General features: G+C 64.4%; 52 protein-coding genes (1 of these 52 running past the window's edge). 18 read left to right on the plus strand and 34 right to left on the minus strand.

What is annotated here, in order from left to right:
• Positions 1 to 602: 602 nt before the first annotated feature.
• The 6 genes from prpD to CYJ07_RS02165 form a co-directional block, all read right to left on the minus strand.
• Entirely contained in the window at positions 603 to 2,087 is a 1,485-nt protein-coding gene (gene prpD, locus CYJ07_RS02140) for a 2-methylcitrate dehydratase (protein WP_104202038.1), read from the minus strand.
• Positions 2,088 to 2,181: 94 nt separating this feature from the next.
• Positions 2,182 to 3,360: a 2-methylaconitate cis-trans isomerase PrpF gene (gene prpF / locus CYJ07_RS02145; protein ID WP_104202039.1), complete on the minus strand. Its 1,179-nt coding sequence runs from the start codon at positions 3,358 to 3,360 to the stop codon at positions 2,182 to 2,184.
• Positions 3,361 to 3,430: 70 nt separating this feature from the next.
• Positions 3,431 to 6,046: a Fe/S-dependent 2-methylisocitrate dehydratase AcnD gene (gene acnD / locus CYJ07_RS02150; protein WP_104202040.1), complete on the minus strand. Its 2,616-nt coding sequence runs from the start codon at positions 6,044 to 6,046 to the stop codon at positions 3,431 to 3,433.
• An 88-nt stretch (positions 6,047 to 6,134) separates the two neighbouring features.
• Entirely contained in the window at positions 6,135 to 7,262 is a 1,128-nt protein-coding gene (gene prpC, locus CYJ07_RS02155) for a bifunctional 2-methylcitrate synthase/citrate synthase (protein ID WP_104202041.1), read from the minus strand.
• A 49-nt stretch (positions 7,263 to 7,311) separates the two neighbouring features.
• Entirely contained in the window at positions 7,312 to 8,217 is a 906-nt protein-coding gene (prpB, locus tag CYJ07_RS02160; protein WP_104202042.1) for a methylisocitrate lyase, read from the minus strand.
• A 33-nt stretch (positions 8,218 to 8,250) separates the two neighbouring features.
• Positions 8,251 to 8,961, minus strand: coding sequence for a GntR family transcriptional regulator (locus CYJ07_RS02165; RefSeq protein ID WP_104202043.1), 711 nt, complete (start codon positions 8,959 to 8,961; stop codon positions 8,251 to 8,253).
• A 234-nt stretch (positions 8,962 to 9,195) separates the two neighbouring features.
• On the opposite strand from CYJ07_RS02165, the gene pabB reads away from it, so the two are divergent.
• Entirely contained in the window at positions 9,196 to 10,554 is a 1,359-nt protein-coding gene (gene pabB / locus CYJ07_RS02170) for an aminodeoxychorismate synthase component I (protein WP_104202326.1), read from the plus strand.
• A 137-nt stretch (positions 10,555 to 10,691) separates the two neighbouring features.
• Complete coding sequence (locus CYJ07_RS02175; RefSeq protein WP_104202044.1) at positions 10,692 to 11,312, plus strand: phosphoadenosine phosphosulfate reductase domain-containing protein; 621 nt, start codon at positions 10,692 to 10,694, stop codon at positions 11,310 to 11,312.
• 30 nt (positions 11,313 to 11,342) lie between these two features.
• On the opposite strand, the gene cysB is transcribed toward CYJ07_RS02175, so the two are convergent.
• Positions 11,343 to 12,314, minus strand: a complete 972-nt coding sequence (gene cysB / locus CYJ07_RS02180; protein ID WP_104202045.1) for an HTH-type transcriptional regulator CysB — start codon at positions 12,312 to 12,314, stop codon at positions 11,343 to 11,345.
• A 242-nt stretch (positions 12,315 to 12,556) separates the two neighbouring features.
• On the opposite strand from cysB, the gene trxA reads away from it, so the two are divergent.
• Positions 12,557 to 12,880 carry a thioredoxin gene (gene trxA, locus CYJ07_RS02185; RefSeq protein WP_104202046.1) on the plus strand — a complete coding sequence of 108 codons (324 nt, stop codon included), beginning with the start codon at positions 12,557 to 12,559 and terminating at the stop codon, positions 12,878 to 12,880.
• 85 nt (positions 12,881 to 12,965) lie between these two features.
• On the opposite strand, the gene CYJ07_RS02190 is transcribed toward trxA, so the two are convergent.
• A complete protein-coding gene (locus CYJ07_RS02190; protein WP_104202047.1) occupies positions 12,966 to 14,051 on the minus strand; it encodes an AI-2E family transporter in 1,086 nt (361 codons plus the stop codon).
• Positions 14,052 to 14,208: 157 nt separating this feature from the next.
• Here CYJ07_RS02190 and CYJ07_RS02195 point away from each other — a divergent pair, with 157 nt between their 5' ends.
• Positions 14,209 to 14,979: an SIMPL domain-containing protein gene (locus CYJ07_RS02195; RefSeq protein WP_104202048.1), complete on the plus strand. Its 771-nt coding sequence runs from the start codon at positions 14,209 to 14,211 to the stop codon at positions 14,977 to 14,979.
• On the opposite strand, the gene serS is transcribed toward CYJ07_RS02195, so the two are convergent.
• On the minus strand, positions 14,957 to 16,246 hold the full coding sequence (serS, locus tag CYJ07_RS02200; RefSeq protein ID WP_104202049.1) for a serine--tRNA ligase: 1,290 nt from the start codon (positions 16,244 to 16,246) through the stop codon (positions 14,957 to 14,959). The genes CYJ07_RS02195 and serS overlap by 23 nt on opposite strands.
• Positions 16,247 to 16,435: 189 nt before the next feature.
• Here serS and CYJ07_RS02205 point away from each other — a divergent pair, with 189 nt between their 5' ends.
• Positions 16,436 to 19,675: an FAD-binding and (Fe-S)-binding domain-containing protein gene (locus CYJ07_RS02205; protein WP_104202050.1), complete on the plus strand. Its 3,240-nt coding sequence runs from the start codon at positions 16,436 to 16,438 to the stop codon at positions 19,673 to 19,675.
• Between the two features lie 79 nt (positions 19,676 to 19,754).
• Positions 19,755 to 19,955 (plus strand): DUF2905 domain-containing protein, encoded by a 201-nt coding sequence (locus tag CYJ07_RS02210; protein ID WP_104202327.1) that lies wholly within the window; start codon positions 19,755 to 19,757, stop codon positions 19,953 to 19,955.
• Positions 19,956 to 19,993: 38 nt separating this feature from the next.
• Here the strand turns inward: CYJ07_RS02210 and nosP are convergent, their stop codons facing one another.
• Positions 19,994 to 22,342: a nitric oxide-sensing protein NosP gene (gene nosP, locus CYJ07_RS20410; protein ID WP_197038237.1), complete on the minus strand. Its 2,349-nt coding sequence runs from the start codon at positions 22,340 to 22,342 to the stop codon at positions 19,994 to 19,996.
• 206 nt (positions 22,343 to 22,548) lie between these two features.
• Between nosP and CYJ07_RS02225 the strand changes: the two genes are divergently transcribed.
• Together CYJ07_RS02225 and CYJ07_RS02230 are read left to right on the plus strand one after the other, a co-directional pair.
• The gene (locus CYJ07_RS02225) at positions 22,549 to 23,811 is read left to right on the plus strand and encodes a PQQ-dependent sugar dehydrogenase (protein WP_104202051.1); all 1,263 of its coding nucleotides are present in this window, start codon (positions 22,549 to 22,551) and stop codon (positions 23,809 to 23,811) included.
• Positions 23,812 to 23,816: 5 nt separating this feature from the next.
• Positions 23,817 to 24,440, plus strand: a complete 624-nt coding sequence (locus tag CYJ07_RS02230; RefSeq protein ID WP_104202052.1) for a c-type cytochrome — start codon at positions 23,817 to 23,819, stop codon at positions 24,438 to 24,440.
• Positions 24,441 to 24,516: 76 nt separating this feature from the next.
• Here the strand turns inward: CYJ07_RS02230 and trpC are convergent, their stop codons facing one another.
• From trpC to CYJ07_RS02245, 3 genes are read right to left on the minus strand one after another with little or no spacing between them, the layout of a single operon-like run.
• Positions 24,517 to 25,323 (minus strand): indole-3-glycerol phosphate synthase TrpC, encoded by an 807-nt coding sequence (gene trpC, locus CYJ07_RS02235; RefSeq protein WP_104202053.1) that lies wholly within the window; start codon positions 25,321 to 25,323, stop codon positions 24,517 to 24,519.
• A 43-nt stretch (positions 25,324 to 25,366) separates the two neighbouring features.
• A complete protein-coding gene (trpD, locus tag CYJ07_RS02240; protein ID WP_104202054.1) occupies positions 25,367 to 26,386 on the minus strand; it encodes an anthranilate phosphoribosyltransferase in 1,020 nt (339 codons plus the stop codon).
• Positions 26,387 to 26,412: 26 nt separating this feature from the next.
• Positions 26,413 to 26,997 (minus strand): anthranilate synthase component II, encoded by a 585-nt coding sequence (locus CYJ07_RS02245; RefSeq protein WP_104202055.1) that lies wholly within the window; start codon positions 26,995 to 26,997, stop codon positions 26,413 to 26,415.
• 356 nt (positions 26,998 to 27,353) lie between these two features.
• Here CYJ07_RS02245 and CYJ07_RS02250 point away from each other — a divergent pair, with 356 nt between their 5' ends.
• A complete protein-coding gene (locus CYJ07_RS02250) occupies positions 27,354 to 28,280 on the plus strand; it encodes a metal ABC transporter solute-binding protein, Zn/Mn family (RefSeq protein WP_104202056.1) in 927 nt (308 codons plus the stop codon).
• Between the two features lie 86 nt (positions 28,281 to 28,366).
• Here CYJ07_RS02250 and trpE read toward each other — a convergent pair whose 3' ends face one another.
• Both trpE and CYJ07_RS02260 read right to left on the minus strand, forming a co-directional pair.
• Positions 28,367 to 29,860, minus strand: coding sequence for an anthranilate synthase component I (gene trpE / locus CYJ07_RS02255; RefSeq protein ID WP_104202329.1), 1,494 nt, complete (start codon positions 29,858 to 29,860; stop codon positions 28,367 to 28,369).
• Positions 29,861 to 30,111: 251 nt separating this feature from the next.
• Entirely contained in the window at positions 30,112 to 30,777 is a 666-nt protein-coding gene (locus CYJ07_RS02260; RefSeq protein WP_104202057.1) for a phosphoglycolate phosphatase, read from the minus strand.
• A 107-nt stretch (positions 30,778 to 30,884) separates the two neighbouring features.
• On the opposite strand from CYJ07_RS02260, the gene CYJ07_RS02265 reads away from it, so the two are divergent.
• On the plus strand, positions 30,885 to 32,183 hold the full coding sequence (locus CYJ07_RS02265; RefSeq protein WP_104202058.1) for an NAD(P)/FAD-dependent oxidoreductase: 1,299 nt from the start codon (positions 30,885 to 30,887) through the stop codon (positions 32,181 to 32,183).
• Here CYJ07_RS02265 and CYJ07_RS02270 read toward each other — a convergent pair.
• From CYJ07_RS02270 to CYJ07_RS02280, 3 genes are all read right to left on the minus strand, one after another.
• The gene (locus CYJ07_RS02270) at positions 32,155 to 32,466 is read right to left on the minus strand and encodes a GIY-YIG nuclease family protein (protein ID WP_269320531.1); all 312 of its coding nucleotides are present in this window, start codon (positions 32,464 to 32,466) and stop codon (positions 32,155 to 32,157) included. The two genes, CYJ07_RS02265 and CYJ07_RS02270, sit on opposite strands and share 29 nt — an antisense overlap.
• Positions 32,463 to 33,176 carry a ribulose-phosphate 3-epimerase gene (gene rpe, locus CYJ07_RS02275; protein ID WP_104202331.1) on the minus strand — a complete coding sequence of 238 codons (714 nt, stop codon included), beginning with the start codon at positions 33,174 to 33,176 and terminating at the stop codon, positions 32,463 to 32,465. Before rpe ends, CYJ07_RS02270 begins: the two co-directional genes overlap by 4 nt.
• A gap of 87 nt (positions 33,177 to 33,263) precedes the next feature.
• A complete protein-coding gene (locus CYJ07_RS02280; RefSeq protein WP_104202059.1) occupies positions 33,264 to 33,707 on the minus strand; it encodes a GNAT family N-acetyltransferase in 444 nt (147 codons plus the stop codon).
• A gap of 157 nt (positions 33,708 to 33,864) precedes the next feature.
• Here CYJ07_RS02280 and CYJ07_RS02285 point away from each other — a divergent pair, with 157 nt between their 5' ends.
• Entirely contained in the window at positions 33,865 to 34,455 is a 591-nt protein-coding gene (locus CYJ07_RS02285) for a YajG family lipoprotein (protein WP_104202060.1), read from the plus strand.
• Positions 34,456 to 34,527: 72 nt separating this feature from the next.
• Here the strand turns inward: CYJ07_RS02285 and CYJ07_RS02290 are convergent, their stop codons facing one another.
• The 3 genes from CYJ07_RS02290 to CYJ07_RS02300 form a co-directional block, all read right to left on the minus strand.
• Positions 34,528 to 35,169, minus strand: a complete 642-nt coding sequence (locus CYJ07_RS02290; protein ID WP_104202061.1) for a thiopurine S-methyltransferase — start codon at positions 35,167 to 35,169, stop codon at positions 34,528 to 34,530.
• A gap of 10 nt (positions 35,170 to 35,179) precedes the next feature.
• Positions 35,180 to 35,809 (minus strand): TIGR04211 family SH3 domain-containing protein, encoded by a 630-nt coding sequence (locus tag CYJ07_RS02295; protein WP_104202062.1) that lies wholly within the window; start codon positions 35,807 to 35,809, stop codon positions 35,180 to 35,182.
• Between the two features lie 202 nt (positions 35,810 to 36,011).
• Positions 36,012 to 36,341, minus strand: coding sequence for a DUF1820 family protein (locus CYJ07_RS02300; RefSeq protein ID WP_104202063.1), 330 nt, complete (start codon positions 36,339 to 36,341; stop codon positions 36,012 to 36,014).
• A 225-nt stretch (positions 36,342 to 36,566) separates the two neighbouring features.
• On the opposite strand from CYJ07_RS02300, the gene miaB reads away from it, so the two are divergent.
• The 5 genes from miaB to lnt all read left to right on the plus strand — a co-directional run bounded on the left by miaB (position 36,567) and on the right by lnt (position 42,030).
• A complete protein-coding gene (gene miaB / locus CYJ07_RS02305) occupies positions 36,567 to 37,910 on the plus strand; it encodes a tRNA (N6-isopentenyl adenosine(37)-C2)-methylthiotransferase MiaB (protein WP_104202064.1) in 1,344 nt (447 codons plus the stop codon).
• Positions 37,911 to 38,042: 132 nt separating this feature from the next.
• Positions 38,043 to 39,119 (plus strand): PhoH family protein, encoded by a 1,077-nt coding sequence (locus tag CYJ07_RS02310; RefSeq protein WP_104202065.1) that lies wholly within the window; start codon positions 38,043 to 38,045, stop codon positions 39,117 to 39,119.
• Positions 39,116 to 39,634, plus strand: coding sequence for an rRNA maturation RNase YbeY (gene ybeY, locus CYJ07_RS02315; RefSeq protein WP_104202066.1), 519 nt, complete (start codon positions 39,116 to 39,118; stop codon positions 39,632 to 39,634). Before CYJ07_RS02310 ends, ybeY begins: the two co-directional genes overlap by 4 nt.
• The gene (locus CYJ07_RS02320; protein ID WP_104202067.1) at positions 39,631 to 40,506 is read left to right on the plus strand and encodes an HlyC/CorC family transporter; all 876 of its coding nucleotides are present in this window, start codon (positions 39,631 to 39,633) and stop codon (positions 40,504 to 40,506) included. The genes ybeY and CYJ07_RS02320 overlap by 4 nt, the downstream gene beginning before the upstream one ends.
• Before the next feature lie 27 nt (positions 40,507 to 40,533).
• Positions 40,534 to 42,030, plus strand: a complete 1,497-nt coding sequence (gene lnt, locus CYJ07_RS02325) for an apolipoprotein N-acyltransferase (RefSeq protein WP_104202068.1) — start codon at positions 40,534 to 40,536, stop codon at positions 42,028 to 42,030.
• Positions 42,031 to 42,091: 61 nt separating this feature from the next.
• Here the strand turns inward: lnt and phaC are convergent, their stop codons facing one another.
• From phaC to prmB, 5 genes are all read right to left on the minus strand, one after another.
• A complete protein-coding gene (gene phaC, locus CYJ07_RS02330) occupies positions 42,092 to 43,927 on the minus strand; it encodes a class I poly(R)-hydroxyalkanoic acid synthase (protein WP_104202069.1) in 1,836 nt (611 codons plus the stop codon).
• 107 nt (positions 43,928 to 44,034) lie between these two features.
• Entirely contained in the window at positions 44,035 to 44,496 is a 462-nt protein-coding gene (locus CYJ07_RS02335; protein WP_104202070.1) for a phasin family protein, read from the minus strand.
• Between the two features lie 149 nt (positions 44,497 to 44,645).
• Positions 44,646 to 45,041, minus strand: a complete 396-nt coding sequence (locus CYJ07_RS02340) for a DUF6489 family protein (RefSeq protein ID WP_104202071.1) — start codon at positions 45,039 to 45,041, stop codon at positions 44,646 to 44,648.
• Positions 45,042 to 45,091: 50 nt separating this feature from the next.
• Positions 45,092 to 46,177 carry a chorismate synthase gene (gene aroC / locus CYJ07_RS02345; RefSeq protein ID WP_104202072.1) on the minus strand — a complete coding sequence of 362 codons (1,086 nt, stop codon included), beginning with the start codon at positions 46,175 to 46,177 and terminating at the stop codon, positions 45,092 to 45,094.
• A gap of 30 nt (positions 46,178 to 46,207) precedes the next feature.
• Positions 46,208 to 47,161, minus strand: coding sequence for a 50S ribosomal protein L3 N(5)-glutamine methyltransferase (gene prmB / locus CYJ07_RS02350; protein ID WP_104202073.1), 954 nt, complete (start codon positions 47,159 to 47,161; stop codon positions 46,208 to 46,210).
• Positions 47,162 to 47,279: 118 nt separating this feature from the next.
• Between prmB and CYJ07_RS02355 the strand changes: the two genes are divergently transcribed.
• Positions 47,280 to 47,858 (plus strand): Smr/MutS family protein, encoded by a 579-nt coding sequence (locus tag CYJ07_RS02355; RefSeq protein WP_104202074.1) that lies wholly within the window; start codon positions 47,280 to 47,282, stop codon positions 47,856 to 47,858.
• Here the strand turns inward: CYJ07_RS02355 and CYJ07_RS02360 are convergent.
• Genes CYJ07_RS02360 through CYJ07_RS02370 form a run of 3 tightly spaced genes read right to left on the minus strand, consistent with a single transcriptional unit; the run spans position 47,855 to position 50,589 of the window.
• Entirely contained in the window at positions 47,855 to 48,901 is a 1,047-nt protein-coding gene (locus CYJ07_RS02360) for a patatin-like phospholipase family protein (protein WP_104202075.1), read from the minus strand. The genes CYJ07_RS02355 and CYJ07_RS02360 overlap by 4 nt on opposite strands.
• 9 nt (positions 48,902 to 48,910) lie before the next feature.
• Positions 48,911 to 49,777: an alpha/beta hydrolase gene (locus CYJ07_RS02365; protein WP_104202076.1), complete on the minus strand. Its 867-nt coding sequence runs from the start codon at positions 49,775 to 49,777 to the stop codon at positions 48,911 to 48,913.
• Positions 49,774 to 50,589, minus strand: coding sequence for an alpha/beta fold hydrolase (locus CYJ07_RS02370; protein WP_104202077.1), 816 nt, complete (start codon positions 50,587 to 50,589; stop codon positions 49,774 to 49,776). The genes CYJ07_RS02365 and CYJ07_RS02370 overlap by 4 nt, the downstream gene beginning before the upstream one ends.
• Positions 50,590 to 50,806: 217 nt before the next feature.
• Between CYJ07_RS02370 and CYJ07_RS02375 the strand changes: the two genes are divergently transcribed.
• Positions 50,807 to 51,754, plus strand: a complete 948-nt coding sequence (locus CYJ07_RS02375; protein ID WP_104202078.1) for an AEC family transporter — start codon at positions 50,807 to 50,809, stop codon at positions 51,752 to 51,754.
• A 17-nt stretch (positions 51,755 to 51,771) separates the two neighbouring features.
• Here CYJ07_RS02375 and CYJ07_RS02380 read toward each other — a convergent pair whose 3' ends face one another.
• The 5 genes from CYJ07_RS02380 to CYJ07_RS02400 form a co-directional block, all read right to left on the minus strand.
• Entirely contained in the window at positions 51,772 to 52,080 is a 309-nt protein-coding gene (locus CYJ07_RS02380) for an antibiotic biosynthesis monooxygenase family protein (protein WP_104202079.1), read from the minus strand.
• Positions 52,077 to 52,565: a phosphohistidine phosphatase SixA gene (sixA, locus tag CYJ07_RS02385; RefSeq protein WP_104202080.1), complete on the minus strand. Its 489-nt coding sequence runs from the start codon at positions 52,563 to 52,565 to the stop codon at positions 52,077 to 52,079. Before sixA ends, CYJ07_RS02380 begins: the two co-directional genes overlap by 4 nt.
• Positions 52,562 to 53,638, minus strand: coding sequence for an NAD(P)H-dependent glycerol-3-phosphate dehydrogenase (locus CYJ07_RS02390; RefSeq protein ID WP_104202081.1), 1,077 nt, complete (start codon positions 53,636 to 53,638; stop codon positions 52,562 to 52,564). The genes sixA and CYJ07_RS02390 overlap by 4 nt, the downstream gene beginning before the upstream one ends.
• Before the next feature lie 119 nt (positions 53,639 to 53,757).
• Positions 53,758 to 55,200, minus strand: coding sequence for an NAD(P)(+) transhydrogenase (Re/Si-specific) subunit beta (locus CYJ07_RS02395; protein WP_104202082.1), 1,443 nt, complete (start codon positions 55,198 to 55,200; stop codon positions 53,758 to 53,760).
• Positions 55,201 to 55,216: 16 nt separating this feature from the next.
• A protein-coding gene (locus tag CYJ07_RS02400) for a Re/Si-specific NAD(P)(+) transhydrogenase subunit alpha (protein ID WP_104202083.1) crosses the window boundary here: on the minus strand, positions 55,217 to 56,186 show its 3' portion. 602 nt of this gene lie beyond the right edge of the window; only the last 970 of its 1,572 coding nucleotides appear in the window; its start codon lies off the right edge, out of view; it ends in the stop codon at positions 55,217 to 55,219.

Genomic DNA, 56,186 nt, shown 5'->3' on the forward strand with positions numbered 1-56,186 from the left:
CTTCTCAAAAGACCCGAAGGTCTCGACGAGTCGCTTGCCTTGAAATGGTGTGACTTCTCACCACCTCATCGACAAGCGCCCACATGAATTACCTGATCGATTGTTAAAGAGCGGCTCCGAGTTCTCATAGAGAAGGGCGGAGCGTCTCGCTTGCCGTCGTGGCCAGTCACCGAAGTGGCGGCCCCGCCAGCGCCCTGCGAGGAAGGCGTATTCTACCGATCCGACCGAGCTTGTCAACTCCCTGCGAGGCCGTCACCGTGGTGAACGTGGCGTCGAGGACCGGCGTCGCCGGCAGTCACGAGAGCCCTTAGCGGGTCTCTGTCGAGAGCCCTCAGCGGGTCTCTCTCGAGTGAGGCGCATTCTACCGAATCCGCCGTGGGCGTCAAGGACGAATCTTGCGAAACGAGTCGAAAAATTCAAAGCGAGACAACCACTTACCACTCTTCCCACCGCTGGCAACGTGGCCCGTCGCCGGCAGCGGATGCGTACTTTACGGATTAACGGTGGAAGCCGCAACCCTTCGCGTCAAAAAAATATAGGTCATCCTGACCAGGTCGGCCATGACTCATATCAAATTTCTCCGTCCGGTCATCCAGAGCGGATCAGATCACGAACAGGTCCATGAAGCGGTGCACCGGCATCGCCTCTAGCGATGCTTGATCCCGGCACAGGTCTAGGATGCGCTCGCAGCGCCCGGCCGGGAAGCGCGTGGCCAGGTTGCGCTTGAATTTCTCTTCGAGGATCGGGATACCCTCGTCACGTCGGCGGCGATGCCCGATGGGGTACTCCACTTCGATACGCTCCGTCGCGCTGCCATCACTGAAGAAGACCTGGATGGCGTTGGCGATGGAGCGCTTGCCGGCATCGAGATAATCCTGGGTGTAGCGGGGCTCCTCGACCACTTCCATCTTCGCCCTGAGCGTATCGATGAGTGGGTGCTGGCGGTGGAAAGCATCCTCGTAGTGCTCGGCGACCAAGTCGCCGAAGATCAGCGGCACGGCGATCATGTACTGCAGGCAATGGTCGCGATCCGCCGGATTGGCCAGTTCCCCCTCCTTGGAGATGATGCGGATAGCCGATTCGTGCGTGGTGATGACGATACGCTCGATCTCTTCCAGGCGTCCCTCGACCTGGGGGTGCAGGCGCACGGCCGCCTCGCAGGCAGTCTGAGCATGAAACTCAGCCGGAAAGGCAATCTTGAATAGAATGTTTTCCATCACGTAAGTGCCAAACTCGCGCTGGAAGCTAAAGCGCCGCTCACCCTCGGGCTTGAGCTGCTGGTCCTTGTTGGTCTTGGCGAAAAGGACATCATAGAACCCCCACTGCGGCGCGCTGAGCACACCCGGGATGCCCATCTCGTCGCGCAGGGCGATGTCGGCCAGGCGCACGCCTCGCGAGGTGGCATCCCCCGCCGCCCAGCTCTTGCGCGAGCCGGCATTGGGTGCATGGCGGTAGGTGCGCAGGCTCTGGCCGTCGGCCCAGGCGTGGGAGAGGGCCGAGAGAAGCTGTTCGCGATTCGCTCCCATTAGGTGCGCGGCTATTGCGGTTGAGGCGACTTTAACCAGAACCACATGATCGAGCCCCACCCGATTGAAGGAATTGTCGAGCGCCAGAACGCCCTGGATCTCGTGCGCCTTGATCATCGCTTCGAGCACGTCGCGCATGACCAAGGGGGGCTCCCCTTCGGCGATTCGCTTCTGTGAGAGATGGTCGGCCACAGCCAGAATTCCACCAAGGTTATCCGACGGATGGCCCCACTCCGCTGCCAACCAGGTGTCGTTGTAATCGAGCCAACGGATGGTACAGCCGATGTCCCAGGCGGCCTTGACCGGGTCCAGGCGGAAGGACGTCCCTGGCACCCGAGCACCGTTCGGCACCACGGTCCCTTCGACCAGCGGCCCCAGGTGCTTGGTACATTCGGGGAAGCGTAGCGCCAACAGGCCGCAACCCAGGGTATCGATCAAGCAGTTACGAGCGGTATCCAGTGCCTCCTCGCTCTCGATATGGAAATCGAACACATAGTCGGCAATCTTCTGCAGCTCTCGGTCGTACTCGGGGCGGACGTTACGTTCGACGGTGGCGCTCATGCTTTCTCCTGTCGCAGGCTCGATATGTCTCCCTTCACTATAGAAAACGCCCCGGGCCTTGCGACCCGGGGCGAATATCTGCCGATATTCAGGCCTAGAAGGCGTCCCTGGGGATTCGCACCCACCCCTCCATCAGCACTCGGGCGCTGCGGCTCATCACCGCCTTGGTCGCCGTCCATTGACCATCGACTCGGGAAGCTTCCGCCCCGACCCGCAGGGTGCCGGAGGGGTGTCCGAAGTGCACCGAGTTGCGCTCGCCGCCACCGGCGGCTTGATTGACCAGCGTGCCGGGCACCGCCGCCGCCGTGGCGATGGCCACCGCCGCCGTGCCCATCATGGCGTGATGCAGCTTGCCCATGGAGAGCGCGCGTACTACCAGGTCGATATCGCTGGCCTTGATAGCTTTGCCGCTCGAGGCCACGTAGTCGGCAGGCGGCGCGACGAAAGCGACCTTGGGCGTGTGCTGGCGCTCGGCGGCTTCACTGACATCTTTTATCAGACCCATGCGCAGCGCAGCATGGGCGCGAATGGACTCGAACATGGCCAGCGCCTTGGTGTCGCCGTTGATCGCCTCCTGCAGCTCAGTGCCGGCGTAGCCGACCGCCTCTGCATTGATGAACACCGTCGGAATGCCGGCGTTGATCATGGTCGCCTCGAGGATGCCTACCCCCGGCACCTCCAGCTTGTCGACCAGGTTGCCGGTAGGAAACATGGCGCCATCGCCGTCGGCTGGGTCCATGAACTCCACCGCCACTTCGGCGGCGGGAAAGGTCACGCCGTCGAGCTCGAAGTCGCCGGTCTCCTGCACCTCGCTGCCCGCGACAGGCACGTGCGAGACGATGGTCTTGCCGATGTTGGCCTGCCAGATGCGCACCGTGGCGATGCCGTTTTCGGGGATGCGTGAGGGATCCACCAGACCGTTGCTGATGGCGAAGGGCCCCACGGCGGCGGAAAGGTTGCCGCAGTTGCCGCTCCAGTCGACGAAGGGCTTGTCGATGGAGACTTGGCCGAACAGGTAGTCGACGTCGTGGTCGGGGCTCTCGCTTCTAGAGAGAATCACTGTCTTGCTGGTGCTCGAGGTGGCCCCGCCCATGCCATCGATCTGTTTCTGGTAAGGGTCGGGGCTGCCGATCACTCGCAGCAGCAGCGCATCGCGGGCCGGGCCGGGCTTTCGTGCCGCCTCGGGCAGATCCTCCAAGCGGAAGAAGACGCCTTTGCTGGTACCGCCACGCATGTAGGTAGCGGGAACGCGAATCTGGGGTACGTGTGCCATGAAAGTCGCTTCCTGAAATGACGCGAATCGCCCCGGGACGTGGCATCGGGGCGTTCGCGAGACGTTGCGGTCAGGCCGTCGCTTCGGCCTCGGACTCGAGGAAGTCCTGAGCGAAGCGCTGCAGTACGCCACCTGCGGAGTAGACGGAGACCTCCTCGGCAGTATCCAGTCGGCAGACAACCGGCACGCGCTGGGTGTCGCCATTGAGGCGATGAATGACCAGCGTCAAGCTCGCTCCCGGTGCCGGCTTGCCCTCCACATCGTAGGTCTCGGTGCCGTCGAGCTTCAGCGTATGACGCGTGGTGCCCTCCTCGAACTGCAGCGGCATTACACCCATGCCCACCAGGTTGGTGCGATGGATGCGCTCGAATCCCTCGGCGACGATGGCCTCCACACCGGCCAGCGCCACGCCCTTGGCCGCCCAGTCGCGCGAGCTGCCCTGGCCGTAGTCGGCGCCGGCAATGACAATCAGCGGCTGGCCGCGCTCCATGTAGGTCTCGATGGCCTCCCACATGCGTGTCACCTTGCCTTCCGGTTCGATGCGTGCCAGCGAGCCCTGAAGCACTTCGCCGTTCTCGTCGCGCACCATCTCGTTGAACAACTTGGGGTTGGCCAACGTGGCGCGCTGGGCGGTGAGGTGGTCGCCGCGGTGGGTGGCGTAGGAGTTGAAGTCCTCCTCCGGCAGGCCCATCTTCGCCAGGTACTCCCCCGCCGCGCTATCCAGCATGATGGCGTTGGACGGCGACAGGTGATCGGTGGTGATGTTGTCGGGCAGGATCGCCAGCGGTCGCATGCCCTTCAGCCCCCGCTCACGCGCCATGTTGCCTTCCCAATAGGGCGGACGGCGAATGTAGGTGCTCTGCGGGCGCCAATCGTAGAGCGGGCTCTTGGCCGCTTCCACTTCACCCAGATCGAACATCGGGATGTAGACCTGCTTGAACTGCTCCGGCTTGACGTATTCGCCGACGATGGCATCGATCTCCTCGTCTGAGGGCCACAGCTTCTTGAGAGTGACCGGGTTGCCGTCCTTGTCGTAGCCCAGCGCGTCCTTCTCGATGTCGAAGCGCACGGTACCGGCGATGGCGTAGGCCACCACCAGCGGCGGCGAGGCGAGAAAGGCCTGCTTGGCGTAGGGATGAATGCGCCCGTCGAAGTTGCGATTGCCGGAAAGCACCGCGGTGGCGTAGAGGTCGCGGTCGATGATCTCCTGCTGGATCTCCGGGCGCAGCGCACCGGACATCCCATTGCAGGTGGTGCAGGCGTAGGCGACGATGCCGAAGCCGAGCTTCTCCAGTTCGGGCAGCAATCCGGCCTCCTCCAGATAAAGACGGGCAACCTTTGAGCCCGGTGCAAACGATGATTTCACCCAGGGCTTGCGCACCAGGCCGAGCTCGTTGGCCTTTTTCGCCAGCAGGCCTGCGGCCACCACATTGCGCGGGTTGGAGGTATTGGTACAGCTGGTGATGGCGGCGATGATCACCGCGCCGTCGGGCATCCGGCCGGCTTTCTCCTCGGCCAGCGCCTGGTCCAGGTTGGCGGCGATGCCGCGCTCGGCCAGCGCCGAGGTGGGCAGGCGACGGTGCGGATTGGAGGGGCCGGCCAAGTTGCGCTCGACGGTGGAAAGGTCAAACGTCAGCACGCGCTCGTACTCGACGCGCTTCAGGCTGTCGGCCCACAGCCCAACGGTTTTGGCATAATGCTCCACCAGCGCCACCTGCTCCGGTTCACGGCCAGTGATGGTCAGGTAGTCGGTGGTCTGCTCGTCGATGTAGAACATCGCCGCGGTGGCACCGTACTCCGGCGTCATGTTGGAAATCGTGGCACGGTCGCCGATGGTCAAGCTCTCGGCGCCCTCTCCAAAGAACTCCAGGTACGCCCCCACCACCCGTTCCTGGCGCAGGAACTCGGTGATGGCCAGCACGATATCGGTGGCGGTGATGCCGGGCTGTCGCTTGCCGGTCAGCTTGACGCCGACGATATCGGGCAGGCGCATCATAGAGGGCCGGCCGAGCATTACGGTCTCGGCCTCGAGGCCGCCGACGCCAATGGCGATCACGCCCAGGCAGTCGATGTGCGGGGTGTGGCTGTCAGTGCCCACGCAGGTGTCAGGGTAGGCGACACCATCGCGGGCCTGGATCACTGGCGACATCTTTTCCAGGTTGATCTGATGCATGATGCCGTTGCCGGCGGGGATCACATCGACGTTCTTGAACGCGGTGCGCGTCCAGTCGATGAAGTGGAAGCGATCCTCGTTACGGCGATCCTCGATGGCGCGGTTCTTGTCGAACGCCTGGGGATCGTCCCCCCCGCATTCGACGGCCAGCGAGTGGTCGACGATCAGTTGGGTCGGCACCACCGGATTGACCTTGGCCGGGTCGCCGCCCTTCTCGGCGATGGCGTCGCGCAGTCCGGCAAGATCCACCAATGCCGTCTGGCCGAGGATGTCGTGACACACCACCCGGGCCGGATACCAGGGAAAATCCAGGTCGCGACGACGCTCTATCAGCTGCTTCAGCGCATCGGTAAGCAGTTCCGGCTCGCAGCGGCGCACCAGCTGCTCGGCCAGCACCCGTGACGTGTAGGGCAGGGAGTCGTAGGCACCGGGCTGGATCTCCTCGACGGCCGCACGCACGTCGAAGTAGTCCAGCTCGGTGCCAGGAAGCGGTTTGCGGTATTGAGTATTCATGGGTCGACGGTCTTCGCGTGGTGTTGGGTCAGGCGAGAGTTAAACAGGCGGCCCTCGAGCCGCCTGAGAGTGCTACGCGAGGAATGGCTCAGTCGCGCTCCTCGATCGGCACCCACTCGCTCTTCTCCGGGCCGATATAGTCGGCGCTGGGACGAATGATGCGGTTATTGGCGCGCTGCTCGAAGACATGGGCACACCAGCCGGTGACGCGCGAACAGACGAAGATCGGCGTGAAAAGTTTGGTGGGAATGTCCATGAAGTAATAGGCGCTGGCATGGAAGAAGTCGGCGTTGCAGAACAGCTTCTTCTCGCGCCACATGACTTCCTCGACGCGCTCGGAAACCGGGTACAGGACCGTATCGCCCACGTCCTCGGCCAGCTTCTTCGACCACTGCTTGATGATCGCGTTGCGCGGGTCGGACTCGCGATATATCGCATGTCCGAAGCCCATGATCTTCTCCTTGCGCTCGAGCATTCCCATGATCTCGCGCTCGGCCTCTTCCGGCGATTTCCAGTTCTCGATCATGTCCATGGCCGCCTCGTTGGCGCCGCCATGCAGCGGACCGCGCAGCGAGCCGATGGCACCGGTGACGCAGGAGTGCATATCGGAGAGCGTCGAGGCACAGACACGGGCGGTGAAGGTCGAGGCGTTGAACTCGTGCTCGGCATACAGGATCAGCGAGACGTTCATGACCCTGGCATGCAACTCGGAGGGGGCCTCACCGCGCAGCAGGTGCAGGAAGTGAGCCCCCACCGACTCGTCGTCTGTCTCGGTCTCGATGCGCACGCCATCGTGGCTGTAGCGATACCAGTAGCAGATGATCGAAGGCAATACCGCGAGCAGGCGATCGGAGACGTCCTGCTGCTCGTCGAAGCTCTCCTCGGTCTCGAGATTGCCGAGCATCGAGGCGCCGGTACGCATCACATCCATCGGATGAGCATCCTTGGGAATCTGCTCGAGCACGGTCTTGAGCGCCTGGGGCAGGCTGCGCAGTCCCTTGAGCTTGGTCACGTAGGCGTCGAGCTCGGCTTGGTTGGGCAGCTTGCCTTTCAGCAGCAGATAGGCCACTTCCTCGAAGCGGGCCTTCTCGGCCAGTACCTCGATGTCATAGCCACGATAGGTCAGACCGGAGCCGGTCTTGCCCACGGTGCACAGGGCCGTGCTACCTGCGCTTTGACCCCGCAGGCCGGCACCAGCGTTAGGTTTATCTGCCATGTCGCGTCTCCTTGATCTAGCGTTTTCTTATCGTCGTAACGAGCCTGGCTCAGGCGTCTGAGCCCTTTTCGGCAAGCTGGTTTTCTGCAAACAGCGCATCGAGCTTCTGCTCGAAGGCGTGATAGTTGAGGAAGTCGTAGAGCTCGTCACGGGTCTGCATCAGCTCGACCACGTCACGCTGATGGCCCTTGTCGTGAATGCTCTGATAGACCTTCAGTGCCGCCGCGTTCATGGCGCGGAAGGCCGACAGCGGGTAGAGCACCATGCGACAGCCCACCTCGGCGAGTTCTTGCTGCGAAAACAGCGGAGTGGCGCCGAATTCGGTGATGTTGGCCAGGATCGGCGCGTCGACGCGATTGCAGAAGGCTTGGTAATCATCGAGGGTGTGCACCGCCTCGGCGAAGATGGCATCGGCGCCCGCCTCGATGCAGGCGTTGGCGCGGTCGATGGCGGCGTCGAGCCCTTCCTTCTGGAAGGCGTCGGTACGCGCGATCAGGTAGAAGTCCGGGTCGAGGCGGGCGTCGGCAGCTGCCTTGATGCGATCGACCATCTCCTGCTTGGTGACGATCTCCTTGTTGGGGCGGTGCCCGCAGCGCTTCTGCGCTACCTGATCCTCGAGATGCACGGCGGCCACACCGGCACGCTGCATCTCCTTGACGGTGCGGGCGATGTTGAAGGCCCCACCCCAGCCGGTATCGATGTCCACCAGCAGCGGGAGCTCGGTGGCGCCGCAGATGCGATGAGCATCCTGGACCACGTCGTTCATGGTGGTCATGCCCAGGTCGGGCAGTCCGAACGAGGCATTGGCCACGCCGCCGCCGGAAAGGTAAATCGCTTGGTGGCCGACCCGCTCGGCCATCATGGCGGTATAGGCGTTGATGGTACCGACAATGGGCAGCGGCCGATTGGCCTCGAGGGCGGCGCGGAAACGAGCGCCGGGGGTGGGTTGCGTCATGGGTAGACTCCTCTGCAATCGTTCGAGCCGGCCTCAGGCAGTGGCCTCGGCCTGCTCCTTGAGAATCTCGGCGTAGCGGTCGGCCACGTTGGCCCGCGAGGCGCTGACGTGGCGACGCATCAGCAGTTCGGCCAGCTCGGCATCGCCCGCTTCGATGGCGTCGACGATGCGATGGTGTTCGACGAAGGCTCGCTGGGGTCGGGCGCCACTGGCGCTGAACTGGGTACGGTAGAGCCGCACCAAGTAATAGAGGTCGTCGCACAGCATGTTCATTAACATGCGATTGTGGCTGCCCTGGACGATGCGATAGTGAAAATCGAGGTCGCCTTCGCGCTGGTAGTAGGCTTCGCCGCTCTGAAGATCCGCCTGGCGTTCGTGCAATGCCAGCACCTCACGCAGGCCGGCGATCTCGTCGCGAGTCATGTTCTCGGCGGCCAGCCGTGCGGCCATGCTTTCCAGCGCCTCGCGCACATCGAACAGTTCCAGCAGCTCCTTCATCGAGAGCTTGACCACCCGAGCCCCGACGTGCGGAACTCGTTCGATCAGGCGGTGGGCTTCGAGGCGTCGCATCGCCTCGCGCAGCGGGCCTCGCGAGATACCGTAGGCTTTCGACAGGCCCGGCTCGGTGATTTTGCTGCCCGGTGCCAGCTCGCCGCGGACGATGGCGTCCTGCAGCTCGTGAAAGACCCGCTCCGCCAGGGTGCGGACTTCGGGAGAGGCATGTGCTGGAGCGACTAAGTTCATGGCAATTGTCGACAATCAAATGGTTCGATGACTTTAGACATTGCCTTCTCTGTGGTCAACCACTCGGTTGGGGCCATTCGCTACGCCTTTGGTTGTAAACAACCCGAAGACAGAGAGCCATGCTGTCGACAATCACGCCAGCGTTGACGTCCCTTATTCCGGCTTAGGGATGCAGCCAGGACAAAACCCGCCCCGCCCCCTAGAATGGATCGCCTGTTCCGAAAGGCCCCTTTCATGACTGCACGACTCGAGACTTACCCGCTCCCCTACCGAGACGACCCGCTCGCCTACTTCGATGCCCTGCGCCGACGCCCCGGCGCCGTGCTATTAGACAGTGGCCGCCCCATCGCGCCAGGTGGACGCTACGATATTCTCAGTTGCGATCCCGTGTCGGTGCTCACTGCCGATGCCAGGGGACGGATATCGGTGGATGGCGCACCGGCCGTCGACGGCGATCCTTTCGCGGCTCAGCAGCGCCTGCTCGATGGCGTCGCGATGTCGCTTCCCGAGAGCGAACTGCCCTTTCTCGGCGGACTGATCGGCTACTGGGCCTATGATCTGGGCCGCTCACTCGAGCCCGTGGGAGAATCGGCGCGCCAGGTGGTCTCGCTGCCAGCCAGCCGGGTCGGACTATATGACTGGGCGCTGATACAGGATCATGAAGCTCGCGAGAGCTGGCTGGTGGCCAGTGCCGAACGGCGCCTCCAGGTGCTGGGCTGGCTGCAGTCGGCTACGCCCCCGGCCGCATCCTTCCATCTCCTGGCTCCCTTCGAGAGCGAAATGGATCGCGATGGCTATGCCCGACGCTTCGCCGCTGTCCAGGACTACATTCACGCCGGCGATTGCTACCAGATCAATCTTGCCCAACGTTTCAGCGCCCCCTTCCACGGCGACCTGTGGCTGGCCTACCTTCGGTTGCGCCGGGCCACGCCGACCCCGTTCTCAGGCTATATGGCCTGGAGCGCGGGCCATCACGAGCAGGCCATCCTCTCGCTCTCTCCGGAACGCTTCCTGCGATGTCATGCGGATGGACATGTGGAGACCCGTCCTATCAAGGGCACGCGACCGCGCGGGATCACGCCCGAGGAAGATCGCCGGTTGGCCGAGGCGCTAACAGCGAGCCACAAAGACCGCGCCGAGAACGTCATGATCGTCGATCTACTGCGCAACGACCTGGGCCGCGTGTGCCGGCCAGGCAGCGTCCGGGTGCCGCAGCTGTGCGGTCTCGAGAGTTATGCCAACGTGCATCACCTGGTCAGCGTCGTATGCGGGGAGCTCGCCGACGGCAGGCGAGCGCTCGATCTGCTGGCTGCCGCTTTTCCTGGCGGTTCGATCACAGGCGCCCCCAAGGTGCGTGCCATGCAAATCATCGATGAGTTGGAGCCCAGCAGGCGCAGCATCTATTGCGGCAGCCTGGGCTACATCGATCTGCGCGGACAGATGGACACCTCGATTGCCATTCGTACCGCCGTGGCCGATGCCGGACGGATTCATCTCTGGGGCGGCGGCGGGCTGGTAGCCGACTCCGAAGTCAAGGCGGAATACACCGAGACGCTGGACAAGATTCGCCACCTGATGCACGCCCTGGCATAGCGAAGAAAGCACGCGAAGGAATAAGAATCTTTCTTTTATCAACCATTGGATATATCTATCCAAGGAATCGGTATTGGGGCGCGCCGGGTGGGCTTTGCTAGGGTAAGCGTATTGTCAACACAACCCTTGGAGCCTCCATGGAGCTTTCACTCGACGTCGTCAATCGTGACTTGGGCAATGATCCGGAAGCCCTGATCCGCTGGGCTCTGGAGCAAGGCGAACGTCCTATCTGCACGACCAACTTTCGCCCCTTCGAGGCGGTCATCCTGCATATGGTGGCGCGTCAGCGGCCGGACATCCCGGTGGTCTGGATGGATCACGGTTATAACACCCCCGCCACGTATCGCTTCGCCGATGCCGTCGCCGAGCGTCTCGGGCTCAATGTGATCACTTACCTTCCGCGCCGCTCCCGGGCGCATCGCGAAGCCGTAGACGGAGCCATGCCAGGCATCGACGACCCACGCCACGATGCCTTCACGCGCGAGGTAAAGCTCGAGCCCTTCGAGCGCGCGCTACGCGAAATGGCTCCGGACGTCTGGTTTACCGCCTTGCGCGCCGAGGACACACCCGAGCGTGCCCGCATGGCTCCGGTGAGCCGCAATGCCGACGGCCTGCTGAAGGTATCGCCGCTGCTGTACTGGAGTGCCCGCGACATGTACCAGTACCTGCAGGACCATGACCTGCCCAATGAGTTCGACTATTTCGACCCCACCAAGGTGGAGGAAAAGCGCGAGTGCGGCCTGCACTTGCAGCACTGAAACCGATCGATTGGTGCCGGAACGTTCGGTTCAGCGCATCGGCAGTTCGATGTCGTCGAATAGTTCCTGCTCGTGGCGCGGTCCTGCCGCCAGCGCCGCATCGACCAGATCGCGTTCGAGATGACCGGCAAAGCCCTTGACGAAGTCGTACATGTAGCCGCGCATGAACGTGCCACGACGAATGCCGATCTTGGTCACGGAGCTTTCGAACAAGTGCCCCGCCTCGAGCGCTACCAGATCTTCGTCGAGCTCAGGATCATAAGCCATATGGGCAACGATACCGACGCCCAGCCCCAGCCGAACGTAGGTCTTGATCACATCGGCGTCGGCGGCGGTGAGCACGACGTTGGGAGTGAGACCCTTGGCACGGAAGGCGTCATCGAGCTGGGAGCGTCCAGTGAAGCCGAACACATAGGTCACGATCGGTTGCTCGGCGAGGCGCTCCAGGGTCAATGCCTCGCCATTGGCCAGCGGATGGTCGCGAGGGACCAGCACACAGCGGTTCCAGCGATAGCAGGGCAGCAAGACGAGATCATTGAACAGTTCCAGCGATTCGGTGCAAATGGCGAAGTCGGCCTGCCCGTCGCTGACCATCTGGGCGATCTGGCGCGGAGTCCCCTGCTGCATGTGCAGCGCCACATCGGGATACTTGCGGGTGAACTCACCGATCACCGGCGGCAGCGCATACCGCGCCTGGGTATGGGTCGTGGCGATTGACAAACTGCCGCGGCGCTCGTCGCTGTGCTCCTGGGCCACCTGCTTGATGTTGTCGGTGAGTCGCAGAACCCGACCGGCCAGCTCTACGATGGCCTCACCCGCCGGGGTGACGCGGGTGAGGTGCTTGCCGCTACGCGCGAAGATCTCGACACCCAACTCATCTTCCAGCAGACGGATCTGCTTGGAGATGCCGGGCTGCGAGGTGAACAGGCTCTGAGCCGTGGCTGACACGTTGAGATTATGGCGGGTCACTTCCCAGACGTAGCGCAGCTGTTGCAGTTTCATGATCGACTCTCCTGGCACCCGGCAGAATGATACGCAACGGCGATTAAACGAGACTCATCTAATCACCAAATAGCATATACACAAAACGGGCACGCGGGCTATCGGAACGCCAGTGAGCGTCAGTCCCGAGACGCCAGCCCATTTGCCAGGGAACCGGTCGACCGCTAACATCAGCCGACCGGACATGCCTCGGCATGTCACAACGATCCGCTCGATGAAGCGCAACGTAACTGGAGATTCACATGGCCAACAATGTCGATGTCACCAATGCCAACTTCGAGCAGGAAGTGCTGAAGGCAGACCAGCCCGTACTGCTCAAGTTCTGGGCTCCGTGGTGCGGCCCCTGCAAGGTCATGGCCCCGGTAATCGACGAAGTTGCCGAGGAGCGTTCCGGCAGCCTCAAGGTCGTTAGCATCAACGTGGATGACGCACCGGAAATCGCCGCCGAGCAAGGCGTACGCGGCGTTCCCACCGTGATGCTGTTCAAGTCGGGCTCGAAGGTCGCCTCGCTGGTAGGCGCTCAGTCCAAGTCACAGCTGGTGCAGTTCATCGACCAGAACGCCTGATCCCCTCAGCGATGTTCCTCTCGCCCCGGCTTCGGCCGGGGCGTTTGCGTTCGTATGGCGGCAAGTAACAGTTCGGCTCGCTTTCCTATCGAGTATCGCTCGGCGGGGTGACGGTATCCGCGATGCGCCGTCTGCCCGGCCCCAGCATATGGGCGATCCAGCGCGTCTGTGGATGGCTGTCCAAGGCGATCTTGAGCGTCATCGTCAGCACCACCGAGAGGAGCATCCCGACCACGCCCAGCATCCAGCCCCAGACCACCAGCGAGAGGAAGGCGACGAAGGCGGACAGTCCCAGAGCGCGCCCCATCAGGCGTGGCTCGACCAGGTTGCCGAGCACGAAGTTGATGGCCAGATAGGCCATGGCCAGCCCGAAGGACGGAACCAGACCGCCGTCACGGGACACCAGCAGCAGTAACACCGGAGGCAACGCGGCGATCGCCGAGCCGATGTTGGGGATATAGTTGAGTGCGAAGGCCAGCACCCCCCACAGTAGCGGGAAGTCGACACCGGAAAACACGCAGGCCAACCAGGCCATGACACCGGTCAGCAGGCTCACCAGCGTCTTGACCGCCAGGTAGCGCTTCAGCGTCAGGCTGAACTCATGGAAGCGCTGCAGGCTGGCTGCCGGGTCGTCGAGCGCAAAGGAGACCTTGTCACGGAAATTCAGAGTCTCGAAGAGCATAAAGATCACCAAGAGCGCCACGACCGTACTCTGCACCAGCAAATTGCCAAGCCCTCCCAGTAGCGTGGACAACCAGCCGCTCTCGTCTTCCACCTCGACCAGTCCCGCCAACAGGTCTGGGTCGATGGCCAGGCCCATGGAGGCCATGCTGTCGAGCAGGTTGAGGTACTGCTCGTAGAGGCGCTCCTCGATGCCCGGCAATGCCTGGATGAAGGTGCCGAAGGTATTGACCACCAGCAACCCCACCAGCGAGAGGAAGGCACCGATCACCAGCAGCGTGACCAGAACCGCAAGGCGCAGGCTCAAGCCCAGCCGGTGCAGCCAGTTCACCGGTGAGGTGCAAATCACGGCAATGAAGAGCGACAGCAGAAGGGGAATGATCAGGTCGGCGCCAGCGCGAATGCCACTCACGATGACCACCAGCGCCGCCAGAGCCAGCGTCAAGGTGAGCGGAAAACCGTAACGTACGTTATCGTCCCGAGGAAGCATGCCATCTATCCCTGTTCGGCGTGTCCTGCTTATCATGACCCGTGCGTGGCGGGTTCACAAACCATACCGCTCACTGCGAGTGGACGATGTACCGACACGACATGCCCGACCACCCCGACTCTTGATGCGGCTTGCCCGCACCCGCAAGGAGGCCTATATGCACCGTTCGTCCCTTTCCCGCTGTCTGATACTGGGCGGACTGATTGCCATGACCGCGCCGACGGCCCTGGCCATTCAGCCGGAAGCTCCCCCCGCCCGGCTCGATGTCCAGGCCGAAACCCAGTTGGATTTCGTACCGGACCGCGCCACGCTCAGCGCCCGCCTTTGGGAACGTACGCCGGCCGTGGCACGTCACGACGACAACGATACCGACCCGGACGCCTTGCGCGAGGCACGAGACAGGCTCGAGGAGCGCGCCGGCAAGCTGATTCGAGCCCTGGAGGAGGCAGGGATCGAGCGCGACGACCTCAGCGCCGGTTCCTTGAGCGTGCAACCGGAGTACGTGCCCGCCCCGCGACGCAGCGACGAAAACGACGAAATGCTGATGCGCACTCGGCTGGAGCGCCCCTTCCAGGTTCGGGTCGACGATCTCGAACGGCTGCCCCAGTTGCTGGACGCGCTGACCGAAGCCGGCGTCAACGCGCTGGATGGTGTCAGCTACGACCTCGCCGACCGCGACGCCGCCACCGACGAGGCACTGGTGAAGGCGCTCGAGAAAGCGCGCCACAAGGCCGAGCTGATGGCGCGTACCATGGGCGTTTCTCTCGGCGCCGTGGCCAGCATCAGCGAGACGCACTCACCGATCTACCAGCCCCGTATGATGGCGATGAGCGCCGATGCCCGGGAAAGCGCTCCCAAGGCTGAATACCGCCCCGGCACCATCGTCATCGAAGCGGGGGTCAGCGTCAGCTGGGAGATCGAGAATTGAGGGTAACGATGCCCCCTAGGTAAGGGCGCAGCGCCTCGGGTACGGTGATGGAGCCATCGGCGTTCTGGTGGTTCTCCATCACCGCGATCAGGCAGCGCCCTACCGCCAGTCCCGAGCCATTGAGGGTATGCAGCAGTTGCGGCTTCTTCTGCTCCGGGTGGCGGAATCGCGCCTGCATGCGACGCGCCTGGAAGTCCTCGCAGTTGGAGACCGAAGAGATCTCCCGGTAGGTCTGCTGACTCGGCAGCCACACCTCGAGATCGTAGGTCTTGGCCGCGCCGAAGCCCATGTCGCCGGTACACAGCGTCACCACCCGATACGGCAACTCCAGAGCCTGCAGGATCGCCTCGGCGTGATCACGCATCTCCTCCAGTGCCGCATAGCTCGTCTCGGGCTCGACCAGTTGAACCATCTCGACCTTGTCGAACTGATGCTGGCGGATCATGCCGCGCGTGTCACGGCCGTGGGAGCCCGCCTCGCTGCGAAAGCACGGCGTATGCGCAGTGAGCTTCAGCGGTAGTGACTTGTAGTCGAGAATCTCGTCCCGGGCGAAGTTGGTCAGCGGCACTTCGGCCGTCGGAATCAGGTGATAGCTGCGCTCGTCGTCGAGACGGAACAGATCCTCGCCGAACTTCGGCAACTGACCGGTGCCGTACAGCGAGGCCTCGTTGACCATGTAGGGGACGTAGCACTCCTCGTAGCCGTGCTCGAGGGTCTGCTTATCGAGCATGAACTGAGCCAGCGCCCGGTGTAGCCTGGCGATGCCACGGCGCATCACGGCGAAGCGCGACCCGGTCAGTTTGGCTGCCAGCTCGAAGTCGAGCTCTCCTGTGAGCCCGCCCAGGTCGACGTGATCCCGCACGTCGAAGTCGAATTCACGGGGCGTGCCCCAGCGATGCAACTCGACGTTGTCATCTTCGCTCACGCCTTCCGGCACGCTGTCGTGCGGCAGGTTGGGAATCCCGCTGGCTAGCGCGTCCCACTCGGTCTGCACCTCGGCGAGCCGTGTCTTGGCGGCGTCCAGCCGGTCGCCCAGATCGCTCACCTCGTCGAGCAGCGGCTGGATGTCCTCGCCCGCCGCCTTGGCCTTGCCGATCGCCTTGGAACGAGTGTTACGCTCGTTCTGCAGATTCTCGGTCTTTGTCTGCAGCTCACGACGCCGGGACTCCAGCGCCTCGAGCCGCTCGGTGTCGAGGACATAGCCTCGCGTGGCCAGTCGTTGGGCAACCCCGGCGAGGTCGCTGCGCAGCAGTTTGGGATCGAGCATCGCGTCCAGCCCCTGAGTGAGAACGAAACGTTAAAAGGTCGGTAAAACGGCGAAACATTGTAGGCAAAAGGCCGCCCCGGTGCCATGCCACTGATCCGCCGGGATGCGCGCCACGTCCCTCTCGCGGTAAAGTAGCGCCATTCTCTTGCCCTCACGCACCGGGCGGCATCACACGACCGAATCGAGATCATGATCGCACGACTGGACACCAAGGACCCGAGCCTCGACAGCAGGCTCGCGCCCCATTACCTGCGCTTCCTCGAGGCGCTCGAGGCCGCCGGCTTCGAAGGCGAAATCGCCCTCGACTACGCCAGCCGCACGGTACTGGCCACCGATAATTCGATCTATCAGCGCCTGCCCCAGGCCGCGCTGTTCCCGCGCCATGCCGCCGATCTCGAGCGCATCGCCCGCCTAGCCGCCGAGCGAGCGCATCGCCAGGTGGTGCTCACCCCCCGCGGCGGCGGTACCGGTACCAACGGCCAATCACTCACCGACGGTCTGGTGGTGGACGTCTCGCGGCACATGAACCGGATTCTCGATATCGACGTGGCGAATCGCCGCGTGAGAGTCCAGGCCGGCGTGGTCAAGGATCAGCTCAACGCCGCGCTGAGGCCTCACGGGTTGTTCTTCGCCCCCGATCTCTCCACCTCCAACCGCGCCACTCTCGGCGGGATGATCTCCACCGACGCCAGCGGCCAGGGCAGCTGCAAGTACGGCAAGACCCGCGATCACGTGCTCGAGCTCGATACCGTGCTGCTCGGCGGCGAACACCTGATCAGCCACCCGATCGACGATACCGAGCTCGAGTCGCAGAGCCGCCACCGGGGTGTCATCGGCAACGCCTACCGCACCGCCCGTGAGATCGCCGACACCCAGCGCGAGCTGATCGCGGCCAAGTTCCCGCGACTCAACCGCTGCCTGACCGGCTACGACCTGGCTCACCTCCGTGATACCCAGGGCCGCCTCGATCTCAACAGTCTGCTGTGCGGCTCGGAGGGCTCGCTGGGCCTGCTCAACGAAGCGGTCCTCAACGTGCTGCCGATCCCCCGGCATTCGACGCTGGTCAACGTGCGCTACGCCGGCTTCATGGACGCCCTGCGCGACGCCAAGGCGCTGATGGCCAGTAGTGCCACCCCCACCTCGATCGAGACGGTGGATGACAAGGTGCTGCTGCTGGCCATGGAGGACTTCGTTTGGGACAGCGTGGCGGAGTTCTTCCCCGGCGATCCGACTGTCGCTGACGACCGGGGCGATACCGCTACGGCCGCAAGCGCGGCTCAGGCCGTGGCGATCCGCGGCATCAACCTGATCGAGTTCAACGACGACGATCCCGAGCGACTCGCCAAGCGCGTGGCGGCCTTCTGCCGCCACCTGGAGAGCGACGATACCGTCAAACGTCTCGGCTACACCTTGGCGGAGGGTCGTGCCCAGATCCAGCGGGTCTACGGCATGCGCAAGCGCGCCGTGGGCCTGCTCGGCAATGCCAGGGGCGAGAAGCGCCCGATTCCCTTCGTCGAGGACACCGCCGTGCCGCCGGAGCATCTCGCCGATTTCATCGCCGAGTTTCGCGCCGCGCTGGATGGCCGCGGCCTCGAATACGGCATGTTCGGCCACGTCGATGCGGGCGTACTGCACGTGCGTCCGGCCATCGACATGAAGGACCCCGAACAGGAACGGCTGATTCGCGAGGTGTCCGACGAGGTGGCCGAACTGACTCGCCGCTACGGCGGGCTGCTATGGGGCGAACACGGCAAGGGGATGCGTTCGGAGTATGCGCCGCGCTTCTTCGGCGAACTCTACCCCAGCCTGCAGCGGATCAAGGCGGCTTTCGATCCGCACAACCAGCTCAACCCGGGCAAGATCGCGACGCCGCTGTCCTCTTCCACCCCACCCGAAACCGTGGGGAGCCCGCCCGAAGTCTCCGGAGCTGCCAGTGCCACCGCCACGGAGAAGCCGGTCAAGTGGGTCGATCCGGGCCTGCTGACCATCGACGGCGTGCCCACCCGCGGCCAGCTCGACCGCCAGATCGACGAGCGCGTGTGGCAGGCCCATGCCGCCACGGTCTACTGCAACGGCAACGGCGCCTGCTACAACTACGACCCGAACGATGCCATGTGCCCGTCGTGGAAGGCGACCCGCGATCGCATCCACTCGCCCAAGGGGCGCGCCAGCCTGATCCGTGAATGGCTGCGGCTTCAGGGCCATGTCGGCATCGATTTGATCGAGGAATCAAAAAAGAAGAAGGCCGAGGGCGTGTGGGGCTTTCTCAAGAGCTTCCCTCGTCGGGCGCGCAATACCTACCGACGCCGCGACGAAGCCGATTTTTCCCACGAGGTCTATGACGCCATGGCGGGGTGTCTCGCCTGCAAGTCGTGCGCCGGTCAGTGCCCCGTGAAGGTCAACGTGCCGGAATCGCGCTCGCAGTTCCTCGAGGTCTATCACGGTCGCTACCTGCGCCCTGTGCGCGACTATCTGGTGGGAGGCATGGAATTCTTCCTGCCTGCGCTGTCTCGCCTCGCCCCGCTCTACAACGCGGCGCTGGGCAACCGTCTGGTCGACCGGCTGCTGGCCGGCCCCATCGGCCTGGTCGACAGCCCCCGCCTCTCCCGCGCCGGCCTGAACAAACAACTGCGTGCCTGGGGCGTGGCCGAGGCCACCGCAGTCTCGCTGGGCCTGCTCACCGAAGCTCAGAAGGCCAAGAGCGTGGTGCTCGTGCAGGACGCCTTCACCAGCCACTTCGAAGCCGAGCTGGTGATGGACGTCGTCGAATTGCTCGCCCGGCTCGACGTGCGAGTGTTCGTCGCGCCTTACTCGCCCAACGGCAAGGCGCTCAACGTGCAGGGCTTCCTCGGCGCCTTCGAGCGTACCGCGGAGAGGCAGGCCCGCCGGCTACGCACGTTGGCCGAGTTCGGCGTGCCGCTGGTGGGCATCGATCCGGCCATGACCCTGACCTACCGTCAGGAGTACGTGAAGGCACTGGGCCCCGATGCCGTGCCCGAGGTGCTGATGCTGCAGGAGTGGTTGGCGGCGCAGGGCCAGCGCCTGGTACCACCGGCGCTGGCCCAGGCGCTCAAGGGACGGGAGGACCCAGGCTTCCGCCTGTTGTCGCACTGCACCGAGAAGACCACCGCTCCCGGCAGCCCCAAGGCGTGGCAACAGGTATTCGCCGCCTTCGGCTTCGAGCTCGAACTCGTCGCCACGGGCTGCTGCGGCATGTCCGGCACCTACGGCCACGAGGCACGCAATCTGGAGACCTCGAAGACCATCTACGCGCAATCGTGGCAACCGGTGGTCGAGGGCGCGGAGGACACCGGACGCCTGCTGGCGACGGGCTACTCCTGTCGCAGTCAGGTCAAGCGACTCTCCGACCAGTCCCTGCCGCACCCGCTGCAGGGAATACTGAAGGCGCTTCATCGTCTAAGCTGGTAAACGAGCTGCCCGACGGCTTGAGCCGTCGGGCAGCGGCATGTCCGGCAGCGTTTTCTCGACGACCTCGACGGGAGGCAGCATGTCCCGAACATTGATCGTCATCGGCCTTTGCATCGTCGCCATCGGCCTGTTCTGGCCATGGCTCTCCAGGCTGCCCCTGGGTCAGCTGCCCGGCGATATCATCATTCGCCGAGAGGGTTTCGCCTTCTATTTCCCCATCACCACCATGATCCTGGCAAGCTTGTTGATCTCGGTGCTGCTGTGGCTACTCAATCGCTGAACTCTCCCGCTCGGAGACACGAGTCGAGGCGGGTCCGTTCAGGCCGGGGGAGTGTCGGTTGCAGCGCGCCGGACGGGCAACCAGATGGTGAAGGTGGTGCCCACCCCTGGCCGACTGGCGATGTCGATGCGGCCACCATGCTTCTGCACGATGCCGTAGGAGAGCGAAAGACCGAGGCCGGTCCCCTGCCCCACCGGCTTGGTGGTGAAGAAGGGGTCGAAGACCCGCGACTGCAGCTCGTCAGGGATTCCCTTGCCGTTATCGGTGAAGGCGAGCCAGACCTGCTCACCGTCGCAGCCGGTACGGATGGTGACGGTACCGTGCACGTCGATCGCCTGGGCGGCGTTGACCAGGAGATTGAGAAACACCTGGTTGAGCTGGGCCGGCAGGCACTCGACAGCGGGTAGCTGACCGTACTCGCGCACCACCTCGGCTTTGTACTTGATCTCGTTGGCGGCCACGTTGAGGGTGCTCTCCAACCCTTGATGGAGGTCGGCGAACTGCCAGTCGGTGGCACCGGTGCGGGAAAAGTCGCGCAGGTCCTGAACGATACGGCGCACCCGAGCGGTGCCGTCTATGGACTCGGCGATCAGCGTGCCGATGTCATCACGCAGGTAATCCAGCTCGAGCGCCACTTTGAGTTCGGCGATCTGTTCCGCCTCCTCGGCCTCCAGCGATGACTCGGCCGCTTCGTAGGCCGCCAGCAAGCGCAGCAGGTCGTCCGCGTACTGTCGAAGAGTGTTGAGATTCGAGTTGACGAAACCGATGGGGTTGTTGATCTCGTGGGCGACACCGGCGGCGAGCTGACCGATGGAGGCCAGCTTCTCCGACTGAAGCAATTGATTGTGTGCCTCCTCCAGCTTGCGGATAAGGGCGCGCTGTTCCTCTTTCTCCCGCTCCAGGGCCTCCTGAGCCTGTCGACGCTCGTGAATCTCGCGTGCCATCCCCTCCTGAGCCGAGTGCAGGGCATGATTGATCTGTTCGTTCTCACGCAGCGCCACCTCAAGCTCCCGGGTCCGCGTCCGGACCTGGTCCTCCAGCATGACCGCGGTCTGGAACAGGCTGAAGTCCGAGCTCCGCACGCTGGTGCTGCGCTCGGCGCGATCCATCAGTGCCTGTATCATCTTGTGCAGCCGTACGGCCCCGACCGGTGGGTGGCCGATGGCCGGCTCCTGGTCCGCCAGCCACGAACGCGCCTGGTTCCGGTTCGGCAGGATCCGTCCCCAGCCGTTCGCCGGCCCGATTTCTGTCCCCCTGCGATGGCTGCCGATGGCTATCCCGGTCAGCGTCTGGTTCACGTGCACCCCGCCGTACTGCTCGCCGTAGGTGCTGAAGCCAACGGTTTGGTTGCGACCGAAGATCGCTTCCACTGCCGCCTTGCTGCTCTTTTGCGTGATTTCCAAGTTGCGCAGTATGCAGTCACAGGCGAGAACCAGTTGCGGCGGACCCAACTCCTCGTGCAGCTGTGCCATCGTCGCCTCCAGGTCAGTGACCAGGTCCACCCCCTTGGCGACACGCAGGACCAGTCCCTCGTCGATGGCACTGTAGAATGTCAGGCTGCCATCCGGCTCAGCTTTCTGGATCGAGCGAACGTAATCGGTGCCGTCAATCAGCACTACCACCGGCGCGGCGGCGAAATGGCTGGGTTCGAGCGCTTCCACCGACACGCCGATCAACTCGGCGTAAGCTTCGGCGGCGGGCATACCGTTGATCTCGTGCACGACGCGCTGCTCGGCGTCGGCACGGGTGACGACCAGGCGCTTCTCAAGGGAGAGGAAGTGTTGGGTCTTGAACAGCCGGAACGAGAAGTCGGTGCTCAGCAGAGTCAGTACCGCGCTGTCGCTGTGGAAGGCGCCATCGTGGAATACCCAAGTGCGGGCAAAGCGCAGGTCGTCGCCGGCCGACCCGCCCACCAGGACGATATCGCCGAGCGCCGTCTGCAGCGTCCGTGCCACCTGCTCTTCGCGCACCGAAAGACCATCGATGAGAAGGAAGCCAAAGCTGTTGCCGCCACTCGGCTTGGCCACACGCCCCTCCAGGCGCTGCATCAAAGCCTGGCTGAAAGCCTGCCCATGGCCGATGCTGAATCGCTGCAGGGCATCCAGCCGCCCCGTCACCGCGGTGCAGCTCCCGGAAGGAAAGCTGACGCCGGAGAGGGTATGATCGCGATAGCCCAAGGGGCCGATTTCACCTGCAGTCGTGCAGCCCACTACCGGTATGTCGCCGAATAGACGATTCATCTCGTCAGCCAGCGCAATCAGGTCATAGTGGCTGGAGCAGAAAAACATCACCAGCTCGGTATCGTCCTGGATCACTCCTCGATGGAACTCGCGGACGGCGTCCCGGGCCTCGACAGAGCGGGTCTGCATGCTGCGAATCCGGCTCATGGCAGCTCCCCTTGTAGATCGTACCCATTGTTATCGGCCACGGCCGCCGAAGGTTGATACCGATCATGCCAAAGGTGGAGGCACGCCCGGTGCGTTGCGAATCGACGCGATAGAAAGAATTCATCGATTCGCCCCGGGGCGAACTCCTAGGCTGAGGAAGGCACGCTCGATGAGGACTCGCCGTCAAGAAGAACAAGGAGCCGACCATGCCACCTCTCACACCCCCGACCCTGACACGCCTCGTCCTTGCGGTCGCCACCGCTGGATCGTTCATCGTCCCTCCTCTCGTCTCGGCCGAGGAGCAGGAGCAAGAGCCGGCCTGGGCCCAGGGTCGTGCCGCCGAGTTGGGGGAATCTCCCCTCTCCCCCCATGCCACGCCCTTGACGATCACACCGGAAGAGGACATTCCCGTCGACCATCTGCGCTTGCCCGACGGCTTCAGCGCTGAGGTCTGGGCCCATGGCATGCCCGGAGCACGCATGATGGCTCTGGGCGACGAAGGCACACTGTTCGTCGGTACCCGCGGCATCGGCCGAGTGTACGCCGTCACGGACCAAGGCGACGCGCGCGAGACGCACATCATCGCTGAAGGACTGGGGCAGCCCAACGGCGTCGCCTTCAAGGACGGCAGCCTCTACGTGGCGGCCATCAACCGAATTCTCCGTTACGACGACATCGAATCGCACCTGGCCCAGGGAGAGGACATCCCCGAGCCGGAGGAGCTGACCGAGGCCTTCGGTCTTCCCGACGACGAGCACCATGGTTGGAAATTCCTCGCCTTCGGCCCCGACGGCCGGCTCTACGTACCGGTGGGGGCACCGTGCAACGGCTGCGAAGTCGACCCTGACACTCACGCCACCATCCACAGCTTCGAGGCGGATGGCAGCGATATGCGCATCGAGGCGCGAGGCGTACGCAACACAGTGGGCTTCGACTTTCATCCCGAGACCGGCGAACTGTGGTTTACCGACAACAATCAGGATTGGATCGGCGAGCATGGTCCCGGCGACGAACTCAATCGTCTGGGCGAGCCTGGCGAGCACTTCGGCTTCCCCGAGTGCCACAGCGTCGGCATCGTCGACCCGGAACTCGGCAGCGCCAACGCCTGCGACGACAAGACGCTGCCCGCCGCGGTCACCGACCCTCATAGCGCACCGCTGGGCATGCGTTTCTATACGGGGGAGATGTTTCCCGAGGAGTACCGCGACGCCATCTTCATTGCCCGCCGCGGTTCCTGGAATCGCACCCTGAGCGTGGGCTACGACGTGCTGGTGGCCAAGCTCTCCGAGGACGGATTGCGCGCCGACTTGTCCCCCTTCATGGTGGGCCTGCTCGACCCGCGCGAGAATAGTTTCTCCGGCCGCCCGGTGGACGTACTGCAGATGACGGATGGCGCCCTACTGGTTTCCGATGAGCAGAACGGCGCGATCTATCGCATCAGCTACGAATCCCCGAGCTACATGGAGTGAGGCCCATGCTCCGCCAAGCTTGCGCGCCGCCCTGGCGGCGCGCCCTTGTTCTGCCTCTAGCCTGTGTCGGCCTGCTGGCCGCAGAGGCCCAGTCGCAGGAGGGCCCAGCGGCGGGATTACCGCTGGAAGAGCAAGTTCAGTTATGCGGAGGCTGCCACGGCGAGGATGGCAACGCCGTCGAAGAAGGCGTTCCCTCTTTGGCCGGGCAACCCGCGCTCGCGCTCACCAATCAATTGATCTACTTTCGTGAACGCTTGAGGCGCAACGAGATCATGACACCCCAGGCCCAGGGGCTATCCGACGAAGAGATCCAGGCGCTCGCCTCGCATTACGCCGAACAGCCCCTTTCGCCACCCGATGGGAAGCCGGACGAAGCATTGATGGAAAGAGGCCGCGAACTCGCTCGTGAGCATCGCTGCGCCAGCTGTCACCGCTCCGACTTCTCAGGCCAGCAGCAGATGCCGCGCCTCGCTCACCAGCGTGAAGACTACCTGGCCCAGGCCATGCGCGATTACCGGGAGCGCACTCGCGGCGGCCCGGACACCACCATGGTCGATATCCTGCGCAACGTGGATGACGAGGAGATCGACGCGCTGGCACACTTCCTCGCCCACTTCGACCGCGGCTAGCCCGACGCGTCTCGTCAAGAAGGCATCGCCGACAACCGTGAGCTGTCTGCGGGTGGGCGACCTGCCTGGGGATCGCTCAGTAAAATAGGCGCCGCAGCGCTTCGCCGGGGTCGTCGTCGCGCATGAAGGCCTCACCGACAAGAAAACCGTGCACATCGTGCTCGCGCATGCGCAGCACGTCGCTGCGGGTATGAATGCCGGACTCGGTTACCACGGTGACACCGGCAGGGATGCGTGGGAGCAGCTCCAGGGTAGTTTCCAGACGCGTCTCGAAGGTATGCAGGTTGCGATTGTTGATGCCCACCAGTTCGATACCCAGTTTCAGCGCGCGTTCGAGCTCCAGGGCATCGTGCACTTCAACCAGCACGTCCATGCCCAGCGCCGTGGCCTGCTGGTACAGGTCGGTCATGCGCGCATCATCAAGCGCGGCGACGATCAGCAGGATGCAGTCGGCGCCGATGGCGCGCGCTTCGCTGACCTGATAGCCATGAATGATGAAGTCCTTGCGTATCGCCGGCAGCACGCAGGCCTCGCGCGCCTCGACCAGAAAATCCTCGTGCCCCTGGAAAAAATCGGCATCGGTGAGCACGGAAAGGCAGGCGGCACCACCGGCAGCATAGCTCGCCGCGATCTCGGCGGGGCGGAAATCCTCGCGAATCACTCCCCTGGAGGGCGAAGCCTTCTTGATCTCGGCGATTACCGCCGGATCGCCCTCGGCGATGCGCCGATCCAGTGCGGCGACGAAGCCACGCGGCGCGGACTGCCGCTCGGCCAGTGTCAGTAGCTCGCTCTCCGGTACGGCGCGCCTGCGTTCGGCGACTTCTTCATCCTTGCGCGCCAGGATACGGGTCAGAATGGTCGGGGCGTCCTGGGTCGGGCTCATGGTCTATGTCTCGATACGGGCGGCAGGTGGCCGCGAATGGGCGTCAGGAAACCAGTACCCGGGTAAAATCGGCCAGTTCCTTCATCTTTTCCAGCGGCAATTTGGAGGCCTGGGCGTCCTGGGCCATCAGGACTCCCTCCTTCAGCGTGTCGGCGATGCCCGCGCAGTAAAGCGCGCCACCGGCGTTGAGTGCCACGATATCGGCCGCCAGTCCCTCGCCCACCAGCGCCTCGCGCACCAGACGCAGGCTATCCTCGGCGCTGACGACTTTGAGCGGTGCCAGTTCGTGGCGCTCGATGCCGAAGTCCTCCGGGGTGACGGTGTAGCATCGAATCTCGCCGTCCCTGAGTTCGGCGACCCGGGTGGGCGCGGCCAGGGAGATCTCGTCCAGGCCATCCTCGGCGTGCACCACCATGACATGGCGACTGCCGAGTTGACGCAGCACCTCGGCCATCAGCGGCACCAGCTCCGCCGAATAGACACCCAGCAGCTGATTCGGCGCCCCGGCCGGGTTGGTCAGCGGACCGAGGATATTGAACAGGGTACGCACGCCCATCTCACGGCGCGGCCCGATGGCGTAGCGCATCGCCGGATGATGATTGGGCGCGAACATGAAGCCGACCCCCACCTGCTCGATGCAGCGCGCCACCTGGGAGGGCTTCAGGTCGAGCTGGATGCCCGCCATGTCGAACAGGTCGGCGCTACCGGAGGAAGAGGAGACGCTGCGGTTGCCGTGCTTGGCCACGTGCGCTCCCGCCGCCGCCGCGACGAAGCTGGAGGCGGTCGAGACGTTGAACAGGTTGGCACCATCGCCACCGGTACCGACGATGTCGACCACGTTGTCGGCGACGATGTCGACCCGCTTCATCAGCTCGCGCATCACCTGGGCTGCGGCCCCGATCTCCTCGGCGCTCTCCCCCTTCATGGCCAGGCCGACCAGCAGGCCGCCGATCTGGGCGTCGCTGGCCTCGCCGGTCATGATCTGGCGCATCACCGAGTGGGTCTCGTCGAAGCTCAGATTCGCGCGGCGCATCACCGCGGCAATGGCGTCTCGCATCTGCATGGGCAGAACTCCTCTGTCGGTGCGGCTCAGCGGCGCTGAAGGAAATTGGCCAGTAGCTCATGCCCTTGACGGGTCAGAATCGACTCCGGGTGGAACTGCACCCCTTCGATATCAAGCTCGCGATGACGCATCCCCATGATCAGACCGGGGGTCACGTCGTCGTCATCGGTCCAGGCGGTGATCTCGAGACAGTCCGGCAGCGTCGCGGACTCGACCACCAGCGAATGATAGCGGGTCACCTCGAGTGGGTCCTCTAGCCCAGCAAATACACCCTGACCGCCATGACGGACTCGCGAGGTCTTGCCATGCATCACCTGGGGGGCGCGTACCACACTGCCGCCGAATACCTGCCCGATCGCCTGGTGCCCCAGGCAGATCCCCAGGATCGGCAACCGACCGGCGAAATGATGGATCGCCGACAGTGAGATACCCGCCTCGTTGGGAGTGCAGGGACCGGGGGATATGACCAGATGGCTCGGCGCCAGGGCTTCGATCTTATCCAATGTTATGGCGTCGTTGCGAAAGGTGGCCACGTCGGCGCCCAGTTCGCCCAGATACTGCACCACGTTGAAGGTGAAGCTGTCGTAATTGTCGATCATCAGCACGGACATGGCGTTAGGTCCTGTTCCACGAGCTTTTCTGCGATGCTTTATGCGTCTTGGCCAGCCGTGCGGGTCTGCTTCGGGCACAAAAAAGCCGCCCAGACGGCGGCATTTTCTTCAGTCGTCAGCGTGCCGCCCCTCGCTCAGGAGCGCCACCACTGGATCGAGCATGACAATAAGGCGTATGCGTTCATGCCGCCAATAGTGCCGTCGCGTGCCCTGCGCTGTCAACGCGAGATCGCCCAGGAGCGATACCGGCCAGCACGCCCTCCGCAACCGATACGGTACGCTCATGCCGGCGGCTGGCCAGGCCTTCGCTCAGCCTCTATCATCGGGCATGCGCAACCGCGAAAAGGAGATTGACGATGCGCTCGACCCGCCGTGCCCGTTGCTGGCTGGCATTACCCCTCGTTGCCATGGTTGGCGGCATCCCGGCTGCTTCAGCCACACCCAAGGTGGTCGCCACCTTCTCGGTACTGGGTGATCTGGTCAATCAGGTCGGCGGTAGCGACATCGAATTGGTGGTACTGACCCCCGCCGGCGCCGAGGTGCACGAGTGGGAGCTGACCCCGAACAATTTCATCGCTCTGGAAGATGCCGACCTAGTCTTCTACAGCGGCTATCAGCTCGAACAATGGATGCGCCAGGTGCATGCCACCGTGGGCAACCGTGCCCCGCTGGTCCCCGTGGCCGAGGAGTCCGAATACCCCACGCGCCCCATCATCACCGGCGAGTACACGGGCGACCCCGATCCTCACCTATGGATGGATCCGCGCGCCACGGCCGCCTTCCTCGAGGTCATAGCCGACACGCTGGCTGAGGTCCATCCCGATGCCGCCAGCGACTACCGGGCACGCGCCGAGGCGGCCAGCGAAACCCTTGCTTCGCTGCACGAGGAGATCGGCGAACTGCTGTCCAGCATTCCCGACGAGCAACGGCTGCTGATCACCACCGAAGCGGCGTTCGGTTACTTCGCGGACGCTTATGATTTTCGCCATGACGGGGTATGGGGCAACAACGCCGAGACCGAGGGCTCGCCCCAGCAGATCATGCGCATCGTTGACCTCATCGAAGAGCACCAGCCGCGTGCCCTGTTCTGGGAAAGCACGCTCACCGATCGCTACGTGAGCAGTATCGCAGCCGACACCGGCCTCGCCGTGGCCGGCCCGCTCTACGTCGATTCACTGAGCGAACCCGATGGCGACGCGTCCAACTACATTGCCCTGATGCGTCACAACGCGCTGCTGATCCGCAACGCCCTGCTGGGCGAAGAAGCGACCCAGGAAGAGTAAGGCCAAACCCTGCAGGTGCCCCGAATGCATCGCCCCTCGCCGCGTTGGCGGCGAGGGGCGAAAGGGAGGAGCAAGCCGAGGCGGTACTAGAGGTTGTCGAGCCCCTTTTCGGCCATGGCCACGGCACGGAAGATGGCGCGCCCCTTGTTGAGCGTTTCCTGCCACTCGAGTTCGGGGACGGAGTCGGCGACCACTCCCGCTCCGGCCTGGACATGCAGCTCGCCATCCTTGATTACCGCAGTGCGAATGGCAATGGCCGTATCCATGTTGCCGTGCCAGGAGAGATAGCCCACCGCGCCGGAGTAAATGCCACGCTTGACCGGCTCCAGTTCGTCGATGATCTCCATTGCCCGAATCTTGGGCGCCCCCGACAGCGTACCCGCCGGGAATGTCGCCCGCAGCACGTCCATGGCGGAAAGCCCCGGCTTCAGTTTCCCGGTAACGTTGGACACGATGTGCATCACATGGGAATAGCGCTCCACGGCCATCTGGTCGGTGACTCGCACCGAGCCGGTCTCGCTGATTCGCCCCACGTCGTTGCGCCCCAGGTCGATCAGCATCAGGTGTTCGGCCACCTCCTTGGGGTCGGCCAGCAGATCGGCCTCCAGCGCCATGTCCTCCTCTTCTGTCTTGCCGCGCATCCGCGTGCCGGCAATTGGCCGCACCGTGACTTCTCCCTCCTCGAGCCGGGCGAGAATCTCCGGCGACGAGCCCACCACATGATGATCGCCGAGGTTGAAGAAGAACATGTACGGCGAAGGGTTGAGGCTGCGTAGCGCCCGGTACAAGTCGAGCGGCGAGGCCTGATAGGGGATCGACATGCGCTGCGAAGGCACGCACTGCATCACGTCGCCGGCCAGTACGTACTGCTTTATCGTTTCCACCGCCGCCTTGAAGCCCGTCTCAGTAAAGCCCGAGGTGAAGTGTCCCTCCTCCACCGCGCTGCGGCCGGTACCGGGACTACCGGCCGGCGCGCTGGCACTGCGCAGCCGCTTCTCCAGCCCCGCCAGCCGATCGGCGGCCGCATCGTAGGCATTCGGCAAAGCGGGATCGGCATGCGTCCACAGCGTCAGACGCCCCGAGAGATTGTCGAATACGACCAGTTCATTGCAGACCATCAACAGGACATCGGGCACGCCCAAGGGGTCGGGCTTCGCCGTGACGTGCGGGCCGCGCAGGCACGGTTCGATGTAGCGGATGGTGTCGTAACCGAAATAACCGACCAGACCACCGTCGAAGCGCGGCTGATCGTCCAAGCGCGGCACGCGAAAATCCGCCTGGAAGCGCTCGATCCAGGCGAGTGGGTCCTCGACCTCGTCGCGTGCTACGCACTCGCCGTGGCGGAAGTGGCTTACGCGGTGACCGCGTACCTCGATCCGCTCGTGGCTGGGCAGCCCGATGATCGAATAGCGCCCCCACTTCTCGCCACCCTGTACCGACTCGAGCAGGAAGCTCCAGGGTTCATCGGCCAGCTTCAGATAAGTGGACAGCGGCGTGTCGAGGTCAGCCAGCACCTCACGGGTGACCGGGATACGGTTGTAGCCAGCGCGGGCCAGCTCATGGAAACGTTCGGGAGTCATCATGCCCGATTCCTTGAAGAGTCGACGGTGACGGGATTGGTGCAATCGCTATGACGGAGTGAAGGCGGGCGTCACCATCGCCAGCCGGCGGCCCCGGCAAACGGCATCGGCGAGCGGACGACAGTCGGGAAGCGACTGCCTCGGGCAGGGGGAAAATCATCCAGCGTTATGCGGCTGTCCATCGAAGCGTGTCCCGCGAAGATAGGCAATCGGAATGAATTCCGAATCGTCGATAGGAAGTGAAAATCACCCTAAACGAGTTCCACCAGCGATTCAACCATGCCATCGGGCCGGCTATTGCGCACCGGCTCACCATGGTTGTAACCGTAGGGAACCGCCAGGGTGCGAAAGCCTGCGGCGCGTCCTGCCTCGACGTCATGACGCGAGTCGCCAACCATCAGGCAAGCGGTGACCGGCTGCCCGAAACGCTCGGCCACGTGCCATAGCGGTGCCGGATCGGGCTTTTTCTGCGGCAAGCTGTCGCCACCCAGGCACAGCGCGAAATGGCCATCGAGACCGAACGCTGACAGGATCGGCTGAATCAGGGCAAACGGCTTGTTGGTGACCACGGCCAGGATCCGGCCATCTTCACGCAGGGCGTCGAGCGCCTCGCGCACGCCGGGATAGAGCCGGGTGCGGGCGGCGGGATCGCGACCGTAATGCCGCAGGAACCGCTCGTGGCCACGCTCCAGCCGCTCCGTCGACGGGGGTGCTCCCAGGGCATCGGCCAGCGCCTGCTCGATCAGCTTGCGCGAACCGCTGCCCACCCAGTCTCTCACCTTGGTCTCGCCCGCGGGTGGCAGCTCGAAGTCGGCCAGCACGGCGTCCACCGCCGCCGAGAGATCGGGTACGGAGTCGACCAGGGTGCCGTCCAGGTCGAAACAGATCAGGCGAATGTCGGCCAGCATTGGGTGCATCGGGATCACCTCGCGTTCATCGAGGCTTTATTGTGCCGCAAAGCCCGTAGGCAGGAAACGCCGCACCGCTTATGCTGGGGGCCGCATATTCTTCTCGAGGAGTGGGCATGGACAGACAGCGGATCGTGGTGGTCGGCGGCGGCGCCGGCGGTTTGGAACTGGTCACGCGCCTGGGGCGCCGACTAGGGCGTCGCGGTCGAGCCGAGGTGACCCTGATCGATCGCAACCCGACGCATATATGGAAACCGCTGCTCCACGAAGTGGCCACCGGTGCGCTGGATTCAGGGCTCGATGAAATTTCCTACCAGGGCCATGCCCGGGACAACGGCTACCGCTTTCAACGCGGTACGCTCGAAGCGCTGGACCGGGAAGGCCGTCAGCTGCGCCTCGCCCCGGTCATCGACGAACATGGCGATGAAGTGCTACCGGCCCGCAGCATCGATTACGACCTGCTGGTGCTCTCGCTGGGCAGCGTCAGTAACGACTTCGGCACTCCCGGGGTCGCCGAGCATTGCCATTTTCTCGACAGCCCCGCCCAGGCGGAGGCCTTCCGCCGCGACATGCTCAATACCTTTCTGCGCTACAGCGACGCCGAACGGCGCAGCCATCCCCGGCTTACCGTGGGCATCGTGGGGGCCGGCGCTACCGGCGTGGAGCTCGCGGCCGAGCTCTACGATGCCTCGCGCATGTTGCACAGCTACGGCTTCACCGACATGGACAGCGGCCAGCTCGAAGTGCATCTGATCGAGGCGGCTCCGGACGTGCTGCCGGCCCTGCCCGAGCGTATCCGTACCGCCGTACGCAAGGAACTGGAACGGCTGGGCGTGCAGGTGCACACCGGTACCCGAGTGGTATGCGTCGACCGGGAAGGCATCATGACGGCCGACGAGCGGCGCATCGACACGGACCTCAACGTCTGGGCCGCCGGTATCAAGGCGCCCGACGTGCTCGCCAAACTGGGGCTGACCCTCGACCGCAACCAGCGCATTCGGGTCGAGCCCAACCTGCAGAGCGTCGACGATCCGCACATTTTCGCCTTCGGCGACTGCGCCAGCTGCCCCCAGCCGGACGGCAACCCAGTTCCGCCGCGCGCCCAGGCCGCTCATCAACAGGCCCAGCGACTCTATCGCAACCTGCGCGCACGTCTCGACGGGGGCGAACTCAAGCCGTTTCGCTACCGCGACCGTGGCTCGCTCATCTCGCTGGCGCACTTCGAAGCGATCGGCAGCCTGATGCGCGGTGCCTCGGCGCGCAGCCTGTTCGTCGAGGGTCAGCTCGCCAAGTTCTTCTATGCTTCGCTCTACCGTATGCATCAGCGCGCCATACACGGCACCGCCAAGACCGCTCTCATCCTGCTGGCGGATGGCTTGAACCGTTTCATTCGCCCGCGCATGAAACTCCACTGAGGATTGCCTGGCGAGCCTCGGCGCCACGCCGGGCCAACCAGGCCCGTTTGCGCGGCGCCGGGAGCCGCTTGAGTTCTGCCTCCAGGCGCAGTGCCTGGCCGTGGCTGCCCACCGGTTCGTGATGCACCAGCGTCAGTGGCCCACGCCCTCGCAGCGCCTTGGCACCGCGACCGGCGAGGTGCTCGGCGAAGCGGCGCTCGACATTCGTGGTGATGCCGGTATAGAGGGCGCCGCGGGCCGTCTCGATCATGTAGAGATACCATTGCGGAGCCGCCTCGCTCACGGTTTCTCGCCTTCCACGCTGGCAAGCTGCTCGCGGAAAGCGCGCATCACACTGTCGTAACGATGGGCATCGTCAGCGCGTGATGCGCTGAACACGGCCGATCCGGCGACGAAGGTGTCGGCGCCGGCACGGGCGATCTCGGCGATGTTCTCGACCTTCACCCCACCGTCGATCTCGAGGCGAATGTCATGGCCCGAGGCATCGATGCGACGACGGGCCTCGCGCAGCTTGTCGAGCGTCGCGGGAATGAAGGCCTGTCCCCCGAACCCGGGATTGACGCTCATCAGCAGGATCATGTCGACCTTGTCCATCACGTAGTCGAGGTAGGAGAGCGGCGTGGCCGGGTTGAATACCAGCCCCGCCTTGCACCCGCCGGCACGAATCAGCTGCAGCGAGCGATCGATGTGCTCGGAGGCTTCCGGATGAAAGGTAATGTAGGTGGCTCCCGCCTCGATGAAGTCATCGATCAGCCGATCCACCGGCTTGACCATCAGATGGGCGTCGATGGGCGCGGTGACGCCGTGCTTGCGCAGTGCCTGGCAGACCATCGGTCCGATGGTCAGATTGGGCACGTAATGGTTGTCCATGACGTCGAAATGGACTATGTCGGCGCCGGAGGCCAGCACGTTATCCACTTCTTCGCCCAGGCGGGCGAAATCGGCGGAGAGAATCGAAGGGGCAATCAGGAAGTCGCGGGTCGCGTCGCTCATGGGCCTGTCCAGCAGTCGCACGGGGAAAGGCGCCATGGTACCAAACTCCGCGAGACGTCGGGAAAGGCCGCGCGGCGACGGTGGGGTTCAGTTGTCGCGGCGGGACTGACGCGACCACGCCATCAACGTCTCGCTCTCCCCGCTGAGCGGTTCGCGGCGCTCCTCCACGACCTGGAACCCCAGGCGGCGATAAAAAGAGACGGCGCGCACGTTACGGGAATAGACGCACAGTGTGATGCGCTTGCGCACGCCCATGGCGTGCGCCATCAGATGCGTACCATGGCCGAAACTCTGCACCTCGGGGTCGATGAACAGAGCCTCCAGATGATCGCCGTTGAGCGAGGCGAAACCGATCACCCGACCGGCGACCTCGAGCACATGCGTCTCGGCGTTCGGCAGGTAGCGCTGGGCCATGTCCGCCGCCCGCGCCTGCCAGAAATCGGCGGCAATGAAGTCGTGGGCCAGCATCGAGGCGCGCAGCCAGATATCGACGAGCTGAGGTATGTCACTCTGGTTGGCGGTTCGTATCATGGGGCTCTCCCGGGCTGAGAGTTCGAGTGTAACCGCTCGCGCCGGCAACGGCTCAACGCTGTCGCCACCCGCTGGCAGCCGATATACTGGCTTCGGTCGCAAGCGGGCGCACTTCGCATGCCACCAACAGCTCGTATCACGCCTTTGGGGAAACAGAATGAATCGACGTCATGTCCTGTACGCCGGCGCCGCCCTGCTGGTCGCTATCCTGCTGGCCGGCTGTGCCAGCCCTCACTACCTGCAGCTCAACCCTCAGCGCAGCACGTCGGTCGATCAATTCGGCAATGGCCAGGCCGTTACCGTGGCGGCCGCCGACGAGCGCGAGGATGACGTGATCGGCACCCGCAGCGGCAGTGCCATGTCCACCGCGGTCATTACCGTCAGCGCTCACGAGCTGGTGCCGCAACTTCAGCGCGAGGCCGAGCGTGCCGTACGCGACATGGGCTTCTCGCCCACCCTCGAACCCGCCAATGGCCACCCGAGCCTGACAGTGTCCCTGCTGCACCTGGGCTATGAGCGTGGAGAGAATCGCCCGGTCATCGACGAAGCCCGACTCAAGGCGATACTCGAGGTCAAGGTGGTCAATCAGGGCACTACCTACACCGGCACCTACACCTCACGCCGCACCCAGAGCTATGCGGTACGCCCCGATCGCGACACCAACACGCGCATGCTCAACGATCTGATCAGCGACGCTCTCGACCGTGCTTTCAGCGATCCGGAGCTGGGACGACTGCTGGCCCGCTGAAGCATACGAGAGGCGTGACGGACGCCGCGCCTGGACGTACCGCAAAAAGGCGGGACGAGCACGAAGCGCGGCTCAGACCGAAGGTCCCCGGCGCACCATGGCCCAGACACTCTCGCGAAAGCCGCTATCCGCCTCCGGCCCGCCATCCTCCAGATGGGTGAGCTGAAAATTGGGCTCGAACAGCTCACGCACTTCCTCGGCCGGCACGTGAAAAGGCGGCCCTGCCGCCTCGTCACCGGGCGCCCGGGTCAGTGCAATCAACAGCCCCCTGGCACCGGGAGGCGTCAACTGGGCCATGTGGAAGGCATAGCGCTGGCGTGTCGCAGGCGGTAGCGCGATCAGCGCCGCCCTATCGTAGAAGGCGCCGATCTCGGCGGCCTGATCGATATGGAAGTGGAAGAAGTCGCCACACCACAGCTCCACGTTGCCTTGGCGACAAACGTCGAACGGCTCCTGACGGTAGCGCGAGACACTGCCTACCCCTTCGGTAACGAATTGCTCGATCGCCTCTTCGGCCAGTTCGATGCCGAGCACCGGATGGTCGTGGCGCGCCAGCCAGCGCATATCCAGGCTCTTGCCGCACAGCGGCACGAGCACCTTGGTTCCCGGTCGCACGCCGAGCTGCGGCCAGTAGCGAACCAGTGCCGGATGCACCTCGGGACGGTGAAATCCGATGCGCCCCTCCCGCCAGCGGTCTAGCCATTCTTGCGCCATGAGGCCTCCGTCAGAACCAACGGTCGCGCTTGCGCTTCCGGCGCGGCAGATGAGGAATGATCAAGCCCACCAGCAAGCCGGCGCCGGCCACGCCGCCGCCGTACATGAAGTAGCGCATCAACAGGTCCTCCTCCTGGGTATCCAGGCGCGCCTGCAGCTGGCGGATGGTACGTCGCGACTGTTCAGCCTCGCTGTCGAGCTGATGATTGCGCTCTTCCAGTTCGGCGATACGCCGTTCTCGCGCTTCAAGCGTCTCGGTCATGGCCGAGACTCGCCCCTCCCAGGTCTCGTTGATTCCGTCCAGTTCCGCTTCCAGCTCGGCCACCTGGTTTTGTAACCGCGGCAGCTGTTCGCGGGCACTGGGCTCCTCCTGCAACTCGTCGCTGAGCACCCATACCCGGTCGCCCTCGGTATCCTCGACCCGGCTGTAGTCACCGCTCACCTCGAGCACCGTCACCGGTTCGCCGGCGGTCAGTGTGCCCACGATGCGGTAACCGTCGGTCGGCCCGCTACGCACATAGGTAGTCAGCTGTTCGGAGACCCAGTGAGTGTTGTCACCACTCTGCTGGGCGTGTAGCGGCAGGGCCATGAGGCCCAGCGACACGCCCGCGAAGACAATCTTGATCCGATGCATCGTCATGCCGTTGTCCTGGCTGTTGATCCACGCGCGACACGCTCGCATGCCGCACCGTGTTGCCGTTGACGTTCAGCGGCCTATCCACAGTTCCTGTGGATAAGCCCCGGGAAAACTGCTGGAAAGGCGCCGCCGCGAGAGGCCCGGTGCGGGCTCGTGTCGGGGTGGTCGTTTCCTGACCAGATCGTAAGCGCCGATCGGCGCCCGCTCAGCGCTCGCTCTTCGGGGGAGGCATCGGGCCGCGCGGAAACTCGGCCACGCGCCCCTCGCTCTTCACGGCGCGCGCCGGCCCTTCGCGCTCCACCTCATCGATGCGAACGATGGCATTGAGGGGCAAATAGCTGCGCTTAACGCCATCGAAGGTATGCCGCAATCTGTCGGCCGAAGGATCGACGACCAGCTTCGAACCGTCCTCGAAGACGAATTCCTCGACCTCGATGAAGCCCCAGAGTTCACTTTGGAAGATCTCACGGACGTAGAGCTCCCAGACTTCGCCCTGCTGATGGAATACCACCCGGTAGATTGGCTTGGCCGCCATAAGGCCTGACATCCTCAACGTTCGATTGCCACCCGCCGCCCCCAATCGGAGCGCACGCCAGGGGCAAGCGTATCACAGTCCATGTGGGGCGCGACGCCCCCACTGGCCCCGCCGCATGCGCTTCCGTATAATGCCGTCATCTTCGAGAACGGCTCCGTAGCCCATTCCCGCGACACTCCACTTACCGGTGACGCACGCGTCGGACAACCGACCGACCCTATTCTTATGGCGAAGAAACTCTTCATCAAGACTCATGGCTGCCAGATGAACGAGTACGATTCCGCCCGCATGGCGGATCTGCTCGGCGAATCGCACCAGCTCGAATTGACCGATGACGAAGGCGAAGCCGACGTCATCCTGCTCAATACCTGCTCGATTCGTGAAAAGGCGCAAGAGAAGGTCTTCCACCAGCTCGGCCGCTGGAAGAAGCTCAAGCAAGCCAACCCCGACCTGGTGATCGGCGTGGGGGGCTGCGTAGCCAGCCAGGAGGGCGAGGCGCTGCGCAAGCGTGCCCCCTACGTGGACATGGTCTTCGGGCCCCAGACCCTGCACCGAGTGCCGGCGATGCTCGACGCCCGCCGCCAGGACCAGATTTCGGTGGTCGACGTCACTTTCCCCGAGATCGAGAAGTTCGATCACCTGCCCAAGCCGAGCTCGGACGGTGCCACCGCTTTCGTCTCAGTGATGGAGGGCTGCTCCAAGTACTGCACGTTCTGCGTGGTGCCGTACACCCGTGGCGAAGAGGTCTCGCGCCCTTTCGAGGCGGTGATGGACGAAGTGATCCATCTGGCCGGCCAGGGCGTGCGCGAAATCAATTTGCTGGGGCAGAACGTCAATGCCTATCGTGGCGAGAACCGGCTCGGCGACGAAATCGACCTGGCCGAGCTGATCGCCTGCGTAGCGGCCGTGGAGGGCATCGACCGCATCCGCTTCACTACCTCTCACCCGGTGGAATTCTCCGACAGTCTGATCGAGTCCTTCGGCGAGATCCCCGAGCTGGTCAGCCACCTGCACCTGCCGGTGCAGTCCGGCTCCGACCGGATACTGGCAGCCATGAAGCGTGGCCATACCGCCGACGAGTACGTGGCGAAGATGGAACGTATCCGCGCATTGCGACCCGACATCAGTTTCTCCTCGGATTTCATCATCGGTTTCCCCGGCGAGACCGACGAAGATTTCGAGGCGACCATGAACCTGATCCAGCGCATCGGTTTCGATCACTCGTTCAGCTTCGTCTACTCGGCGCGCCCCGGCACGCCCGCCGCCTCGCTGGAAGACACCACCCCCGAGAGCGTCAAGAAGCAGCGCCTGGCGATCCTCCAAGAGCGCATCAATCAGCACGCGATGCAGATCAGCCGACGCATGGTGGGTTCTACCCAGCGCATCCTGGTCACCGGCTTCGCCCCCAGGGACCCGGGACAGCTGTCGGGGCGTACCGAGAACAATCGTGTGGTCAACTTCCGCGCCGCCAACCCCACCGAACTGATCGGCCACTTCGTCGACGTGACCGTCACCGAGGCACTGCCCAACTCTCTACGCGGCGAGCTGGCCTCACCAGCGCTACACTGAGGTCAAGAAACGCCAGGCGACCGACGGGGCCGCTTCGCCAACTGACGTAGCGCGGCGTTCGAAGGATTGCCCTGCCAGGAGGCGGGGCATTAAGCTGAGTGCCAATACACGCAACGCAGGGATTTCGCCACTTTGAGTCAGCACGCCTCACAGGCCAATCGCATCATCACATTGAGCCTCGAGCCCAATGATCCACAGCGCCTCGCCAACCTCTGCGGCCAGCGGGACGAACATCTCAAGCTGGTCGAGTCGCGGCTCGGCGTCACCCTGCGCAACCGCGGCAACGTCTTTCAGTTGGCCGGCCCCGGCAACCGGGTCAAGGCGGCGGCCAACGTGCTCGAGCACCTCTATCGCGAGGCCGAGGCCAGCGACTTATCGCCCGATACCGTGCATCTTTTCCTCCAGGAGTCGGGCCGGGAGGCGGTCGACGAGGAGGAGGGGCCGGGCGACGACGAGGTTCTGCTGCGTACCCCCAAGGTGTTGATCAAGCCGCGCGGCCAGAACCAGCAGAACTATGTCACCAGCATTCGTCAGCATGACATCAACTTCGGCATCGGCCCAGCCGGTACCGGCAAGACCTACCTGGCCGTGGCTGCCGCCGTGGAGGCACTCAACCAGCAGGAGGTACGCCGCATCCTGCTGGTGCGTCCCGCCGTAGAGGCCGGCGAAAAGCTCGGCTTTTTGCCCGGCGATCTGGCACAGAAGATCGACCCTTACCTGCGCCCGCTCTATGACGCTCTCTACGAAATGCTCGGCTTCGAGCAGGTCGGCAAGTTGATCGAGCGCCAAGTGATCGAGATCGCTCCGCTGGCCTACATGCGCGGCCGCACACTGAACAATGCCTTCATCATCCTCGACGAAAGTCAGAACACCACGCGCGAGCAGATGAAGATGTTCCTGACCCGTATCGGTTTCGGTTCCACCGCAGTGATCACCGGCGACGTCACCCAGGTGGACCTGCCCCGCGGCCAGAGTTCCGGTCTGATTCAGGTGCTCGAAGTGCTCCGGGGCACCGCAGGCATCGGCGTGACCCACTTCGCCGCCAAGGACGTGGTACGCCACCCGCTGGTACAGCGCATCATCGAAGCGTACGAGAGCTTCGAGGCCGAGCAGGAGGTACAGGAGCGTGCCCGCCGCGAGGCCCGTGAGCGCGAGCGCGAAGCCCTGCGCCAGGAGCGGGAACGTAATCGGGGCAACGGCGAGACATGACGTCGGCTGCGGAGATCGACCGTCAGGTGGCCTGCGTCGCCGACGACCTGCCAAGTCGGACCGAACTCGTGGCCTGGGTTGCCGCCGTTCTGGCGCGTTTTCCCGATGAGACTCGCCATGAGGTTACCGTTCGCTTCGTCGATGTCGAAGAGGGGCAGGCGCTCAATCGCGACTATCGCGACCGCGATCGGCCCACCAACGTACTCTCCTTCCCCTTCGATGGCCCGCCGGGCATTGAGCTGCCGCTACTCGGCGACTTGGTGCTGTGCCATCCTGTCATCGAGCGCGAAGCCAGGGAGCAGGAAAAGCGCCTGCTGGACCACTACGCTCATCTGGTAGTGCATGGCACCTTGCACTTGCTTGGCTACGATCACCTCGATGAAGCCGAGGCAGAGGTCATGGAGCAGCTCGAACGCGAGATCCTGATGGATTTCGCCATCGCCGATCCCTACGCGCCGCTCGTGGGCGGTGCCGACGAACAATATAATGATAAGGACGAGAGACGCGATCCATGAGTGACGACCGAACGACCGGCCAGGGCGGAAGGTCCTGGCTCGACAAGCTGCTCGGCGCCCTCTCGGGTGACAGTGATGGCCCAAGCTCGAGGGAAGAGCTCATGGAGTTCCTGCGCGAAGCGGGAACGCGGCTCAAGCTGGAACAGGACGCCATGATGATTATCGAAGGCGCCCTGCAGATCAGCGACCAGCAGGTCCGCGAAGTGTTGATCCCTCGCTCCCAGGTTGCCGCCATCGCCGTCGACCAGCCCCCCGAGGAGTATCTGGCACTGATCCATGAGACCGGCCACTCACGCTACCCCGTGATCGGCGAGAATCTGGACGAGGTCAAGGGCCTGTTACTGGTCAAGGATCTGCTGCAGTTGCTCAACTGTCCCGCCGAGGAGCGCGAGCGCTTCCGTCTCGAAGACATACTTCGTCCGGCGATGTTCGTCCCCGAATCCAAGCGTCTCAACAGCTTGCTCAAGGAGTTTCGCGATACGCACAATCATATGGCGGTGGTTGTCGACGAGTATGGCGGCACCGCGGGCATCGTCACCATCGAGGATATCCTTGAACAGATCGTCGGTGACATCGAGGACGAGCACGATACCGACGAGGACGACGACATCCGCGATCTGGGTGAAGGGCGTTATGCCATCCGCGCCCTGACGCCGATCGAGGATTTCAACGAGCGCTTCGACACGCGTTTCTCCGACGACGAGTTCGATACCGTCGGCGGCCTCGTGATGCAGCGCTTCGGTCACCTGCCCGGCCGCGGCGAACATACGGAACTCGGCGGCTGGCGGTTCACCGTGCTCAATGCCGATAACCGGCGTATCCGGCTGCTCGAGGCCGCCCCCCCTGAAGCATCGACACAGCACGACGATTGACCGTCGCGCCAGCGCAAGGAAACCCGCATGTCTCAAACCCGCTTCTCTCCGGCCATCGGCTATCTGGCCGCGCTGGTTGCCGGGGTGCTCACCACACTGACCGCGTCCCCCTATGAGCTGTGGTGGTTAGGTCCGCTGGCGGCGGGGCTGGTCTACTGGGCCGTGCAGCCCCTCTCGCCCCGCCGGGCGGCACTGCTGGGCTGGTGTTATGGCGTCGGGCTGTTCGGCTCGGGCGCTTCCTGGGTCTACGTCTCGATTCATGATTACGGCTATACCGGCGTTCCCTTGGCAGTATTCTTGACCGGCCTTTTCGTGGTCGGCCTGGCGCTGCTCTTTGCCGTCACGCTGTGGCTCTATCGCTTGATGTGCGGACCACGCCTGGCTTTCCTCACCTTCGCGGGCGCCTGGGTGCTGGGCGAATGGCTGCGCACTTGGCTGTTTACCGGCTTCCCCTGGCTGCTGTTGGGTAATGCCCATGTTGATTCACCGCTGGCCGCGTGGGCGCCCATCGGTGGCGTGTATGCGCTGTCGCTGATTACCGTGCTCTCGGGCACGCTGGGGGTGGAGTTTCTGCGTCGGCGCTGGTGGGCGGCGGCGCCGGTAGCCGCATTCTGGATTGCACCACTACTGTTGCCCGTAGACTGGACCCGTCCAGCGGGCGATCCGCTGCACGTGGCGCTGCTCCAGGGCGACTTGCCACAGCTGATCAAGTGGACTCCCGAAGGGCAACGCACCGCCGCCAACACCTATCTCGAGATGACCCGTGAGCATGCCGAGGGCGCCGACCTGGTCGTCTGGCCGGAGGCCGCCCTGCCGATGTTCGAGGATGAAGCCGAACCGCTCCTGGCCAGGGCCCAGACCCACCTGGAGCCGGGCAGCGCTCTGTTAACCGGCATCCTCCAGCGTGAGGGACGCGGGCTCTACTACAACAGTGTAATCGGCCTGGGCAACGCCGAGGGTGAGTACCGCAAGGCGCATCTGGTTCCCTTCGGTGAGTACCTCCCCCTGGAGCGCTGGCTACGCGGCACCATCGCCTTCTTCGACCTGCCGATGCCAGCCATGACGCCGGGACCCTCGGGCCAGCCACCGATTCGTGCCGTCGGCACCACCCTTGGCAACGCCATCTGCTACGAGATCATCTATGCCGACCTGGTGGCCAACCGAGCGCGTGAAGCCGAGCTGCTATTGACGGTGTCCAACGACACCTGGTTCGGCGAATCGATTGGGCCGCTTCAGCACCTGCAGATGGCACGCCTGCGCGCGTTGGAGAACGGTCGCTACGTGATTCGCGCCACCAATAACGGTGTCACCGCCGTCATCGATCCCCAGGGCCGCATCATCGCCCGCGCTCCCCAGTTCGAGACCGTAGCCCTGCGCGCCGAAGCCGTGCCGATGCAGGGCTTGACCCCATTTACTCGCACCGGAAGCTGGCCTGTCTGGTTGCTCGCCGGCCTGCTGCTGTTGCCCGGCCTGCGCTTGCCTCGGCGGCGCCGGGCTCTGGTTCCCGACGACGCCCAGCCCTGACTCACGACGCAACGAGGCCCGCATCAGCGGGCCTCGACGTATCCGGACGGGCGGGAACGTTTCAGCTCTCCTTCGCCGCCACCTCGCCCAGCACTTCGGGAATGGTCATGCGCACGTAGCGCCCCGGCGCCTCTTCCAGCAGCGGCAGTTGCCCCTCTCCCGGCTGTCGTGCGGGCACCATCTTGTCGGCATCGGCGTATCCCGCCTCGGTCATCCAACGCTGCCAGTGCGGCCACCACGAGCCTTCGTGGTAATCGGCGCCTTCCAGCCACGCCTCGTGATCCGGCGGCAGCTCATCGTTGGTCCAGTAGCCATACTTGCTCTTGTGCGGCGGATTGACGACGCCGGCGATGTGGCCGGACCCACCGAGCACGAAAGTCACCGGTCCCTTGGGCAGGAGAGCACCGTAATAGGTGCTGTTCCACTTGGCGATATGGTCCTCGCGGGTGGAGACGAAGTAGCTCGGGGTGGAGATCTTGCGCAGGTCGATCTTGACACCGTCGAGCTCGATGCCGCCGGGTTCCACCATGCGGTTCTCCAAGTACATGTGACGCAGGTACCAGCCATGGGTACCGGCCGGCAGATTGGTACCGTCGGTGTTCCAGTAGAGCAGATCGAAGGCCGCCGGATTCTCGCCCTTCAGATAGTTGTTGACGTAGAACGACCAGAACAGATCGTTCTCGCGCAGCAGGTTGAAGGTGTAGGCCATCGAGCGGCCATCCAGATAGCCGTCCTGCTCCATCCGCGATTCGATGCCCTTCAGGATCGGCTCGCTGAGCAGCACGCCGAGTTCGCCAGGGTCGCGGAAGTCCTGCAGCGTGGCCATGTAGGTCACCGACTTGATCTTGCGGCCGCGCCGGGTGCTGGTGAGGTAAGCCACGGTGGAAGCCGCCAGGGTTCCGCCGATGCAGTAGCTGACCAGATTCACCGATTTCTCGCCGCAGGCCTGCTCGATCGCTTCCATGGCGGCGATCGGACCCATCTGCATGTAGTCGGCCCAGGTCAGATCGCGCTGCTCTGGACCGGGGTTGCGCCAGGAGATCAGAAACACGGTATGCCCTTGATCCACCAACCACTTGACGAAGGAGTTGTCCTGGCGAAGGTCGAGAATGTAGTACTTGTTGATCCACGGCGGCACGATGAGCAGAGGCGTCTTGTACACCTTCTCGGTAGTCGGCGTGTACTGGATCAACTGGATGAGTTCGTTTTCGTAGACCACATAGCCCGGGGTAACGGCAATGTTGCGCCCCACTTCGAAAGCGCTGCGATCGGTCATGGCCACGTTGAGACCGTCGGCGGAGTTGGCCAGGTCACGGCGCAGTTGAGCCAGACCCTCGATCAGGTTCTGGCCCCGAGTTTCCATGGTTCGACGCATGACTTCGGGGTTGGTGGTGATGAAGTTGGTCGGCGCCATGGCGTTTACCAATTGCCGGGCATAGAACCCCAGGTTGCGCTTCTGCTGTTCGGGCAGACCCTCTAGCCGATCGATCAGCTCCTCCACCGCCCCGGAGAACAGCAGGTACTGCTGCATGATGGCGCGATAGTAGGGCTCCTCCTGCCAGGCCTCGTCCTTGAAGCGGCGGTCACCCTTGGCGGCTTTCACCAAGGGCTCGATCGCTTCGCCGGCCATTGCACTCAGCCCCTGCTGCCAGAGCTGGTACTGATCCTGGACCAGCCGCGCCTGGGTCTGCCAGAGCAGCTGCGGGTTGCGCATCAGCGCCTCGGCGCCGGCCTGGAAGGCCTCTCGCATGTCGGCCTGGATGGAGTCGGCCGCCGCATCGGGTGCCATGCGTTCGAGCAACTCGTGCATCAAGGCCTGATAGTGCTGGCCGATCTCCTGAAGCTGCTCGTTCCATTCGTCCAGTTCGACCTGGGACAGACCCTCGACTGACTGCATTGGCCCCTCTCCTATTCTGCGAATCGTCGCGACGACCGACCCACCGTCGCCATGGAACTCGGCACAAGCCCATGGCGACGGCCATGCCCACCTGGAAGGCGCTGTGCTCAACTCTTGCGCGAAGCCTGGCTGGTGGCCTTGGCCGGTGTTTCGGCCTTGGCTGTCGGCGCCTCGGCTTTCGCCGATGCGGCCGTCGATTTGGCCGCCTCGCCGGCCTCCTGGGTCCGTTCGGTGACCTGCTGGCTGACTTCACCGAACAACTGTTCCAGCTCGCTGCGGAACTGTTGGCTCATCTCGCCCAGCGCCTGGGCGTCTTCCATCATCTGTCGCGAAAGTTCGCTCATCATCTCGGCCTGCTTCGCCCCGAAGTCCTGCAGGTCGCGAGCATCCTGGATTTCCGAAGCGCGGCGCATGCGTTCGGCGCCCATCTGGCTGTAGCGCTTCATCGCCTCGAGCTGGTACTCGGTCATCTTTTCCATATTGCCGAGCATCAGCGAGTTCAGCTTGCGCATCGGTTCGAAGAACTGGCGCGTCTGCTGATTGAAGTTGTCGAGCATCTTGTCCTGCATGGGGTTAACCTCCTGTGAACCGGGAACATGCGGGCGCAGAACATCACGCGGCCGTTTACGCGACCCGTATGCTGCACCGCACAAAGCGTAGCCTGCACAGGCTCGCCCTGCAACGTTCTTTCACCCAGACAAGATGGCGCCCATACAGTTCACTCGCCTCGCTGCGAGCGCGAACGCGCGCTGGCCGCACGAGTCGGTTTTTCCGATTTCGCCCGGCTTTCCGACCCCTCCTCCGCTGCTCCGGATTCGTCCGACTCCCGCGGCTTGCCCATTCGGCTGCCGGCCTGGCGCAGCATATCCAGCATCATCTGCTGATAAGTGCCGAAGCTGGCCAATCCCTGAGAGAGCCCTTGGCTCATCCCTTGGGGCAGGCCCTGTTGAAGAAAAGGCTGCATCAGGCTCATGGGATCGTACCCCTCAACGCCGGACTCCATTTGCTTCTGGATCCGGTCCAGCAACTCCTGCTGGAACGCCTCTACATCGGGCAGGCCCAGCGAACGGCGGAACTCCTCGGGGGTCAGGTCGAACTCGACGTTGATCTTCATGGCGATACCTTGCTTGAGTGTCCTTTCAGTGTAGCAATACGACGCCAGTCTCAACGCAGTATCGGGGTGTTCACGCGCACATCAGGATTCTGCGCACGATGGCGCAGCAGGTGGTCCATCAGCGTCAGCGCCACCATGGCTTCGGCGATCGGCGTGGCGCGAATACCCACGCAGGGGTCGTGGCGCCCCTTGGTGATCACCTCGACCGGATTGCCACTCACGTCGATGCTGCGACCCGGGACGGTGATGCTGGAGGTCGGCTTGAGCGCCAGGTGAGCGATCAGCGGCTGACCGGAGGAGATGCCGCCGAGTATGCCGCCGGCATGGTTGGAGAGAAATCCCTCCGGCGTCATCTCGTCGCGGTGCTCGCTGCCGCGGCTTGCCACCGCGGCGAAACCGTCGCCGATCTCCACGCCCTTGACCGCATTGATGCTCATCAGTCCATGAGCCAGTTCAGCATCCAGGCGGTCGAACACCGGCTCTCCCAGCCCCGGCGGCACCCCTTCGGCGACCACCGTGATCTTCGCTCCCACCGAATCCTGGTCGCGGCGCAGTTGGTCCATGAAGGCTTCGAGCTCGGGCACGCGCTCGGGGTCGGGACAGAAGAAAGGGTTGTCGTCGACCGCCGCCCAGCTCTTGAAGTCGATCTCGAGCGGGCCGAGCTGGCTCATGTAACCACGCACCGTGATCCCCCGGCTAGCCAGGTACTTCTTGGCGATGGCGCCGGCCGCGACGCGCATGGCGGTTTCACGAGCGCTGGAACGACCGCCGCCGCGGTAATCGCGAATACCGTATTTGTGATGGTAGGTGTAATCGGCATGCGCGGGGCGGAAGCGATCCTTGATTTCGGAATAATCCTTGGATCGCTGGTCGGTGTTCTCGATCAAAAGACCGATCGTCGTGCCGGTGGTCACCCCTTCGAAGACACCGGAAAGAATGCGTACCTGATCGGGTTCGCGCCGTTGTGTCGTGTGACGCGAGGTTCCGGGGCGGCGGCGATCCAGGTCATGCTGCAGATCCGCCTCGCTGAGTGCCAGCCCCGGCGGACAGCCGTCGACAATGGCGCCAAGCGCGGGGCCGTGGCTCTCGCCGAAGGTGGTCACGGTGAAAAGCTTGCCGAAGGTGTTGCCGGACATGGACGTGCCTCCCGATATCTGAAAGGTGGATCAGGCGAAGGACGCCGCATGGGCGTCGAGTTCCATGGCGGTCAGGGCGAACACGCCCTGACCGCCACGCTCGAAGTCGAGCCACAGGAAGGGCACCTCGGGAAAGGCGGCCTCCAGGTGACGGTCGGAGTTCCCCACCTCGACGATCAGCACGCCGTCGTCGGTGAGATGGTCGCGGGCCTCGCGCAAGATGCGACGCACGATGTCCAGGCCGTCCGATCCGGCTCCCAGCGCCAGCTCGGGCTCGTGGCGGTACTCGGCCGGCATGGTGGTGAGATCGCGGGCATCCACGTAGGGCGGGTTGGAGACGATCAGGTCGTAGCGCTGCCCCGCCAGGCCCGCGAACAGGTCGGAGAGAACCGCCCGCACCCGGAGGCCGACGTCGTGCCGCTGGATGTTCTGCTTCGCCACCGCCAGGGCGTCGGCGCTGATATCGGCGAGGTCCACCTCGCCGCCGGGCAGGTGCAGTGCCGTGGCGATGCCGATGCAGCCCGAGCCCGTGCACAGATCGAGCACCCGTGCCGGCGGTTCCTCGGGGAACCAGGCGGCGAATCCCGTCTCGACCAGCTCGGCGATGGGCGAGCGCGGAATCAGCACGCGCTCGTCGACGTCGAACGGAAAGCCGGCGAAGAACGCCTCGCCCAGCAGGTACGGCAGCGGCCGCCGGGTGGTGATGCGCTCGCGTACCAACGCGACGATGCGCGCTCGCTCCATGGGAAGCAGCCTGGCATCGAGTACCGCCGGATCGACGTTCCACGGCAGGTGCAACGCTCCCAGCGTGAGGGCAACCGCCTCATCCCAGGGCGAATCGGTGCCGTGACCATGGAACAGGCCGGCCTGGTGGAATTCGCTGGCGGCCCAGCGCAGGAAGTCGCGCAGGGTGGTGAGGTCGCGACATAGCGCCTCGTCATCGAGAATCAGCGTCGAGCGAGAAACGGGAACGGAGTTGGCCACGGGAGTCCTGCGGGGTCGGTTACGAAACGATGCTCCGATTGTACCCGTGGCGGCAGGCGGTTCACAGCCACGCGCAGGTCGCTATACTGGCCGCTCGACCCTAGCGCATGAGCCCTGCATGAACCGACGCCGCCCGCCCGACGACACCGACGACGACGTCAACGCCTTCCGCCAGGCGTTGCGCGAGGCCGGCGTACGTCCCATCGCCGTCAATCGCGCCGACCCCGGGCGGCCTCGCCGGCGCGATCCTGCGGCAGCGGAGCGGCGCGCAGCGGCAGTCGCCGCCGACGGTGCCGATACCCCCAGTCGCACCAGCGACGGGCGGGTCGAACCGGTACGGCCTTCCGAATTCCTCGATTTCGCCCTGCCCGACCTGCCCTACCGTACCCGCAGCCAGCTGAAGCGCGGCCAGATCGCCTGGGAGGCGGGCCTCGATCTGCACGGCCATACCCTCGATGAGGCACGCCTGGAGCTCGAGAGTTTCCTGCATGAAGCCGCTGCCAGTCGCATGCGCTGCGTGCTGGTGGTACATGGCAAGGCATGGGGCAGCACGGCGGACTATCCGGTGATCAAGAGCCATGTCAACGCCTGGCTGCGGGAGTGGCCCATGGTGCTGGCCTTTTGCTCGGCCCAAGAGTTCGACGGCGGCACCGGCGCCGTCTACGTGCTGCTGCGTCGACGCGGGCTGAACGCCTAGCCCTCGCCCGAATTGCGCTCGGCCGGCATTTGTGGGGGCTCGACTACCGACGCTCCGCTGCCGCCGCCACCGCTGTGGCTGCGTCCTTCGTAGCGATCCAGCGCTTCCATGGCGAGATGCCGACCCAGGCGAATCAACGCGTCGGCACGGTGGAATTCGAAGGCGCCACAGACCGTCTTGGGCACCTCGACCAAAATATCGGGGGGGTACCCCGCGATCTTGTACTTGGCGAGCGACGCCTGGGTGATATCGAACGAGGCAAGGATCATGTCCAGCCGCCCCCAGGCCCGCCGGCTGCTGGCCGGCCTCACGGGGGTGTCGGCTTCGCTGACTTCGCCGCTGCCGAACCCTTCCCACAATCTGCGGGTGGCACCGCGGACATCCATCCAGCCACCCCTCGGTTCTGCCTCGTCGCTGTCCGGCTCCCGCTCGTCGTCGGGTAGCAAATCGTTCAACGCCACCGGATGAGCACTATGGGCCGTCACGTTGACCGCCAGCACGAGGTCGGCGTGCGACGAGACGGTCGGCGTGATCGGCAGCGGGTTCAGCAAGCCGCCATCCACCAGGGTCTGCCCGCCGATATGCACCGGTGTGATGACCCCCGGAATAGCGATGGAGGCGCGAATCGCGCGCAGCAGCGGGCCTGACTGGAACCACACCTCGCGCTGGCGGGCCAGATCGGTGGCAACGGTCGTCAAGGGAATCGGCAGGTCTTCGATGAGGACATCGCCGATCAGCTCTTCCAACTTGCTCATCACCTTGCTCGCGCGAATGGCCCCCATCGGGCTCCAGGTGACGTCGACCAGCTTGAGCACGTCGAGATAGGCGAGCCGACAGACCCAGTCGCGGTAAGCCTCGAGCTGACCCGCGGCGTAGACGCCTCCGATAACGGAACCCATCGAACAGCCGGAGATGGCGACGATCTCGTAGCCCCGCGCCTCCAGCACTTCGATCACGCCGATATGGGCATAGCCGCGTGCCCCGCCGCTCCCCAGAGTCAGCGCCACGCGCTTGCCCAGCTCCTTCGCCCGCTTGTCGCTCATGCCGTCTCCTCAGTGCTGCGCCGACTTCGTCCAGGCGACGACCGCCTCAGCCACCGCCGCCGCCCCGTTCGGCTCCAGATGCAAATGATGCCCGCCCGGCAGCACTCGGCGCGACAGCTCCGATACCGCTGCCCGGGCGGCGCGTGCCATGTCGCGTTCGCCCAGGATACCGCCCTCCCCCTCGATCAACAGCGCCGGGGCCCGGATGGCGCCCAGTAGTGCCAAGGCCTGCTCCGGTGTCAGCCGTACCGGAGAGGGCCACAGCAAGCGGCCGTCAGTGCGTAGCCGCACATGACCGTCAGCTTCGTACAGCAGATTGCGCTCTACCAGCGGCGTCGCGGTCGTCGCATCGATGGGCGTCACCCCGCCCGCCACGCGGGCGGCCACGGCGGTATTGGCATCAGGATAGCGCGGCGCTGGCGATTTCTGCCGACGTGCCGCGCGCAGCCCCTTGCGCAACTGCTCGGCGCTCTCCTCGGCCGGGGTGGTGACGGCCCCCAGGCCGTCGATCAGCACCAGTCTTGCAATCCGCTCCGGCAGGGCCGCCGCCGTCAGACAAGCCACCCCGGCACCCATGGAGTGGGCCAGCAGCGATAGCCTTTCGAGGCCCAGCTCATCGGCCGCATCGAGCAAGTCGTGGCAGTAGTCCCACAGCGCGTAGTCGCCCTCGCGGTGAGCGGAGTGACCATGCCCGGCGAAATCGATGGCGACAAGTCTGATGCCGAGGCGCTCGACAAGCAGCGGCGCCAGCCGGGAGAAGCTCGCGGCGTTGTCCAGCCAGCCGTGCAGCGCCAGCCAGGTCGGCGCCCGCTCCTCGCCCCAGGCGAGTGCGGCCAGACGTCCACCAGCCAGGGTCAACGCTTGCGGCGCCCTCATGGCCGGGCCTCCAGTAGTTCATCGAGCATCGTCAGCAGCGCGTCGCGCGTCTCCTGGGGATGCTCCATGGGAAACATGTGGGTTCCCGGCACCAGCGCCAGCGGGATGCCGTGGGCGGCCAGGCGCCGACGGCGCTTCGCCGTGATCAGGTCGGAGTCGCTGCCGGCCAGCACGCCGAATGGCACGTGCAAGCGTCGCGGCAACCGAGTCAAGTGATCGGGCAGGTGGCGGAATATTTCGGTCTCGATCGCTGGATCGTAGATCAGCTCGGCGGTGCCATCCTCGCGCAGCCGGGTCCCGCCTTCGATGTAGTCATGCAGGGCATCGGGCGTAAAGCGGCGGAACAGGCCACGGCGCCGCAGGTGGTTGGCCATGGCATCACGGTCGGGCCACGCCGCGCGCCGCCCCTTGCTCTTGCCTGCCGGCGTCACTCGATCGACGAAGCCAAAGCGCTTGGCCATCTTCATGCTCCAGGCATCGAGCCCCAGCATCAGCGGCGGATCGAGCATTACCACGCAGCGGAAGCGCTGCGGAGCATGTTCCGCCGCCATGGCCATCAGCACGCCGCCCATGGAGTGCCCCACGCCGATGACAGGCCCCTCGTCGCCCATCACGTGATCGAGCAGCTCGTCGCGAAGCGCCAACCAGTTGGGCCCGACGGGATAGTCGGGGTGATGGCCCAGGCGATCGACCGGATGGATGTCGAAGCGTTCATGTAGCGGGGCCAGCAAACTGCGATAGCTCATGCCGGGGAAACCGTTGGCATGGGCGAAGACGAGTCGCGGTCGTCGGAGAGTCGAGGTGTCTTTCATGATGGGATTCCGGTTGCGGGCGAGGCGGGCCGCCAGTGGCGATAGCAGGCTAACGGGTTTACCCTATTTCGCCAAGTCGACCTCCGGCCCATGCCGGTCGCTTCATTCTGGAGTCCTGACATGCCCCGATCCCCCCGCGACACACGCGTGCGCAACCGCCTTTTCTGGATCACCGTGTTCGCCGCGCTCATCGTCGGTCTGTGGCTGGCCCGCTGACATGGGTCTGTATGAACTTTTTCTCGGCACCCTCGAGATTACCCTGCCGGTCTTCGCCATGGTCTTCCTGGGGCTGGCGCTCAAACGCCTGGGCTGGATCGACCAGGCCTTCATTGCCACCGCCTCGAGCCTGGTATTCAAGGCGACAATGCCGACGCTGATCTTCCTCAGCATCATCAAGGCCGACCTCGACGCCACGTTGAACCCCGCCCTGCTCGTGTTCTTCGCCCTGGCCACGCTGGGCAGTTTCCTGACGGCGTGGGGCTGGGCGATCCTGCGCGTGCCCAGGGCCGACCGGGGCGTCTACGTGCAAGGCGCCTTTCGCGGCAACTGCGGCATCGTCGGGCTGGCGCTGGCGGCCGGCATGTACGGTGATTACGGCCTTTCCGCCGGTGGCCTGCTGCTCGGTGTAGTGATCCTGACCTACAACGTCTTCTCGGTGATCGCGTTGGCCACCTACCGCGAAGGCCCGCGCACCAACTGGCGCAGCATCATCGGCCACATCGCCCGAAATCCTCTGATCCTGGCGGTCATGGCTGCCGTACCGGTCGCCGCCCTGGAACTGCGCCTGCCCGGCTGGCTGATGACCTCCGGCGAATATTTCGCCTCGCTGACATTGCCGCTGGCGCTGATCTGCATCGGCGCCACCCTGTCGCTCGGCTCGATCAAGGCCTCCGGAAGACTAGCCACCGGCGCCAGCCTGATGAAAATGGTTACCCTGCCGCTGCTGACCACGCTGGCCGCTCGGCTGGTCGGTTTCGAGGGCCGCGAACTGGGCGTGCTGTTCCTGTTCTTCGCCAGCCCCACGGCCGCGGCCAGCTTCGTGATGGCCAAGGCGATGGGCGGCAATGCCATCCTCACCGCCAACATCATCGCTCTGACCACGCTGTTGGCCAGCCTGACCATCACCCTTGGCGTGTTCCTGCTCCGCGTCGTGGGCTGGGTCTAGGCTAGAATGCGTGGCGCCTAGCGGCCGGCCCGGATGATGACCTCGAACTGCTCGAGGCCACCGCCCTCGCCCACGGCCTCCCTGGGCATGGGATTGGCATGGGCGCGCTTGAAATCGTCGCTCCCCACCCAGGCGCGAAAGGCATCCTGGCTCTCCCACTCGGTTTCCACCACATAGGGCGCTTGATGCCCCACCGGGCGCAGCACCCGCATGGCGACGAAACCCGGCTGCTTGTCGATTTCGCCGGCGCGGGCGCAGAAGCGGGCCTCGAAATCCTCCTCGAAGCCCGGCTTGACGACGACGCGGTTGTTGACGATGAAGCTCATGGTCTCGCTCCGTATCCGGGAATATCGTGAGGTGCGATGAAGCGCAGCAGCGAGGCGCAACCCGCCGCCCAGACGTCGCTCTCGAGTTCGACTACGCCGGCGGTGGGAAAACCCGGGCCACGGTCGGCGCGACCTTCGACCAGCAGGCCGGTCAGCGCTCCGACCAGCGGCATATGGCTGACCAGAAACACGGTGTCGTCCGTCTCGTTTCGCAACAGCCAGTCGGCCACTGCAACTGGTGGATCGTCCGGCGTGAGGCAGGGCAGTGTCTCCACGGAGCTCCCGAGGGCCGCGGCCACATGCTCGGCCGTCTGCCTGGCACGCCGATAGGGGCTCGACAGCAGGCGCACCTTTCCCCGCCTCTCCTGCCGGAGCCAGTCGGCCACGCGCCCCGCTTCGACATGGCCGCGCGAGGTCAGCTCGCGCGCGTGATCGGGAAAACCGGGGGCGGCGTCGCCATGGCGCATGATCAAAAGACGGCTCATTTACGCCGTGCCTCGTTCGCCTCGACGCGACGATGGGCCTGCTGCACATCCTCGCGCGAGAGCAGGAACTCGACGTCGCTGCTCTGCTCGCCACGCATCAGCATGCGCGCCATCTCGCGTGCCGGCACGCCCTCGAACAGCACCTGATAGAGTCCCTCGGCCAGCGGCATGTAGACCCCCTCCCGATGCGCCTTGTCGCGCACCAGGCGTACCGTGTTGACCCCCTCGGCGACCTGGCCCAGCGCCTCGACCGCCTCGTCGAGACTCTTGCCCTGGCCCAGGGCGTAACCGACACGGTAGTTGCGGGATAGCTGCGACGAGCAGGTCACGATCAGGTCGCCCACGCCGGCGAGCCCGAGAAAGGTCATGGGGTTGGCACCCAGACTCACGGCGAAGCGGCCCATTTCGGCCAGCGCGCGGGTCATCAGCATGCTGCGAGTGTTCTCGCCCATGCCCAGCGCGGCGGCCATGCCGGCGGCGATGGCGTAGATGTTCTTGAGCGCCCCCCCCAGCTCGACACCGTAGCGATCGTTGCTGGCGTAGACGCGGAAATAGCCGCAGCCCAGCGCCTGCTGCACCCGAGTACGGGTCAGCGGGTCGTCGCTGGCCACCACGGTGGCGGTGAGCTGCTTCTGGGCGATCTCGGTGGCCAGATTGGGGCCCGAGATCACGCCGATGTGCGTGAAGCCAGTCTCTTCCTCGAGGATCTGACTCATCAGCTTGAAGCCCTCCTCCTGGATGCCCTTGGTGGTGCTCACCAGGATCTGCTCCGCATGCAGCCAGGACCGAGCCTGGCGCACGACGTCGCGAAAGGCCTTGGAGGGAATGGCGACCAGCACTAGTTCGGCGTCGGCAAGCACCTCGCCCATGTCGCTCGAGGCACTCACTGCCGGATTGATGACGTAGTCCGGCAGATAGCGCGAGTTGCGGTGCTCTCGATTGATCTGCTCCGCCAGCTCGGGGTCGCGCAGCCATTGGCGCACCTCGGCTCCGTTGTCGGCGGCGATACTGGCGAGTGCGGTGCCGAAGCTGCCGCCGCCCAGCACCGCCACCCGCATGGGTTGTTCTGACATGTCTGCCCCGCGAATCGGTCGATGAACGCAAGAGAACGAGGAAAGTGTAACCAAAAAAGGCCCCCGAAGGGGCCCGCTCGAAGGGTGGAGCGCGCCGGGATGGCGCGCTCGCGTTCCCCTCAGTCGATCTGCGACAGCAGCGAGTCGATGCTCTGACGGGCATCGCCATAGAACATGCGCGTGTTCTCCTTGAAGAACAGCGGGTTCTCGATACCCGAGTAGCCGGTTCCCTGACCGCGCTTGCAGACGAATACTTGCTTGGCCTCCCACACCTTCAACACCGGCATACCGGCGATGGGGCTGTTGGGATCCTCCTGCGCAGCGGGGTTGACGATGTCGTTGGAGCCGATGACGATCACCACGTCGGTGCTGGCGAAGTCGTCGTTGATTTCATCCATCTCCAGCACGATGTCGTACGGCACCTTGGCCTCGGCCAGCAGCACGTTCATGTGCCCGGGCAGGCGACCCGCCACCGGGTGGATACCAAAACGCACCTCCTTGCCCGCCGTACGCAGCTTGCGCACCAGCTCGCTCACCGCATTCTGCGCCTGGGCCACGGCCATGCCGTAGCCCGGCACGATGATCACACTGTCGGCATCGTTGAGCGCACTCGCCACACCGCCCGCGTCGATCGACACCTGCTCGCCTTCGATCTCCGCTGCCGGTCCCTGGCTGCCGCCGAAGCCGCCGAGGATGACATTGACGAAGTTGCGGTTCATCGCCTTGCACATGATGTACGACAGGATGGCGCCGGAAGAGCCCACCAGGGCGCCGGTGACGATCAGCAAGTCGTTGGAGAGCGTGAAGCCGATGGCCGCCGCCGCCCAGCCGGAATAGCTGTTGAGCATCGACACCACCACCGGCATGTCGGCGCCGCCGATGCCCATGATCAGGTGATAGCCGATGAAGAACGCCAGCGTGGCAATGAACAGCAGCGTCCAGAAACCGGCGCCGTTGAGATAGAGAATGGCCAGCAGCAGCGAGAGTCCCGCGGCGCCGGCGTTGAGCAGATGACCGCCGGGCAGCTGTTTCGGCTTGCCGTCGACCTTGCCGGCCAGCTTGCCGAAGGCAATCACCGAGCCGGTGAAGGTCACCGCCCCGATGAACACGCCCAGCACCACTTCGATCTGCAGAAACATCAGCTCGTCCGGCGCCTTGGTGGCGACCAGGGCGGCGAAGGCCGAGAACTGCTCGGTGCCCGTTTCCACGGCCCGGGCCGCCAGCACGCGACGACGCTCGAGGTCGGCGCTCCAGGCCACGAACACCGCCGCCAGACCGACGAAGCTGTGGAGTGCCGCGACCAGCTGCGGCATCTCGGTCATGTCGACCTTTTTAGCCACGTAGGCACCGATCACCGCGCCGATGATCATCATCGGGATCATTACCCAGTAGGCGCCGATGCCCGGCCCGAAGGCGGTGAAGAACACACCCACGGCCATGCCGATGATGCCGTACCACACCGCCCGCTTGGCCTTCTCCTGATTGCTCAACCCCCCCAGCGAGAGGATGAACAGCACGCTTGCCGCAATCGCCGCGGCAGACACGAATCCTTGACTCAGCATGTGTTGTCTCCGCCGCTTACGATTTCTGGAACATGGCCAGCATCCGGCGTGTCACCAGGAAGCCGCCCACGATATTGATGGTGGCGATCAGCACCGAAATGGCCGCCATGAATACCACCAGGCCATTGCCCGAGCCGATCTGCAAAATCGCCCCAAGGATGATGATCCCCGAGATGGCGTTGGTCACCGCCATCAGCGGCGTATGCAGCGAATGGCTGACGTTCCAGATCACCTGGAAGCCGACGAAGCAGGCCAGCACGAAGACGATGAAGTGCTGCATGAATGAAGCGGGCGCAACCTGACCGAGCAGCAGCATCAACAGGCCACCGACGCCCAGCAGGGTTGCCTGACGCTTGGTCTGGGCCTTGAAGGCGGCGATCTCGGTGGCCCGCTTCTCCTCGGGAGTGGGCTCCTTCTCCTTGGGCTTCGGCTTCGCCGCGGCGATCGCCTTTACCTTGGGCGGCGGCGGAGGGAAGGTGATCTCGCCCTGGTGGGTCACCGTGGCGCCACGAATGACGTCATCCTCCATGTCATGGACGATCTTGCCATCCTTCTCCGGAGTCAGATCGGTGAGCATGTGACGGATGTTGGTGGCGTAGAGCAGCGAGGCCTGCGTCGCCATGCGCGAGGGGAAGTCGGTATAGCCGACCACGATCACCCCGTTGTCGCTGACGACCCGCTCGTCGGGGCGCGTCAGATCGCAGTTGCCGCCCTTCTCGGCGGCCAGGTCGATGATTACCGAGCCAGGCTTCATCGCCTTGACCATATCCTCGAGCCACAGCTTGGGTGCCGGTTTGCCGGGGATCAGAGCGGTGGTGATGACGATATCAACGTCGGGCGCCTGCTCGCGGAAGCATTGGAGCTGCTTCTCGCGAAACTCGGGGCTCGAGGGCGCCGCGTAGCCGCCGGTGGCGGAGCCATCCTGGTTTTCATCGAAGTCGAGGAACAGAAATTCGGCCCCCATCGACTCGATCTGCTCGGCGACC

Source organism: Billgrantia saliphila (assembly GCF_002930105.1).
GTDB lineage: Bacteria > Pseudomonadota > Gammaproteobacteria > Pseudomonadales > Halomonadaceae > Halomonas > Halomonas saliphila.

Bases quoted from the DNA above. Each gene is read 5' to 3' on its own strand.
- prpD (WP_104202038.1), bottom strand. From the start codon at position 2,087: ATGAGCGCCACCGTCGAACGTAACGTCCGCCCCGAGTACGACCGAGAG.
- prpF (WP_104202039.1), bottom strand. From the start codon at position 3,360: ATGGCACACGTACCCCAGATTCGCGTTCCCGCTACCTACATGCGTGGC.
- acnD (WP_104202040.1), bottom strand. From the start codon at position 6,046: ATGAATACTCAATACCGCAAACCGCTTCCTGGCACCGAGCTGGACTAC.
- prpC (WP_104202041.1), bottom strand. From the start codon at position 7,262: ATGGCAGATAAACCTAACGCTGGTGCCGGCCTGCGGGGTCAAAGCGCA.
- prpB (WP_104202042.1), bottom strand. From the start codon at position 8,217: ATGACGCAACCCACCCCCGGCGCTCGTTTCCGCGCCGCCCTCGAGGCC.
- CYJ07_RS02165 (WP_104202043.1), bottom strand. From the start codon at position 8,961: ATGAACTTAGTCGCTCCAGCACATGCCTCTCCCGAAGTCCGCACCCTG.
- pabB (WP_104202326.1), top strand. From the start codon at position 9,196: ATGACTGCACGACTCGAGACTTACCCGCTCCCCTACCGAGACGACCCG.
- CYJ07_RS02175 (WP_104202044.1), top strand. From the start codon at position 10,692: ATGGAGCTTTCACTCGACGTCGTCAATCGTGACTTGGGCAATGATCCG.
- cysB (WP_104202045.1), bottom strand. From the start codon at position 12,314: ATGAAACTGCAACAGCTGCGCTACGTCTGGGAAGTGACCCGCCATAAT.
- trxA (WP_104202046.1), top strand. From the start codon at position 12,557: ATGGCCAACAATGTCGATGTCACCAATGCCAACTTCGAGCAGGAAGTG.
- CYJ07_RS02190 (WP_104202047.1), bottom strand. From the start codon at position 14,051: ATGCTTCCTCGGGACGATAACGTACGTTACGGTTTTCCGCTCACCTTG.
- CYJ07_RS02195 (WP_104202048.1), top strand. From the start codon at position 14,209: ATGCACCGTTCGTCCCTTTCCCGCTGTCTGATACTGGGCGGACTGATT.
- serS (WP_104202049.1), bottom strand. From the start codon at position 16,246: ATGCTCGATCCCAAACTGCTGCGCAGCGACCTCGCCGGGGTTGCCCAA.
- CYJ07_RS02205 (WP_104202050.1), top strand. From the start codon at position 16,436: ATGATCGCACGACTGGACACCAAGGACCCGAGCCTCGACAGCAGGCTC.
- CYJ07_RS02210 (WP_104202327.1), top strand. From the start codon at position 19,755: ATGTCCCGAACATTGATCGTCATCGGCCTTTGCATCGTCGCCATCGGC.
- nosP (WP_197038237.1), bottom strand. From the start codon at position 22,342: ATGAGCCGGATTCGCAGCATGCAGACCCGCTCTGTCGAGGCCCGGGAC.
- CYJ07_RS02225 (WP_104202051.1), top strand. From the start codon at position 22,549: ATGCCACCTCTCACACCCCCGACCCTGACACGCCTCGTCCTTGCGGTC.
- CYJ07_RS02230 (WP_104202052.1), top strand. From the start codon at position 23,817: ATGCTCCGCCAAGCTTGCGCGCCGCCCTGGCGGCGCGCCCTTGTTCTG.
- trpC (WP_104202053.1), bottom strand. From the start codon at position 25,323: ATGAGCCCGACCCAGGACGCCCCGACCATTCTGACCCGTATCCTGGCG.
- trpD (WP_104202054.1), bottom strand. From the start codon at position 26,386: ATGCAGATGCGAGACGCCATTGCCGCGGTGATGCGCCGCGCGAATCTG.
- CYJ07_RS02245 (WP_104202055.1), bottom strand. From the start codon at position 26,997: ATGTCCGTGCTGATGATCGACAATTACGACAGCTTCACCTTCAACGTG.
- CYJ07_RS02250 (WP_104202056.1), top strand. From the start codon at position 27,354: ATGCGCTCGACCCGCCGTGCCCGTTGCTGGCTGGCATTACCCCTCGTT.
- trpE (WP_104202329.1), bottom strand. From the start codon at position 29,860: ATGACTCCCGAACGTTTCCATGAGCTGGCCCGCGCTGGCTACAACCGT.
- CYJ07_RS02260 (WP_104202057.1), bottom strand. From the start codon at position 30,777: ATGCACCCAATGCTGGCCGACATTCGCCTGATCTGTTTCGACCTGGAC.
- CYJ07_RS02265 (WP_104202058.1), top strand. From the start codon at position 30,885: ATGGACAGACAGCGGATCGTGGTGGTCGGCGGCGGCGCCGGCGGTTTG.
- rpe (WP_104202331.1), bottom strand. From the start codon at position 33,176: ATGAGCGACGCGACCCGCGACTTCCTGATTGCCCCTTCGATTCTCTCC.
- CYJ07_RS02280 (WP_104202059.1), bottom strand. From the start codon at position 33,707: ATGATACGAACCGCCAACCAGAGTGACATACCTCAGCTCGTCGATATC.
- CYJ07_RS02285 (WP_104202060.1), top strand. From the start codon at position 33,865: ATGAATCGACGTCATGTCCTGTACGCCGGCGCCGCCCTGCTGGTCGCT.
- CYJ07_RS02290 (WP_104202061.1), bottom strand. From the start codon at position 35,169: ATGGCGCAAGAATGGCTAGACCGCTGGCGGGAGGGGCGCATCGGATTT.
- CYJ07_RS02295 (WP_104202062.1), bottom strand. From the start codon at position 35,809: ATGACGATGCATCGGATCAAGATTGTCTTCGCGGGCGTGTCGCTGGGC.
- CYJ07_RS02300 (WP_104202063.1), bottom strand. From the start codon at position 36,341: ATGGCGGCCAAGCCAATCTACCGGGTGGTATTCCATCAGCAGGGCGAA.
- miaB (WP_104202064.1), top strand. From the start codon at position 36,567: ATGGCGAAGAAACTCTTCATCAAGACTCATGGCTGCCAGATGAACGAG.
- ybeY (WP_104202066.1), top strand. From the start codon at position 39,116: ATGACGTCGGCTGCGGAGATCGACCGTCAGGTGGCCTGCGTCGCCGAC.
- CYJ07_RS02320 (WP_104202067.1), top strand. From the start codon at position 39,631: ATGAGTGACGACCGAACGACCGGCCAGGGCGGAAGGTCCTGGCTCGAC.
- lnt (WP_104202068.1), top strand. From the start codon at position 40,534: ATGTCTCAAACCCGCTTCTCTCCGGCCATCGGCTATCTGGCCGCGCTG.
- phaC (WP_104202069.1), bottom strand. From the start codon at position 43,927: ATGCAGTCAGTCGAGGGTCTGTCCCAGGTCGAACTGGACGAATGGAAC.
- CYJ07_RS02335 (WP_104202070.1), bottom strand. From the start codon at position 44,496: ATGCAGGACAAGATGCTCGACAACTTCAATCAGCAGACGCGCCAGTTC.
- CYJ07_RS02340 (WP_104202071.1), bottom strand. From the start codon at position 45,041: ATGAAGATCAACGTCGAGTTCGACCTGACCCCCGAGGAGTTCCGCCGT.
- aroC (WP_104202072.1), bottom strand. From the start codon at position 46,177: ATGTCCGGCAACACCTTCGGCAAGCTTTTCACCGTGACCACCTTCGGC.
- CYJ07_RS02355 (WP_104202074.1), top strand. From the start codon at position 47,280: ATGAACCGACGCCGCCCGCCCGACGACACCGACGACGACGTCAACGCC.
- CYJ07_RS02360 (WP_104202075.1), bottom strand. From the start codon at position 48,901: ATGAGCGACAAGCGGGCGAAGGAGCTGGGCAAGCGCGTGGCGCTGACT.
- CYJ07_RS02365 (WP_104202076.1), bottom strand. From the start codon at position 49,777: ATGAGGGCGCCGCAAGCGTTGACCCTGGCTGGTGGACGTCTGGCCGCA.
- CYJ07_RS02370 (WP_104202077.1), bottom strand. From the start codon at position 50,589: ATGAAAGACACCTCGACTCTCCGACGACCGCGACTCGTCTTCGCCCAT.
- CYJ07_RS02375 (WP_104202078.1), top strand. From the start codon at position 50,807: ATGGGTCTGTATGAACTTTTTCTCGGCACCCTCGAGATTACCCTGCCG.
- CYJ07_RS02380 (WP_104202079.1), bottom strand. From the start codon at position 52,080: ATGAGCTTCATCGTCAACAACCGCGTCGTCGTCAAGCCGGGCTTCGAG.
- sixA (WP_104202080.1), bottom strand. From the start codon at position 52,565: ATGAGCCGTCTTTTGATCATGCGCCATGGCGACGCCGCCCCCGGTTTT.
- CYJ07_RS02390 (WP_104202081.1), bottom strand. From the start codon at position 53,638: ATGTCAGAACAACCCATGCGGGTGGCGGTGCTGGGCGGCGGCAGCTTC.
- CYJ07_RS02395 (WP_104202082.1), bottom strand. From the start codon at position 55,200: ATGCTGAGTCAAGGATTCGTGTCTGCCGCGGCGATTGCGGCAAGCGTG.